The organism is Acidobacteriota bacterium, assembly GCA_018001935.1.
Classification (GTDB): domain Bacteria; phylum Acidobacteriota; class JAAYUB01; order JAAYUB01; family JAAYUB01; genus JAGNHB01.
Map to the genome: position 1 here is coordinate 56,912 of JAGNHB010000010.1, position 57,671 is coordinate 114,582.

Here is a 57,671-nt window from a genome sequence, read left to right on the forward strand (position 1 = left end):
GGACACCCTGTTCCTCTTCACCGACGGTCTTCCAGAGGCCAGTCACGACGGAGAGGATTACGGGACGGAGCGGGTCGCACGCCTGGCCGGGGAGTGCAGGGGCCTGTCCGCGGTGGCCTGGGTCGATGCGTTTGCCGCGGACCTCCGCGCGTTCCTGCGCGGGACACCCAAACCCGACGACCTGACACTGATGGCGATCCGAAGGCATTGAAAAGCCCCCGCGCAAAGCCGCCAGGGCTCCCATTTTGGCGACCCCGTAAAAAAGTCCTATTTTGCCCGCGAATCACGCGAATGAACGCGAATCAGAAATCAATAATCAATAGATATTATTCGTGTTATAAATTCGCGTATCTTCGTGTTATTCGCGGGAAATCCCCCGTTCGCGACTTTTTGCGGGCTCATCAATTTTCGCAAAGAGAAGCCGGATGATCCTTTGGGCTCCTTTGCGAGGCTATGCGTCCTGGCGACTCGGCGAGCGGCCGCAGGCTGCAAATTGCACTCCCATGGCGGAGAACTCGCAGGCCGTTCATCCGCTACGGCTGCTCGAGCCTGTTCGTGGTTTTGTGTATTTCGTGGTCGAAATCCCTTCTTCCGGGACGGATACGCGGTCGCCGCTCAGGGCCGCACGCCGGAGAGGAGGGCCCGGATCTGCCGTTCCGCCTCCTTCTGGTTCTGGATGGGGCCGACGTACGGCGACTGGAGGGTCACGGCGCGGAAGATGGCGATCAGGGTGTTTTTCACCGGGTTGGCCAGGTAGGCACGGCGCTGGCGTTCGATGCCCAGGCGGAGGTCGGCGGGGAAGCGCTCCGCCGACACCGGGCGGCACGGCAGCCCCCGGGAGGCCAGGTAGGCCACGCCTTGCAGGTGGGACTGGAAGAGGGCCTCGACCTCCGCGCCGGGAAGCAGCTGCCGCAGGGAACCGACGTCGCCGGGCAGGGTGCCGCCCCGGCGGTCGGGGTTGGTGGTCAGGCCGCCCCGGTCCCCGTCCAGGATGGAGACGAAATCGATCCCCACGACGGCCGGGAGGGTCCCTGTCCTGAAAATGGCGGCGTAGACGGGCTCCGTGCCGTGGACGAGGCTCTGCAGCAGGGCGGGAGGGTTAATCTCCACCCGGTACAGGGGCCCCGCTTCCCGAAACCCCAGGGCGCGGCACCGGCAGATCCAGTCGGCCATTTTGGGGTCGCCGGGGTCGATGCCGGCCGGTTTCAGGTCGACGGCCTTCGGCAGGGCCTGGAGGCAAAGGAAGCCCACGAAGGCGACGAACACCCCCAGCAGCACCCCGACCAGCACCCAGATTCCCGCCGCCCCGAGCCCGCTGAAGAGGGACTGCCCCTCGAAGAGCATGAAGCCGAGGGCAAGGCCCACCACGACGGGCAGGATTTTCATGACGAGGTCTTTCATGGGAACCTCCGGGAAGAATTCTGAATTCTGTACTCTTCACACCATTCCCTTCAGCGCTCGGTAATTCGTTTTCCCCGTCCCGAGGACCGGGATGGACTCCACCTTCACCACCCGGCGGACGAAGTGGAGGGGGGACAAGCCCGCGTCGCGCAGCGCCCGGTTGGCGTCCTCCCGCTCCAGGTCCAGCGTGGTGAAGAGGACCAGCTCCGGCTGGACGTCGGCGGACAGGGCCTCCACGGCTACGGCGGGCCCCTCGGCGTCGGGCGGCGTGAACCGCGCGGCGAGCGCCTCCTCCACCGCGGGCAGGGAGATCATCTCCCCGCCCAGCTTCACGAAACGCTTCACCCGCCCGGCGAAGGTCAGGACCCCATCGGCATCCTCCACCACCAGGTCCCCCGTGGGGTACCACGTTTTCCCCTCGAATTCCACGAAAGGCTGGGGCCCGTCGTGGTTGAGGTAGCCGGAGAAGACGGCCGGCCCGCGGAGGAGAAGAAGCCCCCGCCCGCCGGTCGCCACGCGCTCCCCCGTCTCGGGGTGGACGACGGCGTGCTCGAAGGTCCGGAGGAGCCGGCCGATGCTGCCCCGGCGCGGGGCGTCCTTGTCGTTGCCGGAGACCACCGGGGAGCACTCCGTGATGCCGTACCCCTCCACCACCTTCAGCTTCGGGCAGCGGCGGGCGACCTCGTCGAAGAGGGCGTCGGGGAACTTCTCCGCCCCGGTGACGGCGGTCCTGAGGGTCTCGAGTTGAGTGCCCCGGGCGGCCTGGAGAATCCCCTTGAGAAAAGTGGGTGTCCCCACCAGCAGCGTGGAGTGGTAGGCTTCCACCATTCGCGCCAGCAGCTCCCCCTCGGTGGGGTTCGTGTGGTAAGCCACCTGGAGCCCGGAGCACAGGGGCAGGACCACCGTGCAGGTCAGCCCGAAGGAGTGGAAGGGGGGAAGGAAGCCCAGCATGCGGTCCCCCGGGCTGAGCCGGATGACTTCCAGCTGGTCCGCGATATTGGTCAGGATGTTGGCGTGGGAGAGGGGGACCGCCTTGGGAAGGCTTTCGGACCCGCTCGTGAACAGAACCACCGCCGTCTCCCCCACCGGGTTCTTCCGGAGCGCTCCCGGCCGGAACCGGGCCGTGAGGGCGGCGGCCAGCTTGCGCGGGAGGGAAATCGCCTTCCCCAGGTCCTCGAGGTAGACCAGCCGCCCCGCCAGGCCGTCCAGGGTGATCCCGCGCCCGGCCAGGACCTGGACGAGGCGGCGGGAGGTGAGGACCCGCTTCACCTCGAGCCGGTCCAGGGAGTGCTTCATGGGGCCCTCGCCCACGGTCCAGTTCACCATGACCGGGGTCTTCCCCGCGAAGTGGACGGCCAGGAAGGTCACGGAGGCCCCCACAGAGGCCGGGAGCATGATCCCGAGGCAGTTCCCCTCCATGGCCTCGAGGGCGGGCCGCAGGGCGAGACAGGCCGTCACCAGGCCCCGGTAGGTCCGGACCCCGGAGGTCTGGTCCGACATCACGGGAAAAGCCGGCCGGCGGACGGCCAGCCGGAGGAAAGCCTCCGTGAGGGTCCGGCCCTCGGCCAGGGCGATGGGCTCGGGCACCGCCCGGAACCACGCGGACGGCACGGGTTTGAGCTGCGGCCTGTGAGACGACGGGCCCTGGCCCGCGGCCGCGAGGAGCAGGTCGTTCACCGTGGCCATCGCCTCCACGTCGGGGGTCGGCACCCCGAACTCCTGGACCGCCCAGGCGGCGATTTCGGCGGTGGCCAGGCTGTCCATCCCGAGGTCGCGCCCCAGTTCGTCTTCCGGCCGGATAGACCGCGCCCCCGTCTTCTCCGCCAGTTTTTCCATCACGAGGCGGCGGGTGCTGGGCGGGACGTCGCCGTCGTCGGTGGCGGCGGCCTCGACGTCGGGTTCGGGGAGGACGCGGGTCCCGCCCCGCTCCCAGACCGACCGCGGCACGTAAGTGTTGGGGGGGGCGTCCTGGTTGTAGAAGGCCTCCAGGTAACGGTTCATCGCCGAACGCCCCGCGGAACGGGGGAAATCGGGCGGGTCGTGCAGCTCGAGGGTCACTTTTCGCTTGGGGACGAAGAAGACCCCGCTTCGCAGGACGTCCCACAGGCACTGCCGGAGCACGCGGGGCACGTTGGGCTTCCCCCGGGGCGCCCGGCCGAAGCGGCTCCCCCACAGCCCCCGGGTCCGGACCAGGACGATGCGGGCCTCGGGGACCTTCTCCAGGATCGTCTCCACGGCGCTGTTGCCTCGAATGTCCTCGAACCGCGCGCGGTACGTGCGGCCCGAGGGGTAGACCACCACGTTCCGCCCGTTTTTCAGGCCGTCCACGCACGCCTGGATAGCCGCCTCCACCGCAAGGCGGCTGGCTTCGCCCCCCACCGCGGGGTCCGGGAGGGCGATGACGCCGGCCGTCCGCATCACCCCGCGAAGCAGGGGGTGGTCCACCCGGTCCCGGTCCGCCAGCACGCAGGGATCGAATGGGTAGTGGAGCATCACGCGCACGATCAGCGGGTCCACCAGGGCGGGGTGGTTGGGCAGGAAGAGGATCCCGGTCTTTCCCCGTGCGGACGCTTCCGCAACCCCGTGCATCGTGATCCGGTAACGGAGACGGAGCAGGGTTCGGGCCAGCAGCCAGATCAGGAACCTCACGCGTTCATCCTCCTTTCGGGCGATCGGACCGGGACATCGGGCGACATTGTACCCCAGGTCGGCCCGGATTGCACCTCTCCCGTAACCGGCCCGAATCTTTTTTCCCTCCGGGGATTCCAATTCCCCCGAGGCGTTGCGCGGTCCGCGTGCGGCGTGTACGGACGGCGGGGAACCACCCGGTCGGGAACCCCCGGAGGCGCGGGGAAACGGCAGGGAGACAGACCGCGTCCGGGCCCGCCGCCGGGCCCCGATCCGCCGGAATGGCTCTAATTTTTTCCCAGGAGGCTCATCATCATGCTCGTGACCCGACCTGCCCCCGATTTCACCGCCAAGGCCGTGATGCCGGACAACTCCTTCGGCGACCTCACCCTGTCCGCCTACCGCGGCCGAAACGTCCTCCTCTTTTTCTACCCCCTCGACTTCACCTTCGTCTGCCCCTCCGAGATCATCGCCTTCGACAAGCGGCTCGCCGAGTTCAAACAGCGGAACTGCGAGATCATCGGCGTCTCGGTGGACTCCGAGTTCACGCACTGGGCGTGGAAGAACACCCCCCGCAACCAGGGGGGGCTCGGATCGGTGGAGTTCCCCATGGTGGCGGACCTCACCAAGAACATCGCCCGCGCCTACGACGTCCTCTTCGACGAGTCGGTGGCCCTCCGAGGCCTCTTCCTGATCGACCGGGAGGGGATCGTCCGCCACCAGGTGGTCAACGACCTGCCGCTGGGGCGAAGCGTCGACGAGGCCCTCCGCGTCCTGGACGCCCTGCAGCACTACGAGGCCCACGGCGAGGTCTGCCCGGCGAACTGGCGCAAGGGCGACAAGGCCATGAAAGCCACGGCGGAGGGCGTCGCCGAATACCTGGCGGGGATGGAGTAGGGGATCCGGCGGCGGTTCCCGGGATCAAGCGATCCGACTCAACCGGGGCTCAGATCAGGGACACCCACTTTCCGGACAGGGGTCGAGATCCGGTCCGAAACAGTGGGTGTCCACTTTTTGCCGCGATCGGGGAGGTCCGGATGGTCTCGCGCCGGCTGAAGCCGGCGCCACTTCGGGGGGTCAGCTCTTGTAGACGTAGTAGAAGTAGGCCAGCAGGCCGATAATGTAGAGGATGTAGAACAGGCCGGCCCAGGCGATCTCCGAGCGGGTCTGCCCCTCGCTGGAAGCCGGCTCGTCGAACTTGACGGGGGCCGTCTTGCCCAGGATCTTGTCGGTGTGGCCGAAGAGCGGCTGGGTGTCCTCCAGCAGGGTGGGGGCTTCCTGCACGCACGACACCACCTGGACGATCTGGGTGGTGATGTTGTCGCGCCCGCCGCGTTCGTTGGCGGTTTCGATGAAGACCCTGCACGCCTGCTCGGGGCTGTTTTCGAGCATGACCTTGAGGATCTCGTCGGATTCCAGGTACGTGGTCAGGCCGTCCGAGCACTGCATGAGGAGGTCGCCGGGCAGCAGCTGGAGCGGCGGCTCCAGGATGTCCACCTCGACGGAGGGGAGGATCCCGAGGCTGCGGGTCAGGATGTGGCTGTCGGGGTGGCTGCGCGCCTCCTCCTCGTTGATGATGCCGCTGTGGACCATCTCCTCCACGAGGGTGTGGTCGGTGGAGAGCTGCTTGATGGCGCCGTCGCGGACCAGGTAGGCGCGGCTGTCGCCCACGTGGGCCATGTAGAGGTTGGAGCCCTTGACCACCAGGACGGTGCAGGTGGTGGCCATCCCCTGGAGGTCCTCGTTCTTGGAACTGGATTCGAAGATCCCGCTGTTGGCCGTTTCGAGGGCCTTCAGCAGGGCGGGGTAGATCGGTTTCTGCTCGGTGGAGTAGTAGATGTTCCGGATGATGTCAACGGCCATGCGGCTGGCGACCTGCCCGCCCCGGTGCCCCCCGAGCCCGTCTGCCACGATGAACAGGCGGCCCCGCTGGTCCAGGATTTCCGGCTTTTCGGGCACGACGGAACCATAGCTGTCCTGGTTATCCTTGCGGACCATCCCCTGGTGGGTCAATCCCGCGACAACAATTTCATCCTTGGCCATCTTTTGTCAACTCCGCCAGTCCGGTGTTCCCTGACTTGTTTTTTCAATTTACACCAACTTAGGCGGGTTGTCATCAAGCATTTTTTCAAACCGTCTCATTTTTTTCGCATTTTCCATCGGATTTTTTCCGGCGAAAACGTTGTTAAGGGTGAGTCTGTTTTCAAAGGAGGCGGTCATGAAAAAGCGGTGTTTCCCCCACGGTTTCTCGCTGGTCGAGTCCACCCTCGTCGTGGTGATCCTGGGGCTGGTGGCCTGCATGGCCATCCCCTGCCTGATCCGGCACATCCGCTTCTGCCGGCTCGACAGCGCGGCGGAGGTGATCCGGGCCGACATCATGCGGGCGCGCTTCCTGGCGGTGGCGCGCAACTGCTACTTCCGGGTGCTGTTCGACACCGCCGGCCACCGTTACGTGCTGCAGGAGGACACCAACGCCAACGGCCGGATCGACGCGGGCGAGACGGTGCACCCGCCCACGCCGCTCCCGGAGCAGGTCCGCTTCGACGCCGGCGACGTGCTCGGCCCCCCCTCCGACCCGAGGCGCCCGCCTTCCGACAGCGTCACCTTCACCGGCCACACCCTCGTGGTGGGGCCGGACGGGCACTGGGCCAGCCCGGGCAGCATCTACCTGGCCAACGACCAGGGCGATCACGTGGCGTTGACGGTGGCCATCGCGGGGAGGGTCCGCATCTGGCTGTGGGACCCCGAAGCCCGCCGGTGGCAGTGACGCGCGGGGGGCTTGCGAAAGTCCGGCGGATGGCTTATAGTGTCCCGACACCGGGTTGCCGGGGAAACCAGGGATCCAGGTCGGAAGCGGAACGCCGCGCCGGCTCCCGGTCAAATCAAGGCGGGCTTCGCCGGGGCGGGAACCCTGCCGCACCGGGTCGCGGACGCCGGACCAAGGAGGCACCATGCGCGCGTTGGAACAGACCTTCCGGGAACTGACCGCAAAGGTCGTCGAGAACAACCTGTGGCGGCAGCGGCGCTGCTTCAACCTGATCCCCTCGGAGAACACGCCGTCGCTGCTGGTGAAGCTGTTCGAGATCAGCGACCCCTCCGGGCGCTACGCCGAGCACAAGACGGCGCTCAAGCGCGAGGTGGAGGCCCTGGCGGGCACCGGGGCGCTCAAGGGCGACCAGGTCTACTACTACCAGGCCACCGACTTCATCTTCGAGGTGGAAGAGCAGCTCAAGAAGGCCTTCGGCGTCTACATCGGCGCCGGCGAGGTGGAGACCCGCGCCATCAGCGGGCAGATGGCCAACGAGATCGTCTTCAAGGCCATGATCAAGTTCCTGGCGTCGGGCCCGGAAGGCTTCGGCCGGCTGACGGAGAAGGGCCGGATGGCCACCGTCATGAACAACGAGCTCAACGCCGGCGGCCACCTCAGCGCCCAGCCCTTCGGCGCCCTCTTCAACTTCGCCGACGGCGACCCCGTCAACTTCCCCAAGGACCCCGCCAACGCCTACAAGACCGACACGGCCCGGATGCTGGAGCTGCTGGACCGGAACCGCCCGCCGCTCGTGGTGTTCGGCAAGAGCATGTTCCTGCACCCCGAGCCGGTGAAGGAGTTGAAGGCCTTCGTGGACGGCACCCCCGGCTACCGCCCGGTGATCATGTACGACGCCGCCCACGTCATGGGCATCCTCGGCCCCGACTTCCAGGACCCCCTCGCCGAGGGCGCCGACGTGGTGACGGGCTCCACCCACAAGACCTTCTTCGGCCCCCAGCGCGGCGTCATCGCCGGCAACCTGCCCAAGGGGACGCCCATCCGCAAACTCTGGACCGAAATCAACGGCCGGGCCTTCCCCGGGTCCACCAGCAACCACCACCTGGGCACCCAGCTGGCCATGCTGGCGGCCACCCTCGAGATGAACGCCTTCAAGGCCGAGTACCAGCGCAAGGTGGTGGAGAACGCCCGGGCCTTCGCCCGCGCCTGTCACGACGCCGGGATCCCCGTGGAGGGCGGCGAGGCCGACGGCTTCACCCGGACCCACCAGGTGGTGATCCGCGTCAAGCCCTTCGGCGACGGCAAGGAGATCGCCACCCGGCTGGAGAAGAACAACGTCGTCACCAACTACCAGGCGCTCCCCGACGACGAGAACTTCTACCACCCCAGCGGGATCCGCACGGGCGTGTCGGAGATGACCCGCTTCGGCATGGAGGCCGGCGACTTCGCGCAGCTGGCGGACCTGATGGCCGACGTCATCGTCCGTGGGAAGGACCGGGCCGCCGAGATCGCCGAGTTCCGGGCGAAGTTTCACACCATGCGCTACTGCCTCCCCGCGGAGGCGTGCCTCGCGGTGGCCCCGGCCGTCTTCGAGAGCGTCTTCCCGGACCACCAGGTCTTCAGCGCCTTCGCCGAGGCCCTGCGCAAGCTCTGATTTTGGTGCGGCGGCACGCTTCGTGACGCCGCTTTGGATACCGGATTCGAACACGACACGGGTGCGTTCCGCCGCACCCGTTTTTTGTCCGGCCTGCTTCGTCGGTTGTCAACAGCGAATCCCTCGGACCCCACGACGGGTCCCGGAGGCCGGGTCGTCCCTCCTCGAATCACACGGACAGGGTTTGCCTGGCGATCCTGACGATATGTGCGATTGATATTGAAGAAGTTGCCTTCGAAGTCATTATGACTGATTGAGCGCAAGGGGTTTAGATAGTACCTGGCACTCTTCCTCTCCCTATCCCGCAGGGATAACAGAGATTAGCCGGCGGGTGCTCCCCCAGCCCCAGCAGGGGGTGCTCCCGCCGGTGAGGCCGCCGTTATCCCCGATGGCACCCCGGAAGGGTGCAGGATGGCCCGTGGACCTTTTGCCTGCGCCGCCTCCGGGGCGCTCGAATACCCTGTCACCCTGGTGTTCCTGCAGGAGCACGGCCTCCGTCAGAGCACCTGCAGGCTAATATCCACCGGCCCTAAAGGCCGGAGATCGGCCGGATACTGACGCTGAATCTCCGACTTTTTACGACTCTATCAAGGATGGTCCGGGCTGTTCAGGAGGGGTTGGAGACGCTCTAGGGTAAGGGGGGCGCAGCCCTCGTAGTGGTTGTTGACGTTGAGGTAGACGTCGGTGCCCCGGGCCAGCAGGCCGCGGACGGCGTCCGCGACGCGGGGGAGGTGGGCGTCCTTCGGTTCCCGGACGGCATCCCACTGCTTGCCGGTGCGCTCCTCGATCCCCTGCCGGTCCGGGCCGTGCAGCCGGACGACGGCGACGGGGCCGACCCGGTCGCCGTGTGCTTCCAGGACCTCCCACACCGGCGGCATCCAGTAGCCTTCCAGGAACACGGGGGCCGCGCCGGTCCGCCGAAGCAGGTCGAAGAAGGGCGGGACCAGCCAGCTCGCGTTCCGCAGTTCGACGGCGCAGTGAATTCCTTCGGGGCACCCGCCCAGAAAGGCTTCCAGCCGCTCGAAGAAGGCGTCGCGGGACGGCATTTTCCGCTGGTTGAGGTACTCGAACTGCAGCATGAGGGGGCCGAGCCTGCCGCGCAGGGGGGCGAGGCGCTCCAGGAACTCGCCGAACAGGGAAGGGGAGAGGAAGTGGGGATTCTCGAGAAGCGGCCCCTTTTTCTCGCGGGGGTAATGATGGGTCAGGGTGACGGCGTTGGGGACCTTGACCGTGAAGCGGAAATCGTCCGGGACCGAGCCGGCGTAGGTTTCCACGTCCCGGGGATTCGGGAGCGACAGGGCGTCGGGGCCGTGGAGCGACCAGAACCACTGGTCCACCTCCACGGTGTCGTAGCACCGGGCGTAAGCGGCCAGGTAGTTCGCCCGGTCGCCCGGTTGGTAGACGATGCCTTCCCACGCCGCGTACTTCCAGCTGCACGTGCCGGTGCGCAGCCGCCCGACCCGATCCGCCCCCCGGTTCATGCTTGCTCCTCCATTGCCACAGCGAATGCAAGGATCACGAAGACAAACAAGATAACATTATCATAATCCATGGAATTCGAGGCGCTGGTTATACTGGGTGTCGTGAAGATTCGGCTCGAGTGGGTGTCCTGCGATCGATGTCTGGTTGACTTTGTTGGAGTTGCGCGCAGAGAAGTTATGTCCGATTGATTCGGTTTGGTTTGGATAGTATCTGGCACTATGGACCCCGACACCGACCAGGTTACCGTGGCCGGCCGGGGAGGAACGCGTTCCCGCAGGGAACGACCGTGAGTAGCCGTGGGTGCCGCACCCACGGAAAACGATGGTTTTCAAGGGGGATCGACCCTGGAAGGGTCGAAGGTCGCCGGGTCCCGATCCGGTGTTCGGGTTTTCCCCTTCGGGACCCGGCCGCATTTCGACACCGGCTACCCCGCAGGAAGGGGTGACCCCGTCGGGGTCGGGTCGTCTGCCCCCATTCCCGAACCCCGGGCGCGGCGCCCGGGGCTACTCGAGGGTGACCCCTCCGGGGTCCCACCTGTTTAGAGGACACCCATTCATCTCCCGGCTTGGGTGTCCTGCGAACCCATGCTCGGATCCTATTGAAATGCCTTATCAAGACCTGACCAGATGTCCTGGACCGGTTTTCACTTTGGGCAGGATGAAGCGGGGTGCCCGCCCCGGGGCGGTTGTGGGCTCCCGTTCAGAACGCGGCACAGGTGCAGCCGAGCCCCCACCCCGTCATCCCGCCGATGGAACGGGTGTGCCGATGCAAGGGGTCGCCCGAACCGAGGGCCAGGGGGATGGCCCGGCAGCCACCGGAGGCCGGCGGGCTGCCGAAGGACGGAGCGCCGTACGCCGCAACCGGCGACCAGTCGGGGCTCGCCGGCGGGAGGGGGGGCGCCAGGTTCGCGAACTCGCCGCTCCCGTGAACCACGTTGCCGTCCACCATCGTCAGAACCGATTCGATCCCCTTGATCTCCTCCTCGGGGACGGCGAAGTAATCCGCGGACAGGACGGCCACGTCGGCCAACCGGCCCACCGCGATCCTCCCCTTGGCCCCCTCGTCGCCGGAGAACCACGCGCTACCCTCGGTGTAGCACCGGAGCGCTTCCGTCCGGTCCAGGCGGTTGCGCTCGTCGTACAACCCCAGACCGCCGACGGTGCGTCCGCTGACCAGCCAGAACAGGGACACCCAGGGATTGTAGCTCGACACCCGGGTGGCGTCGGTTCCCGCTCCGACCGGTATGCCCATGTCCAGCATCCGGCGAAGGGGCGGGGTGGATTTCGCCCTGGCCTCGCCGTAGCGATCCACGAAGTACTCCCCCTGGAAAGCCATCCGGTCCTGGACGGCGATGCCGCCGCCCAGGTTCCGGACCCGCTCCAGGCTCCGCTCCGAGATGGTCTCCGCATGGTCGAAAAACCAGCGCAGGCCCCGGAAGGGGATCTCGCGGTCGATCTCCTCGAACACGTCGAGGAACCGGGTGATGGATTCGTCGTAGGTGGCGTGGAGACGGAAAGGCCAGCGTCCCCCGACGAGCAGGCCGACCACTTTCCGGAGTTCCGCTTCCATGACCGGCGGGAGGTCCGGCCGCGGCTCCAGGAAGTCCTCGAAGTCGGCGGCCGAGAAGACCAGCATCTCCCCGGCCCCGTTCATCTTGTAGAAGTCGTCCCCGTGGCCGGGGCGGGTGAGGCCCATCCACCGGGAGAAGTCGTCGAACTCCTCCCGGGGGCGCTGGGTGAAGAGGTTGTAGGCGACCCGCAGCGTCAGTTCGTTTTTCCCGGACAGGTGCTCGATGACCCGGTAATCGTCGGGATAGTTCTGGAAGCCGCCGCCGGCGTCGATGCAACTGGTGATCCCCAGCCGGTTCAACTCCCGCATGAACAGGCGGGTGGAATTGACCTGGTCGTCGAACCCCAGCCGGGGGCCCTTCGCCAGGCTGGCGTACAGGATCAGGGCATTCGGCCGGGCGACGAGGAGCCCCGTCGGGCGGCCGTACCGGTCCCGCTCGATGTGTCCGCCGGGCGGGTCGGGGGTTTCCCGGTTGTAGCCCAGCGCCCGCAGGGCCGCCTGGTTCAGGAGGGCCCGGTCGTAGAGGTGAAGGACGAAAACGGGCGTGTCGGGGGCGGCGGCGTTGATCTCCTCCAGCGTGGGCAGGCGCTTTTCGGCGAACTGGAACTCGGACCACCCTCCCACCACGCGCACCCACTGGGGCGGCGGGGTCCGGAGGGCCTGCTCCCTGAGCATGCGCAACGCCTGGGCCAGGGACGGCACGCCGTCCCAACGCAGCTCAAGGTTGAAATTCAGGCCGCCGCGGATGACGTGGATGTGGGAGTCGTTGAGGCCGGGGATGACCCGCCGCCGATGCAGATCGACTCTCAGGGTCGATTCCCCGGCCTCACGGAGCAACTCCCCCCCGCCGACGGCCACGATGCGGCCCGCCCTCACGGAGAGGGCCGAGACCTCGGGCGAAGCCGGATCCAGGGTCGTGATCCTGCCGTTGTGAAGAATCACGTCGGGCTTGTTCATGGGTGTCCTCCTCGTCGGCGGGGGTTGGCCGGTTGCGCTCGTCAACCGGCTCAGTGCCGGTTGCCGCCCCGGCTGGGCGGCGCGCCGTGCACCATGGTGTAGGCGTATTCCACCCCCTGGCCGTAAGCGCCGCAGTGTTCCTTCACGGCGGCGATGACGTCGGCATAGGTCTCCTTGCGGGCCCAGTCTCGCTGGTACTCCAGCAGCACCTGGAGGGAGGTGACCGGCACCACCCCGGCCTGCTCGAGACGGCGCATGGCGGCGTTGTGGGCGGTCAGGCTGGTGCCTCCCGAGGCGTCCTCGACCGCGTAGACCTCGTAGCCGGCCTGGAGGGCTTCCAGGGCGGGGAAGGCCAGGCAGACCTCGGTCCACAGGGCGGCCATGACGAGCTTCTTCCGGCCGGTGGTCTGGACGGCGGCGACGAACTTCCCGTCTTCCCAGGAGTTCATCGAGCTCCGTTCGATGGGCTCCTGGTCGGGGAAGAGGTCCAGCAGCTGCGGCCACATGGGGCCCGAGAAGCTCCGGGTTTCCACGGTGGTCAGGATGGTGGGCACGTTGAAGATCCGGGCCGTCTTGGCCAGCAGGATCACGTTGTTGAAAAGGGTCTGCCGGTCGATGCTGGCGACGCCGAACGTCATCTGGGGTTGATGGTCGATGAAGATGACGGCGCTGTTTTGCGGGTTGAGCAGTTCGGTTTTCATGGTCGTCCTCCTTCGCGGAAAATTGCATTCGTTCTCGGGCCATTAGATGTCGAACCGGTGTAACCGGCTAATACTCTTTTCCTTTGCTTGATATGCAAAAAAGTTATATCATTCCCCCATGGAACTGCGTCATCTTCGATACTTCGTCGCGGCGGCGGAGGAACGCAACATCAGCCGAGCGTCCCGCCGGCTCTACGTGTCCCAGCCCGCCATGAGCCGTTTGATCCACGATCTGGAAGACGAGATGGGTGCGGCGCTGTTCACCCGGGAGCCGTTCGGGCTCCGCCTGACGCCGGCGGGGGAGAAGCTGCTGGAGTACGCCCGGCGGATCCTGGACCTGGCCGGAGAGGCGGCCCGGGCGGTGAAGAGCGAAACCGGGGCAGCCACCCAGCTCAAAGTCGGTTTTATCGCGTCTTCACTGGGGTCCTTCCTGGGCGATGCCCTGCGTGCCTTTCGGGCCCGGAGGCCGGAGGTCACCGTCCTGATTCACGAGCTGTCGCCGGCGGAACAGGTTAAGGCGTTGCGGAAACACCAGATCGATATCGCCCTCATCGGGAATCCCTGCGATGCCGTGGAGGTCGAATTCGACCTGGCCATCCTTTACGAAATGGACCTCCAGGCGGTCATCCCCGAATCGCATCGATTGGCGGCGGAGAAAGAGATCAGCCTGAAGGACCTGGCGACCGAGACGTTCATCGGTTACAACGAGGAGAGCTTCCCCGGAAGGAGCCTGGCCCTCCTCAACGCCTGCCGGCAGGCCGGGTTTCGGCCGGAGTTGTCCGCCAGGGCCAACAGCCTGGTGGAAGTGCTGGCCATGGTGGGCTCCGGGGCAGGGGTCTGCCTGATGCCGTCGGACGTCGTCAGCCTGCCCCATCCCCATACGGTCCTGGTCCAGGTCCGGGAAAACCTCGAGCCGATCCGCTTTGCCGCCGCGTGGCGGCGGGATGACCGTCGTCCGGTCCTGAAGGACCTGCTGGATGCCATGCGGGAAGGATCGGCGGGGAAAGGCCGGCCGGGGATGAAATAGCTCCGGAACCAGGACACCCGTTCGTTCGGATCGAGTGGGTGTCCTGCGAACTCTGTTAAGGAGGGTACGATGCGAAGCATGGTCAGTGGAATCCTTGCGGCGGGACTGGTTTGGATGTTCCTTTCTCTTCTCGGTGCGGCGGCGCCCGCGGACCCGCCCGCCAGGAGCACCCCGGCCGCGTCGGGCGAGACGGAGGACAAGGAAGCCCAGAAAGCGCTGGAGGCCAAGGCCTGCGGAACCGCCGAGGTGGACTTCAGGACCACCACGGACAAGAAGCAGCACCCGACCCCTGAACCTCCCCCTGGAAAAGCGATGGTCTACGTGGTCCGCCCGACCATGATGGGTCACGGGATCCAGACCAAGCTGGCGGTGGACGGCTCCTGGGTCGGGGCCAACCGGGGGAAGTGCTACTTCTTCTTCCCCCTGGACCCGGGGGAGCACTACCTTTGCTCGCAGGCGGAAAACCGAAGCTGCCTGGTGATCTCGGTGGAGGCGGGGAAGACCTACTATCTCCAGCAGCAGATCAAAATGGGCTTCATGAAGGCCCGCAACAAGCTGGTACTTCTGGAGGATGCCGCGGGGAAGAAGGCCCTGGCGGACTGCCACCTCTGCATCTCGGAAATCAAGAAGTAAGCACGCCGCGGGATGGGCGACGCGAGAACGTCGCCCGGGCCTTCGCGGGGTGACGTTCGGCTGGGGCCCGCCAAGCCGTCTTCCTCTACCGCTTCCGCTTCGGCGGGGAGAGGAGGATGTTGACGCGGTGGCCGGCCTGTTCCCAGGCCTTGGACGCCCGGTCGATGTCCTGGGTGCGGACCAGGACGTAGTCCGTGTCGAAGGTGGAGATGACGAACAGGGAGATGCCGGCGTCGACCATGGGCTGGGAGAGGGCGGTGAGCACCCCGGTCATGGCCAGGTCCAGGGGGCCCTCCACCTTGAAGGCGCGCCAGCCCGAGTCCTGCTGGACCGCCGCGGGGACCTGCGCGGCGAGGCAGACGACGGAGAGTTCGTCCTTCGTGCGGGTGAGGGAGAGGAAACCGCTCGCGGGGACCCAGTCGGGGATGGGGGTCGAGGGCGGGAGCCGGCAGAGGGCCAACGAGTCGGGCTGCAGCGCGAGCGTGAGGGAAATCGCCATGACGAGTGCCTCCAGTGTCTTGGGCGGGCCGGCCTTCCTCGCGGGGGACGGGGCCGGGTCGGCCTTCCGCCCCCCATTGTACACCTATTCGGCTGTTTTTCCCACCGGCATCACGTAGAGGGGGGCTTCCTCACGGGTCATGTGCGTCACGAGCCTCAGCTTGAGGTCGGTGAAGGCGCCGATGGCGCACGTCCCCATCTTCAGGGCCGTGGCCTGGAGGTAGACGTTCTCGGCCGAGTGGCCCAGGTCCATGCACACGTAACGCTCCCGGCCCCGCTCGCCGTACTTCTTCGTCGTCCGCTCGTACACCGCGGAGTAGACCAGGGACACCGGCGCCTTGCGGGCCATCGTCTGCCCCAGGCACGCCTGGCAGAGGGGGTCCCGGACGTCCCCCTCGCGGACCTTCAGCAGGGCGTGGCCCTCGGGCTTGTAGAGGTAGACTCCGGCGGGGAGCCCCGTGACCTTCCCCGCGACGAGGTAGATCTCGAGGGGGTAGAGGGCGCCGGCCGACGGGGCGGTCTTGAGCCCGCCCCGGAGGAAGGGCGGGGCGTTCTCGATCTTCTCGGTGACCCCGTAAGCCGACCAGAGGAGTTGGGAAACCTCCTCCAGGGAGAGGGGGGCGTCGAGGTACTCCCGGACGGAGCGCCGCTGTGCGAGGGCCTTCTCGACGGAGAAGGCGCCGTCGCGCTTCGGCTCGGGCAGCGGGACCGGCGTCCCCTCGTGCTTGACGGGCAGCGTGCCCACCAATTGGGCCTCCTTGTCGGCCACGGTCTTCAGGAGGGTTTCCCACCGGGGGTCGGCGCGGAGGCCGGTGAGGTCGGCGTCGGTCTTCAGCGTGTCGACGTCGAGGTCCCCCCCGCTCTGCAGGCATTTTTCCAAATACCGGAAAGCGAAGTCCTTGTCGCCGGCCATCGCCCCGGTGCAGGCGGCGTTGTAATAGTCCGAGGTCTCCACCGGCCCGCTCTTGAAGGCTTCCTCGTAGAGGGGCATCGCCTCCGCGTGCTTGCCGGTGTAGGAGAGGACGCGCGCCTTCACGAGGGGGCTCCCCATGCGCGCCAGGACGGCCTCGAACTTTCCGGCCGAGACCGAAACCGCATCGGCGCCGGCTTCGGGGAGCTTGTCCATCAGGGTCTTCAGGCGGGCGGCGAAACCCGGGTTGACGCCCTTCAGAAAGGCCTCCCGAACCTCCGGGGCGGCTGCCTTGACCACGCGGAGCACGTCGTCGACGGCCCCCATGTCCTGGGCGACCATATTGAAGGTCATGAATTCCACCGGGTTGAAACCCGAGAGCTTCTTCACCAGATCATCGGGCGCGTTTCCGGCCGCGGCGAGCGTCGCCGCCGACAGGACGAGCCAAGCCGCGATCGTCATCCCTCGTTTTCGCATCGTCGTACCTCCATTGAAATTTCTGCGGGCAGGGGGCGGAAGGATTCACCCGGACCGCTCCCGCTTGGCGAAATGCGTTATACGGCCGGGAAGGTGATTTTTCTTCCAGGAGAGGCGAAGGTGCGTCCATCCCGTCGATACGTCAACGTCCGGCATCCCCGAAAAGTCCCCTCGCCCCCCGAACGATGGCTCAATCTTGATGCCCCCGCAAAAAGTCGCGAAAGGGAGATTTCCCGCGAATAACACGAATTAACGCGAATTTATGACACGAATAATATCTATCAGTTTTGACGGGTTCGTAAACAGTCGGAAGACGGACCGGAAAGTGTCTGTAACGCCTTTGTTTGAGCCATCACCCGGAGGGTGATGGTACTTTTTGCGACCGTGTCAGTTTTTGGTTTCCGATTCGCGTTCATTCGCGTGATTCGCGGGCATAAAAAGAATTTTTGCGGGGGCGTCAATGTATAATTGAGAAGACATCGATCCCAGGGAGGTTCCCCCATGCGCAACGCCACGCTGATCACCCTCGCTTTCTGTCTCCTGTCGGCCCCGGCCCTGCTGGCGGGCAAGACCCCCTCCAAGTCCAAGGGTTCGAAAACCGTCACCGTGACGGGGACGGTGGTGGAGGTGCAGGGTTCCGCCCTTGTCCTGGAGACCGCCGACGGCCGGGTGACCATCGACGCCGGCCACGGAGCGACGGTTTCCGGCGTTTGCGAATCCCTCGGGGACATCCACCCCGACGACGGCGCCACGGTGGTCTGCCGGAAGGACGGGGACGCGCTCTCGGCGCTTTCCGTTGCGGTCGAAGCCCCCGCCGCCGGGGACCAGGGCTCCGGTAAGAGCAAGGGGAAGACCGGGAAGTCGGACAAGACGGGAAAGGCGGAGAAAGCGGACAAGACGGCCAAGACGGATAAGGCGGGGAAGACGGGGACGTCCGGTTCGAAATCGGGAAAGGGCGGGGAGGAAGCGTCGGCGGAGGAGAGCCCGGCGTCCGGGTCGGGGAAGGGCAAGTCCAAGTCGTCGAAGGCGACGTCGGCGAAGGAGAAGTCCGGGGGCAAGGGGGCGAAGATGGAGGAGGGCGACGAAGGCGAGCCCGACCCGGCGGAACCCGAACCGAAAAAGAAAAAGGACTCGAAGGCCAAGAACAAGTGACGCAACCCGCTTCGCGACCACCCGGGCGCCGCGAACCGTCCGCCTGTCCCCTGGGCCGCCGACCCGGACAAGCCGGAAAAGGAACCACGAAAGGGAAAAGGACCACGAACCACACTAGCGAAGACTTTAGCGTTCAGAATCCCGGCGGTTTTCTTTGCGGGCTTTGCGCCTTGGCGAGATCAAGACCCGGGCAGGCTCCCGCCTGGGCGCAAAGACGCAAGGGAAGACGGCATGGGCTGCGAATCGGGATGAAGGCCGCCGCAAGAGCGCCTGTGTCCTTTGGGTTCCCTCGTCCCTTTGCGCCCCGTCAAGGTTTCGGCCGGAGTTTTTCGATCAGGGCCGTGCTCACCCAGTAGACGTCGCAATTCCCGTTCCCCGGGCGAACCCGTTCCTCCTGGAGCGCCCGGTAGGTCCTCGCCTCGCCGGCGGGCGCCGGGACACGGCGGGAGGAGCCGAAGAAGAAAAACCGGCCGTCGGGGGTCACGGCGGGCGAGGTGGCGGCGTCCCCCTTCCCGTTGACGGCAGGGCCGAGGTTGACGGGGGCGCTCCAGCGGTCGTCGGGGGTGCGGAAGCAGACGTAATAGTCGGCCCGGCCCAGGTTGTCCGGACGGTCTCCGATGCAGACCACGAGATAGCTCTCGTCGGGGGCGATGCAGGCGTTGAAGAGGTTGGGGCCGCCGTTCACCGCCCCGGGGAGCCGCTCGGGCTCCGCGTACGTCCCGTTCACACGGCGGGACCGGTAGATGGCGCTTCGCTTGTCGGCCTCCTCCCGGGTGAAGTAGAGGGTGCCGTCCCGGGTGAGGGAGGGGAAGAACTCGGGACGGTCGGAGTTGACGGGAGCGCCGAGGTTGTACGGTTCGCCCCACCCCCCGGCGGTGCGGTCCATGGCCCAGATGTCCTGGTCGGCCCACCCGGGTTTCTGCTCCTGGCCGGCGCGGGCCCGGGTGGAGAGGAAGAGGAGGCGCTTCCCGTCGGGTGCGACGCACGGCTCGAGGTTGAGGCACTTCGGGTCCCGGGAGAACGGGGCCAACTCGGGCCCGGTCCACCGGCCGTCCACCTGCCGGCAGACGGCGATCACTGCGAAGTCGTTCCCGAGGATGCCGAAGTAGAACTCTCTCCCGTCGGGGGTGACGGCCACGTCCCGCTCGTAGAGCCCCGTGGAGACGACCCCGGGGGCGAAGAGCACGGGGGTTTCGCCCGGCGGGGTCTCCCCGAGCCAGGGGCCGGTCCGGGCCGCCGGAGGCGCTTGCCCGGCGGGAAGGGGGGTAAGGGTCGCCAGAACGGCGAGAAGAAGCGGCACGCATCGTTTCATTCGGGCCTCCGGTCATGATGTCCGGGCTTTTACGGGGCGGACCCCGTGAAAGTTGCAACGCCGCCGCCGCCCGGGGCGAACCCTTGAAAAAGAATGAACAATCCGGTTCTGGCCTGGTTGGGCCCAGCCGGATTCAAAAATTTGTTCCGAGGGATTCAAGATTTTGGATTGCGAGGCAACCCGGCGGGGAGCTGCCGGGAAAGAATGGGGCTAAAGACTTTGTTTTGAGTCATGAACGGGAATGCCGAAAACGGGGCGACGTGGCATGCAAGTTGCTTATTCCTTGGTTTACTGTATCGGATTCGACTATCCATCATTTATAGGAGGTTCCATGACTAACTGGTTCAAGCGCTTTACGGTGCTCGCCGTCGTCGCGCTGATGGCCGCGTTCGCTTTCGCGGCTGATCAGGCGGTGGAAGGTACCGTCAAGGACGCCCAGGGTGGGATCCTCCCCGGTGTCAGCGTGACCATCACCAACGTCGACACGGGGATCACCCGAAACGTTCTCACGGACGACAACGGCAACTACATCTTCACCGCCATCCGGCCCGGCAACTACGAGCTGAAGGCCGAACTCGACCAGTTCGCCCCCTTCAAGGTGACGGACATCAAGGTCAGCATCGGCGACAAGTTGAAGTACGACGTCCGGATGCAGGTTGCGTCCCAGACCGAGCAGATCACCATCGTGGCCTCGGCCGAGCAGGTGGAAACCACCACCTCCCAGCTCGACACGGTGATCGACGGCAAACGCATTTCCGACCTGCCCCTGGCGTCCCGCAACCCCCTCGACCTGATGAGCCTCGCCCCCGGCGTGTCCCCCAACAGCAACTTCGGTCTCTCAGCCAACGGCGCCCGCGGCCGCGGCAACAACTTCCAGCTGGACGGCGTGGACAACAACGACAACACCATCGGCGGCGCCATGGTGGAGCAGAACGTCGACGCCACGGAAGAGTTCCGGATGGTCACCGCCACCCCCTCGGCCGAGTACGGCCGCGCCGGCGGCGCCGTCATCGACGTGATCGTGAAGTCCGGCACCAACGAGTTCCACGGCAACCTGTTCTGGTTCAACCGCCAGGACGGGTTCGACGCCAAGAGCTGGCGCGAGAACTACTTCGACCTTCCCAAGGGTAGCTACCGCTACGACCAGTACGGCGCCACCATCGGCGGCCCCATCGTCAAGGACAAGCTGTTCTTCTTCTTCAACACCCAGTTCCTGCGCATCCACGACACGGCCTCCATCGACGCCGAGGTCCCGACGGCCGCGTTCCGGGCCACCGTGACCAACCCGGCGATCGCCAACATCTTCAGCACGTATTACCCGCTCCCGAACACCGACTTCCAGGGCACCTCCGCCGCCTCCGGCATCTACACCTGGGGATCGGGCAACAGCGTGAACGCCGAGCAGTACACCATCAAGATCGACTACGCCCTCACCTCGAAGCACACCATCTCCGCCCGCTACTTCCACAACCCGGAGACGGACATCTTCGCGGCCGCCCTGCCCGGTCCCGACTACATCGGCGGCTACCCCCCGCAGAACCTCACCAACAAGGCCCTGGCCTTCGACTGGACCTGGATCGTCTCCCCGAGCATGGTCAACAACGTGAAGTTCGCCTACAACAAGCGCGACTTCGACATGACCGTGTCGCCGACCCTGACGGACTACAACCTCAACTTCACCAGCACCCGTTCCGGCGACTACCACTACTTCGAGTACTTCGGCAGCGGCCTGAACAGCTCCCAGTTCCGCAAGAACGGCACCTTCCAGATCAAGGACACCCTGACCTGGAACCTGGGGAACCACTCCCTGAAGCTCGGCATGGACTTCCGCTTCGCCTCCAACGACGGCGCGGCCAACTTCGGGCTCATCCCGGTGCTGGGCTTCAACCGCTACTGGTACACCAGCAGCTTCCTGAACAACGTCCGCACCGGTTTCGTGGACAACATCACCCAGACCGTCTACTCCGACGGCGTGACCTACCAGGCCGGCCTGGGCGACTACCGCGAGTGGCGCTCCAGGGAGTACGACTTCTTCATCCAGGACGACTGGAAGATCCGCCCGAACCTGACCCTGAACCTCGGCCTCCGCATGGAGTCCAAGCCGACCCCGACCGAGGCCCAGAACATGTACGGCAACTACCCCAGCTACGACGCCTACGCCAACGGCTACCGGATGATCAACCCCGGCAACTTCTTCGACCCCGTTAACTACGAGGCCGGCTACACCTGGGCCGACTTCCTGTACACCTGGGACCCCTCCATGGTGAAGTGGCAGGGTAACGGCGCCGAGTGCGTGCTGGACAAGAAGATCTACAAGGACCACAACGCCAACTGGGGCCCCCGCGTCGGCCTGTCCTGGGACCCCTGGGGCAACGGCAAGACCGCCGTCCGCGGCGGCTACGGCATCTCCTTCGACCGCATGTTCGACAACCTGCTCATCTGGACCACCTCCAACTCCCCCTTCGCCTACTCCAGCAACCTGCGCGGCAAGAACAACGGCGGCACGGGCATCTTCCCCGACAACGTCAACTACTACGGCCACGGGACCCCGATGCCGCTGGTGGCCCTCAAGCCCGAGATCCTCGAGCTGCAGGAATTCCCCACCATCTTCGACGACGACCTCGACCAGCCCTACATCCAGACCTGGAACATCGGCATCCAGCGCGAGCTGTGGCCCGGCAACATCCTGGAGGTCTCCTACGTCGGCTCCCACGGCGTGCACCTCCTGAGCCGCTGCAGCCCGATCCAGCCCAAGCTCACCGCGGCCTTCAACCAGGAAGCCTACGCCAACGGCATCTACAGCTTCTACGGCATCAACTACGAGCAGCTGTACCTGGACTACCTGGTGACCGCCAACACCCAGTTCAACGACATCAACTACATGGACGCCCACAACTGGTCCAACTACAACGGTCTCCAGATGACCTTCAACCACCGCTTCCAGGACGGCCTGCAGTTCTCCCTGAACTACACCTGGGCCAAGTCCTTCGACAACGGCTCCGAGGCGGTCATCAACTCCGGCAACCGCCAGGGCCAGACCGTCTGGGCCAAGGACTTCTGGGACATGAACTACGAGACGGGCTTCTCCATCATGGACGTCCGCCACAACTTCAACGCCAGCTTCATCTACGAGCTTCCCTTCGGCCCCGGCAAGTGGATCGGCGGCAAGACGGAAGGCATCGTGGGGCAGCTGATCGGCGGGTGGCAGGTCAACGGCATCGTTACGGCCAACTCCGGCCAGGGCCTTGACTACACCGCCGTCTACGACGCCCTCGGCACCGGCGTTCCCGGCCGCCCCGACGTGCGCGACCGGGTCTTCTCCCGCGATGCCAACCGCGTGGGCCCGACCCAGGCCAACTTCGTCTGGACCGGCAACATCGCCATCGACCAGCCCTACTACGGCTTCATGCACCCCAAGGGCGACTACTACCGCGGCAGCTTCCGCGGCCCGCGTTACTGGAACCTCGACTTCTCCCTCTTCAAGGAGATCAAGCTGCCCTGGTTCACCGCCGACGGCTCCAAGCTCCAGCTCCGCCTGGAAGCCTTCAACCTGTTCAACACCACCAACTACACGAACCCCAACCGGTCGCTGCTGTACACGCAGGACAACAACCCGCTCAGCGCCATGGGTTACACCTACAGCGCCTACGCGAACCGCGAGATTCAGATCGGCGTGAAGTGGATCTTCTAGTTCACCCTGCATCGGGATCGAAGGCCCCCGCCCCCGGGGGCCTTTTTTTTCGTTTCGGCGAACGCTGGCCATCGTCCGCCCCGGCCGCCTCGAACCGGAAACAGGGCCATCGCCCTCCGGGCGATGGCTCGAGCATGGGCTTTACCACCATTCTCCGTTTCGGTTTCGACATTTCGGGCTCAGGACGATTGCACGTTCAGGGATGACCGCTCCCTTACCTTCCAGGCGATGGCTCGAGCATGGGCTTTACCACCATTCTCCGTTTCGGTTTCGACATTTCGGGCTCAGGACGATTGCACGTTCAGGGATGACCGCTCCCTTACCTTCCGGGCGATGGCTCGAGCATGGGCTTTACCACCATTCGCCGTTTCGGTTTCGCCTTTCGGGCTCAGGACGATTGCACGTTCAGGGATGACCGCTCCCTTACGGTCGCGGCTCTGACGGCGATTTCCGTGAGCGATCCCGGCGGGGCGGCCGCCGGACGAAGGCCACGATGTTGCGCAGGAGGCTCTTGAGGAAGAAGCGGACCTCGGCCCCGGACTTCTTCGTCCCCTCCAGCCGGAAGCGGGTGGACCACCCGTACCACGCCACGTAGAAGAAGGAGTAGACCGGCCCGAGGGGAAGCCGGACCAGCAGGGGGACCAGGGGGCGGAGGAAGCGGAAGCTCGTCGTCAACCCGAAGAGCTTGTGGAGCCGCTGCACGCGGATTTTTTCCCGGCGGTCGGGGAAGGTGAGGGCGGAGTAGCTGTTGGTCCGCTCCGGCAGCTCGGGGGCGCCGCCCGGGAGGAACCCGTTCGCCGCGGCGTAGGCGGCGAGGTCTGTCCCCGGGAGGGGGAAGAAGAGCTGGGCCACCGCGAAATCGGGGCGGCAGCGGATGTTGAGGTCCAGGGTCTTGAGGTCGATTGCCATGGGGTGAGGCACCGGCAGGGCCAAAATGTTCTGGGTCATGCTGCGGATCCCGTGCCGGCGCAGCGTCCCGGCGAGGTCCACGATTTTCCGGTTGTCCACCCGCCGCTTGAGGAGGTCGTTGGAAACCTGCTCGTCGCCGCACTCGATCCCGAAGCAGATGGTGCGGCAGCCCGCCTCCTTCAGGCACCGGATCTTTTCCTCGTTGACGAAATTCACGTGGACGTTGCACATGAAGGGGACCCCGACCTCCTTCGGGTAGCGCTGCGCGAACTCCCCCAGCCAGTCCATGGGCAGGAGGGTGAAGATGTCGTCGTCGATGTAGGCGAACGCCATGCCGAAGCGGGCCTTGACCTCGGCCATCTCCCCGAGGAAATGGCTGACCGACCGGTGGCGGAGGATCCGCCCGCAACCGCGGAACATCTGGGTGAACTTGTGGTTGAAGCAGTAGGTGCACTGGTTGGGGCACCCGCGGGACGCCATGAAGATGTGGGTCTTGTTCCGCGCCAGGAGCGGGTCGCCCCGGACCATCAACTCGCGGTCCGCGAAGGGGGCCCGGTCGAGCTTCTCCTCCAGGGGCGCGGGCGGGTTGCGGGTGATCTTCCCGGCGAGGTGGAAGTGGATCCCCGGGGTCCCGGTGAAGTCCCGCCCCCGTTCGAAACGATCCAGGAAGGTGGGGAACGAGACGTCACCCTCCCCGAAGGCCAGGGCGTGGATGTGGGGTCGCTCGATGATGTCCTGGAAGAAGGTGGGGTGGGGTCCGCCGAAGAGGATGAAGTGGCGGCCCAACCGGTGCGTCCGCTCCGCCAGGGCGTCCAGGGCGTGAAATTCGGGGGTCATGACGCTGAAGGCCACGATGACCGGCCGGAAGGCGGCGAGCTTCTCGAAATAGCGGTCGCGGGCATGCAGGTCGGCGATGTGGAGGTCAGTCTCCCAGCCCAGGGCGCGGGCCATGGCGGAGAGCTGCATCACCCCGAGCCGCTCCATGGTGTAGAGGTTCTTGACGACGAACAGGATTCTCTTGTCCATGGCCCTCCGCCGAGACGGGCGATCTTAGCATCGTTTCAGGCCGAATTCAATCGGCACCGCGCCGATGGGCCGCTTCGCAGGGCGGCTCAACCCGGGTGAGCCCCGGCCTTGATGAGCCCGCAGGTCGTCCGAACCCATCAACCCCAAAGAACGCAAGAACACACAAAGAGGGCCGAACGCTTGATTTCAATGCATGGCAGACTTTTCATCCTTTGGGGTTGAATAGACGTTTTGCGGGTAGGTTAAGATGGTGCGAGGAGTGGGTTACCCCGGCGGGGCCGGGCGGGGGTCTCGGCGGACCCGGCGAATCGTTTCCTCGAGGGCCTGGAGGAAACGGGAGCGGTCCTTTTTGCCGAAAGGGGCGGGGCCTTTCGTCATCAGGCCCATGTCCCGCATCTGGCCGAGGATCTCCCGCGCCGCCAGGGCCTCGCTGATCCCGGTCCGCGTGAAGGCTTTCCCGGTCGGGCCGATCACCCGCGCCCCCTTCTCCAGGCACCGGGCGGCGAGCGGGATGTCCCCGGAGATCACGAGATCATCCGGTTGCGCATGGTCGGTGATCCAGTCGTCCGCCGCGTCGAAGCGGCCCTCCACGACCACCAGCCGCACCCACGGCTCCGCGGGGTGCCGCATCGGGGCGTTGGCGACGAGGGTGACCGTGAGACCGTGGCGCTTCGCGACGCGATAGATCTCTTCTTTCACCGCACAGGCATCGGCGTCCACGAAAATCTCGAGCACGGGGGACCTCGGCAAGGGGACTGAGAGAAAACGGGCCGTGCGAACCGCGCGATCGCGGAACAGCGGAGCTTTAACCGGTCTGAAAAGTCCGACAAGTCTGACAGGTCCGACAGGTCTGACAGGTCATCACCCCGCCAGCCAGGCCTTCAGATCACTCCGGGGCCACCCAGCCGGCAGCTTGTCGCCCCCGCCTTCAGCCTATGCCTTCACGTGCGACGGCAGTTCCAGACCGTGGCCCTTCTTCCGGTCCTCGACCTTGAGCAGGTAGGCGAAGAGCAGCCCCAGGATGCCGAACGCCATGAACGTCAGCATTGGGATGGTGTAGTTGTAGGCCACCAGGATGGTCCCGTCCGCCGCCGTCGTCCTCGAGATGACACAGAACTGGTCGAGTTCCCAGCCGATCAGGGCGGGCACGCCCATCAGGCCCCAGTTCTGGATGTAGAAGATCAGCGCGTAGGCCGTGCCGAGCTGCTTCTCGGGGATCAGCTTGGGCACCGAGGGCCACATGGCGGAAGGCACCAGCGAGAAGGCCACGCCCAGGACCAGCATCAGGAAGAGGGCGAAAAGCCAGTTGCTCAGCACCGGGAGGGCGAAGAGCAGGTGGACGACGATCAGAAGGCCGGAACCGAGGAACATGATGGAGGCGGCCTTGCCCTTGCGGTCCACCATGCGCCCGAAGACGGGGGTCATGAAGATGTTGCCGAAGGGGAGCAGGCCGGGGATCAGGCCGGCCAGGCTGGTATCGACCCCGTACTTCTGGACCATGAGGTCGTTGGCGTACTTGAGGAAGGGGAGCACCGCCGAGTAGAAGAGGACGCAGAGCATGGCGATGTACCAGAAGCCCTTGTTCTTCAGGATGAAGCCGATGTCCGAGAGGCGGAACGAGTCGTCCCCGCTCGCCTCCAGGTGGGCTTCCGAGGCGTCGAGCTTGCGGTCCATGACGTTGTAGACCAGGTAGCTGATGAAGCCGATGACGAGCATCACCAGGGCCAGCAGCAACGGGGCCGACACCGACTTGAAGGACTCGGCGATGGGGGCGCTGATCATGAGGGCCAGGGCCGTCCCGATACGGGCGGTGGCCAATTGCAGGCCCATGGCCAAGGCAAGTTCCTTCCCCTTGAACCACCGGACGATGACCTTGGACGTCGTGATCCCGGCCACCTCCACGCCCACGCCGAAGATGGCGAACCCGAGGCCCGCCAGGTAGATCTGGACGGGCATCCCGCCGATCAGGGGCAGCCAGTGGAGGATGGGCTTGGGGTCGAAGGTGTGGGTGATGGCGTAGTACTTCAGCAGGGCGCCGCCGACCATCAGCAGGGTGGACATGACCCCCGAAAAACGGATGCCCATCTTGTCGAGGATGATCCCGCCGATGATGAGCATCAGCAGGAAGACGTTGAACCAGCCGTAGGCGCTGGTGAAGACGCCGTACTGGGTGCTGCTCCAGCCCAGTTGACGTTCCAGCATGGGCTTGAGGGGGGCCATGACGTCGGTCATGAAGTAACCGCACAGCATGGCCAGGGAGACCGTGGTCAGGGTCGCCCACCGGACGGTGGCGGACTCGCGCAGGGACTTTTTCAGGGCTTCGGTCATCGCTTCCTCTTTGGGGTTGGTTTGCTCTCTCTCGCGCCGGCACAGCCGAATCCGGGTGATTATAGCTTGGATTCACCGCAAAGACAAACCTTCCCTGAGCGGTGCGGGCGAAAAATCGGGCCGATCCGTCGGATCCGTCGGATCGGACCGATCGGTCCGATGTCGATTCTGTTTTTATAATTCGTCAAATGTCTACTGAAAAGCAATCAGCGTCGACATCCCCCGGACGCCCGGATTCGGATCTCACAGCGGCACGGAGGCACGGAGAAGAATCATCAGGATTGTGGATTCCACTACACACGATTTGCCATTCTCCGTGCCTCCGTGCCGCTGTGAGAGGAAAGGCCTTTGGGGGGGATCGTCAACGCTGCCGGCGGAAGGCCTTTCCCGGCAGCGGGACGCGCAGGGCGCCCAGGAACCAGCCGGTGATGCGCGCGAAGGCCCGGGCCGCGAGAACCAGGGTGCCGAACGGGAGGAGGGACCCATCCCCCGCCCGCCGGGCCAGGCGACCGGCGGTGACCCCGCTCACCCCCAGCAGGGCCGCCAGGGAAGCCGCGGCCGCGACGGCAGCCGGGGGGGCCAGGCGGGGGGCGAGGGCGGCGAGGGCCGGGGCCGCCCCGGCGCCGGCCAGGGTGAGGGCGGCCAGGAAGGCGTCGAGAAAATCGCCGAAGCCGCTGTAGTCGTCGCCCTTCATATAGGCGGCATGGCGGCGGTAAAGGTGGCTGCGCCAGTAGCCGTGGACAAACTGGGTGCGAAGGTAGGGCCGCACGCGCTCGGGGTGCCGGTGCGCCACGGTGCAGGCGGGGTTGAAGGCGAGCTGGAAGCCGGCGCCCCGGACCCGGTAGGAGAGGTCGTTGTCCTCGCCGCTGGAGGTGGCGAAGGACTCGTCGAAGCCCCCCACCCGCTCCAGCACCTCGCGCCGGACCGCCAGATTGTACGAACCCAGCGCCTTCACCCGGGCGGGCATCCCCGCGTGGCGCCGGAGGATCTCGGCGTGGATCAGCCGCGAGAGCCGGTTCCCCGGGTTGGCGATGTCGTAGCTCCCGCCCGCCGCCCCCACCGCGGGGTCGGCGAAGGCCGCCAGCATGCCGTTCACCCAGCCCGGGGGCGGGACGCAGTCGGAGTCGGTGAAGAGGACCACGTCCCCGTGCGACGACCGCCACCCCGTGTTGCGCGCCGCCGCCGGCCCGCCGTTGGGCCGCCCGATGACGCGGACGGGGTATGCCGACAGGACGGCCGCCGTGTCGTCGGTGGAGCCGTCGTCCACCAGGACCAGCTCGGGAGGCCCGTCCGGCCCTTCCAGGGCCAGGAGCGCCTCCACCGTGGGCGCAACCGACCGGGCGGCGTTGTACACCGGCACCACGACGGACGCTCTCACCCGCGTCCCCCGCGCTTCTTGTCCCGGAAATAGCCGAAGAACTTCCGGGCGCCGTAGACCTTCCGCCGGACATCCCCCCACGATCGCACGGCGGCCATCATCTTCATCATCTGCCGGGGCCGCAGGTAGAACCGGCGCAACCCCTCGTCGATGAGGGCGTCGATTTCCGCCTTGGGCAGGTCGGGGTAGTTCAGCAGGGTGACCTGCTCGCCCGTTTCGCTCACCCACTCCCGCCAGTCCCGGGGGACGAGGAAGCCGCCGGCCTTCGCCCAGTCGTACATCTCCGTCCCCGGGTAGACGCAGATCCCGGAGAACTGGACGGTGTCCATGGGGAGGGAACAGGCGAAGTCGATGGTCTTGCGGGCCGACTCCCGGGTTTCCCCAGGGGCGCCGATCATGAAGCAGCCATGGACCGTCAGGCCGGTCTTCCGGGCCGCCCGGGCGAACCGGCGGCTCTGCTCGAGGGTCACCCCCTTGCGGACGGCGTCCAGGGCCTCCTGGGTGCCGAACTCGAAACCCGTCATGAGCATGCGGCACCCCGCCCGCTTCATCAGGGGGAGCAGGGACAGGTCGATGTCCACCCGGGTGTTGCAGCTCCAGCGGACCTTCAGGCCGCGCCGGAGGATCTCCTCGCAGACCCCCGACACGTGGGCCGGAAGCGCGGAGAAGGTGTCGGTTTCGAACATGATCTCCCGGATCCGCGGGAAGACCCGCAGGTCGGATTCCATCTCGTCCACCACCCGGGCGGGGTCGCGCATGCGCAGGCGGCGCCCCCCGCTGATCTGGGGGTCCTGGCAGAAGGTGCACCGGGCGAAGCAGCCCCGCCCCGAGAGGAGGGTGAGGAAAGGGAAGAGCTTGCCCGCGTCGGGGTACCACTCGGGGCGCACGTGGCGCCAGGCGGGGACGGGCAGTTCGTTCACGTCGAGGGGGGGCGGGAGCGGGTTGTGGGTGACGACCCCGTCGCGGCGGAAGGAGAGCCCGCCAATGTCCCGGCGGGTGGGGTCGGCCGCCAGGTCGCGCAGGGAGAAGTCGTACTCGCCCCGGAGGATGACGTCCACCCCGTCCCCGGCGATCCGGAAGGTGTCGTCCGGCTCCGCGGTCGCGTGGTTGCCCACCAGGGCCACCACGGCGTCGGTCCGGGCCTTGATGGCCGCCGCGAAGCCGAGGTCGCTGTAGATGGAGGGCGTGGTGGTGTGGAGCACCGCCAGGTCGGGCCGGAACCGCTCCGCCTTGGCCAGGACCCGGTCCCGGGCCACGTCCAGCGCGGCCCCGTCGAGGAAGAGAACCAGGTGCCCCACCTGCTCCAGGACCGCCACCGCGGTGAGCAGGTAGTCGGGGTGGCGCTGGACGCGCCCGCGCGACCGGGCGGCCCAGCGGGCCGAGCGGACGAAGCCGGGAAGGAAGGGAGGGTTGAGGACGAGGACGCGTGCCCGGGTGTTCTCCATGGCGTCAAGCCCCGTGTCAGCGGGCCCGCGAAGGGGGATCGCAGCAGGAGAACCGGCCCAGGACGAACTCGATCAGGTCGTAGTCGGCCAACCGCTGGCCGGGGTCCGGGTGCATCAGTCCCCGGATCATCTTTCCCAGTTCCGGCGGGACCCCCCGGTCCTCCGGCAGCACGACGTCGCCCTTCTGCTTCCGTTCCAGGAGTTCCGCGATGGGAAGGCCCCGGAAGGGGGAGCTTCCGAAGAACAGGTCGCAGAAGACGACGCCCAGGGCATAGAGGTCCGAGACGGGGTTCGCCTCGCTGAAGGCCGCCAGGCACTCGGGGGCGATGTACTCCAGGGTCCCCTCCAGGGAACCCGTCTGGGTGATCTGCGGGACTTCCGCCACCTTGGCGATGCCGAAATCCAGGATGCGGATCCGCTCCCCCGGCTCTTCCGCCCCGTTCTCGATGAAGATGTTGCTGGGCTTGAGGTCCCGGTGAACCACCCCGCTCGCGTGGATGTGCCGGAGGATCTTCACCAGGGCGACACCGAAACGGCAGCGGCCGCCCAGGTCCCCGGGGTCCCACTGATGCAGAAAATCCCCCAGGTTCTGCCCTTCCAGGTACTCGGTCACGATGTAGGGGCGGTTCTCGTGCCAGCCCTGGTCCAGCACCCGCACGACCCCCGGGTGGCGGACCTTCTCGGAGACCATCACCTCCCGCTGGAACCGCTGCAGGCGGATGGCGTCGCTGGAGACGTCCCGCAGGACCTTGATGGCCACCACGCGCCCCTCGCGGGTGTCGCGGGCGCGGAAAACGGTCCCCATCCCGCCTTCGCCCAGCGTTCTCTCCACCAGGTAGGGGCCGACCATCCGGGCCGCGGCGGGGGCGGCGACCGCCTCGCGCTTGAGCTTCTCCCGCTCCATGCACCGGGCGTGGGCTTTCCGGAGGACCCCCCAGAACTGCTCCTCGCCGATGGGCTTCTGGACCCAGGCGAACAGGTGCCCCCGGTTGATGGCGTCCACGGCAACGGTGATGTCGGAAACGGCGGTGACGAGGATGTGGACCAGGTCGGGGAAACGGCTGTGGGTAATGGCCAGCAGTTCGATGCCCGTCATCCGGGGCATCATCTGGTCCGTCATGAGGACGTCCACGTTCTCGATGTTGAGGACCTCGAGCGCGTCGAAGGCGGACTCGGCGGTGAGGACGCGGAACAACTCCAGCTCCTCCGCCAGGCTCTCCAGGAGCCGCCGGATGTTGGGGTCGTCATCCACGATCAGGAGGGTGTAGACGGGGTCCATGGGCCATCCACGCGCCGGTGTCGAACGCATTATACAACACGAACGGGCCGGTCCCGCTCAAATTTTGTCGTCCGACATTTTGGTGGACGCGGCGGGCGCCTGCGGGTACAATACCGCGTTACGTCGCCGCCCGGGCCGGCGGCATTCCATCGGAAAGGCATCGATCATGGGAGACAAATTCGAGTACGTCCACGAGTGCCGCGACCTCAGCACCGACCGGGGCTACCAGTTCGAGTTCATCTGCAACAAGTGCCACTCCGGGTACCGCTCGACCTTCAGGGCGTCCGCCACGGGGGGGATCAAGGAGGTCCTGGACGTGGCCGGGGGCTGGTTCGGCGGGATCTTCGGGAACGCGTCCGACGTCAGTCACCGGGTCCACAGCGCGAGCTGGCAGAAAAACCGGGACAAGGCCTACCAGGAGGCCCTCAAGGAACTGGCCCCGGACTTCGTCCAGTGCCCTCGCTGCAGCGGATGGGTCTGCCGCAAGAAGTGCTGGAACACCAAGAAGGGCCTCTGCAAGGGCTGCGCGCCGGACCTGGGCGTGGAGATGGCCGCCGCCCAGGCCAGCCGATCGGTGGAGGAGGTCTGGGCCCACGCCGCCATGGCGGAGGAGGACAAGAAGCTCTCCACGGAGAACTGGCGGCAGAACATCCGCGCCTCCTGCCCCCAGTGCGAGGCCCCCCTGGCCTCCAACGCCAAGTTCTGCCCCGAGTGCGGGGCCGCGTGCAAGGTGGAGAAGCACTGCACCGAGTGCGGAACCAAGGTCCAGCCGGGCGTCAAGTTCTGCCCCGACTGCGGCGCGAAGCAAGGCTGACCCCCCCGTTCGTACGCGTCGTCCCGACGCGGACGAAGTTCCTACGCGTCGTCCCGACGCGGACAAAGTTCCTACGCGTCGTCCCGACGCGGACAACACTCGAGGTCACCCCAATCCCCGCACCCCCGCGCCGGGACGGCGCGTGCGAACCTCCTATTTCGTCAAGGATTTCTGCCAGGCCTGATATTCCTCCGAACGCGTGAACGCCTCGAATTGGGGGTCCTTCAACGCCTCGGACAAGTCGATGTCAAAGTGCTTTTTCAACACATCGCACCAGGTCGCAGCCGCGGCAAAACGCTCCTCCTGGATGTCGCAGAACAGGAGCACCAGGCAGGGGTCCTCGAAGTCCGGATCCAGCTTCCGGACTTTTTCCGCCAGCCTGCGCGCCTCATCCAGTGTCCCGCGCTGGAGGGCAACCGTCGCGCGCTCGGAGTCCAGGTAAGGGTCTCCCTGGATTTTCCGGTCAAGCGCTTCGAGGGCTGCCGACGCACCGTCAAGATCCTCGGTTCTCTCGGCGTGATCGTACCTCCAGGACTCGACGATCGGGTCGTTCGGGAAAGCCACGGAGAAGCTCCGGATCGCCTCGAGCAGTTCTTCGTCGCCCTGCAGGCCGGCCAGTTCCATCCGGATCGAGTACCCCAGTCGTGTCGCCTTCGTGCCGGCGGAAACGTCCCCCCACAGCTTCAGGGCCTCGGCAAGGTCCCCGGCGAGCATGGCCTGCCGAACGTCCTGAACCGTCGTCAAGTCCCGGGAGAGGTCGGCTGCCGGCTTCGACAGGCCCGAACCCGTCACGCCGCCCAGGATGATGACCAGTGCGCTTTTCAGTGTCTTCGACAAGGACAGCCCGGCGGAGAAGGAGTAGCTGTCGGTGACCTTCAGCGCTCCGGACGGCGTTTCCTGCACCATGGCGTCGAGGTAATCGATCCCCGTGGCCCCGATGATTCGGAACCGGACCCGTTTCTCCCCATCGACTTCGAGGACCCGAATCATCCGAAGCCTGTTCCGGTTTTGCTCCATGATTTCCATGTTCATCGTGAAGGCGTTTCGGAAGCCGATCAGCATCCCCGAGCGAAAGTTCCTGGCCGTCTCCGGGTCCAACGCCAGTTCCGACTCCACCGAGCGGAAAAACAACTCCATATCGTAGAGTTCCATGGTTTTTTCAACCGAGCGGGTGTTGTAGGCCTCCGCGATCCGCCGCCCGAGGTCCAAATATTCCGCCTCCGGCCGGCTGGAAGGCCCGGGCGGCTTCTCCGGGGTGGCCTCGGGATGGTCTTCACCGGTCCGGAGCGTTCCCGTTTCGTCGATGGACAGGACCCGGCCGGTATTGGGGCCCACGCCGCGGGCCTCGCACCGGAAACCCGTTTCCGTGGCCTGGAGCGAGTAGCGATAGCCGTCGAAAACGGGGTCGTCCGTCCCGAAGCGGGCGTCCAGGAGGCCAAGGCCAACCAGCTCGGCGAAGGTGGCCCGTCGGGACGGGGCCCCCTTCAGGGCGGCGTAGGCCTCCTCCGCCAGGGAAACGAGGTGCAGGGTGGCGACGGCGGCATTCCGCTGGGCGGACAGTTTCGCCTCCAGGAGCGAAGGGATGGCTATGACGCCGGCCATAAAGGGGACCATGAGGCGCGTCCCCTGGGTGTTCATCCGGATCAACACGCTGTTTGGCCGGGCGTTGAGGCTCACGAACGCCGACGAGCCCGGCTTGAACAGTGTGCCGAAGACGGCCTTCAGCTCGTCCTGCCCTTTTTCCAGGGGCATCAGCTTCAGGATGTCCCCGGTGAACAGCTCGTAGGCCAGGAGGTCCGCCCCCCCGCAGCGCGGTGTCCACAGGGCCTCTTTCGCTTCCAGAACCTTCCGGACGCGGTCGGTGTGACCCAAAAAGAAGGTGTCACCGGCCCGTCCCAGGGAGAGGGAAGCCCCCTCTTCCGCCAGGGTGAAGAGCTCCCCGTCGCCGAGCTTCACCGGGTCCGTGCGCGTGATCGTCTTCACCTTGGCGAAGAGGGCGTCGATGACCGAAGGATCCGCCAAGCGGGCTGCCAGGATGAGGTCCGGCAGATGGAAACCGGTCTTCTTCCCGGAAAAATCATCGGGGCGCAAGTAGAAGGCCCCGCCCAGGGCGACCTTGCCCTTCAGGGTGCCCAGGAGGTTCTCCCATTCCGTCTGGAAGGCTGCGCCGCTCTCCGCCTCCCCCCCGGTTTTCAGCGGCGCTTTTGCGGCCATTGCCCGGCAAAAGGCGGCTAGCTCCTCCGTCCACTCCACGTTGACGCTGAAGGCGAACGCGGGCTTTTCCATCCGGGAAAGGAGGGTGCCGCACTCGAGGCCCGGCTGGAGGCTGCCGACGAGCGGGAGCGGGAAGCGGGTGATCGCACTCAGCGCGCTGTCGCGCTCGCCCAGGACCAGGGAGAACGACTTCACGGCCTTCACGAACAGGGCATGAGCGTCGGAAGGGTCTTCCGAACGGCTCGGGAAGAGGCGTTCAAAATCCCGGATGAACAGGCTGATATAACCGCTTGCCGGGACGGGGTCCACCGCTTCCCTGAAATCGGGGTCGGCCGCCAAGGAGGCGGCCTCGTCCAGGTCGAGGATCGCCTGGAGGCGCTGGTCCATCCCGGAGAGCTTGTCGGGGGACGCCAGGGCATAGGCGCGATTCCCCTTGAAGGCGAGGCTGAAGGAGTTTTCTTCGCCATTTTCGATGAGGTGATGGAAGACCTGCCCCTGGCCGTCCGCTTTCACCAGCCGGAGTCCGGCACGGTCGGTCCATTGCCGCAAACGCTCCATCATTCGGGCTTCGTCACGAAACCCCGCCACGAGGAGCATCAGATTCGCTCCCGGCTCCGCCTTGAACGCAAACCCGACCGGTTGGTCCAGGGCGAAGCCGGCCTGACCCCAAGCCTCCGCGGACGTCGCGTCGAACCCCAGGACGCGCGTGGACTCCTCCCCGGCCTGGGCCCAGGTGCGGGTGATGCCCGGCATCCCGAGTTCCCCGACGATCCCCGACACGAGGCCAAGCAGGTCGTCGAGGTCGCCGAGGGCCACGAGGACGTGAAAGTCTTTCGGGACCGTGTGCGCCAAGCCTTTCAGCGATCCGGCCGGCGCGGTCGGGGCTTCGCCGCAAAGCCACGCGGCCGTGCAGACGAGGAGGAGGACAGAAAGACTCAACCGTAGTGATTTCATGGCATAACCCCTTTCTTCGCCTTGCGTTTTTTCCGCTTCCCTGATGTCCGGAGGAGGCCCCTGGAACATAGCCGCAAACGGGGACGGAATCAAGGGAAAACGGTGTCGGTGACCGGCTGGCGAAGGTTATCGGCCACGAGCCCGCGATTAACCACTGGAGCGATGCGGCGAGTCCTCGGGCAATCATTTGACGGATCCATGACATTCCCGTGACAAGTCGCCGGTCCCGACGCGGGATACTGACCCTGGATGATGAATCCGAATTTCACCCCAGGAGGGAACCATGAACCGAATCATTCTGATCTGCACGCTGCTGACCGCGTTTTGCACCGGGTTTTTCCTTGCTCGTGACACCGAGGGGTCGTGGGACCGGGTGACGTCGATCTCCCCGGGCCAGAACATGGTGGTGGTGACCCAGAAGATGAAGTCGTACACCGGGAAAATGGAGTTCGCGAACGACGCCGTCCTCACCCTCTCCGTCGATGGCACATCCATGACCTTCGCCCGGCCGGAGGTCTTCCGCGTCAGCTTGCGGCCGAAGAACCGGCGGGCGCGCAACGTCCTCATCGGCGCCGCCATCGGGGCCGGCGCGGGCTTCGCCGCCGGCGCGGCGTTCGGTGCCCGGTACGGGGAGAGCAGCGAGTCAGGGGAGCCCCATGCGTCCGTATTATTCGGGACCCTCGGCCTCCTCCCGGGCGCGGGCGCCGGCGCCCTGGTGGGGGCGTTCATTCCCGTGAACCAGACGGTCTACCGGGCCGAAGTGAAGACGGCGCCTGGAGAGGGGAGGCAGGCTGCTGGCCAGGGAAGCGCGAAAGGACCAAAGGACGAAAAGGACCAACAGGACCAGAGGGACAATCCGGGGGAAGGGTGCAGGGTAGCGACGGTGAAGTGAGTCCGGCTCCGGAAGCAGACCGATGGTCTCGCATCAGGAAACTGGAAACAGACGGGACTTGTTCGTAAACCTTTGGTTGAGCCATTGGCTGGAAGCCGATGGCTCTTTTTGCCCCCGGCGGCACGCGGGGCATGCGCGACCCGGGTCGTCCGGGGCCGGACCTCAGACGGCCAAAGGCGAGAGACGAAAGACCTTGGACAGTCGCTGGGCCAGCTCCAGGTCCTCCCGCTGCCGACATCGCCGCCGCCGTTTCCGTACGCTCCAGCGCCGCCCGGCAGGCGGCGCGTACAAAAAAACGGACGCCCGCCGCGGGCGTCCGTTTTTTTCTTGATAAAAATCCGAAGGATTTTTATTTCTGCTGGGTGCCGGCGTCCACGCGGGTCTTGGCGACCGACTGGGCGGCGGCCAGGCGCGCGATGGGCACGCGGTAGGGGGAGCAGCTCACGTAGTTGAGGCCCACCAGGTGGCAGAACTCCACGGAGGAGGGCTCGCCGCCGTGCTCGCCGCAGATGCCCAGCTTGATGCCCGGGCGGCCCTTGCGGCCCCGTTCCACGGCCATCTTCACCAGCTGGCCCACGCCGTCGCGGTCCAGGATCTGGAAGGGGTCCTTCTCCAGGATCCCCTGCTTGAGGTACTCGCGGATGTAGACGCCGGCGTCGTCCCGGGAGTAGCCGAAGGTCATCTGGGTGAGGTCGTTGGTGCCGAAGGAGAAGAACTCGGCCACGCCGGCGATCTCGTCGGCGGTGACGGCCGCGCGCGGGATCTCGATCATGGTGCCCACCATGAACTCCACGCGGAAGCCCTGCTCGGCGAAGACCTTCTCGGCGGTCTCACGGACGATGTCGGCCTGGCACTTCAGCTCGCTCACGCGCCCCACCAGCGGGATCATGATCTCGGGCAGGACGTTGACGCCTTCCTTCTTGGCGATGCAGGCGGCTTCCAGGATGGCCCGGGCCTGCATGCGCGTCATCTCGGGGTAGACGATGCCGAGGCGGCAGCCGCGCAGCCCCATCATGGGGTTGAACTCGTGCAGCTCCTCCACGCGGGCCAGGAGCTTCTCCTTCTCCTCGATCTCGGCCTCGGGCGCCTTGCGCTCCTTCATCACGGCCACTTCCACCATCAGTTCCTCGCGCTTGGGCAGGAACTCGTGCAGGGGCGGGTCCAGGGTGCGGATGGTGACCGGGTAGCCGTCCATGACGCGGAAGATGCCCAGAAAGTCCTCGCGCTGCATGGGGAGCAGTTTCGCGAGGGCCTCCTCGCGGGCTTCCACCGTGCGGGCCAGGATCATGGCCTGCATGTGGGGCAGCCGGTCCGGGGCAAAGAACATGTGCTCGGTCCGGCAGAGGCCGATCCCCTCGGCGCCGAACTCGCGGGCCACCTTGGCGTCGCGCGGGATGTCGGCGTTGGTGCGCACCTTCAGGGTGCGGACCTTGTCCACCAGGGTCATGAATTTGCCGAAGTCGCCGCTGCGCAGGTCGGGGGAACTGGTCTTCAACTGGCCGACGTAGACCTCGCCCTTGGACCCGTCCAGGGAGATGTAGTCCCCTTCCGTCAGGGAGAGGCCGCCGGCGAAGTCGATGGTCTTGCGGTCCTCGTCGATCTTGACGTCGGCAGACCCGGCCACGCAGGGGATGCCCATGCCGCGGGCCACCACGGCGGCGTGGGAGGTCATCCCGCCGCGGGCGGTGAGGATGCCCTGGGAGACTTCCATGCCGTGGATGTCGTCGGGGCAGGTCTCCAGGCGGACCAGGACGACCTTTTCCTTTTTCCCGGTCATGGCCACGGCGTCCTCGGAGGAGAAGACGATGCGGCCCACGGCGGCGCCGGGGGAGGCGGGCAGGCCCTTGGCGATGACCTCGAAGGTGTTGCCGGCGGCGAAGACGGGGTGCAGGAGCTGGTCGAGCTGCTGGGGTTCCACCTTCAGAATGGCCTCGTCGATCGAGATCAGGCCCTCGTCCACCATGTCGCAGGCCACCTTCACGGCCGCGGCGCCCGTGCGCTTGCCGTTGCGGGTCTGGAGCATGAAGAGCTTGCCTTCCTGGACGGTGAACTCGAAGTCCTGCATGTCGCGGTAGTGCTTCTCGAGCCGGTCGGTGATGGCCTTCAGCTCGTCGTAGACGTGGGGCAGGATGCGCCTCAGCTCTTCCAGCTTGAAGGGGGTGCGGATGCCCGCCACCACGTCCTCGCCCTGGGCGTTGGGCAGGTACTCGCCGTAGAACTCCCGGGCGCCGGTGGAGGGGTTGCGGGTGAAGCCCACGCCGGAGCCGGAGGTCTCGCCGGTGTTGCCGAACACCATGGCCTGGACGTTGACGGCGGTCCCGATGGTGTGCGGGATGTCGTTCATGTTGCGGTAGTGGATGGCGCGGTCGTTGTTCCAGGACTCGAAGACGGCGTTGACGGCCAGCATCAGCTGCTCCTTGGTGTCCTGGGGGAACTCGCGGCCGATCTTCTCGAAGACGTACTTGCGGAAGCGGGCGGCCAGCTCCTTCATGTCGTCGGCGTTCAGCTCGATGTCCTGCTTGACGCCCCGCTCGTGTTTCATGTGGTCGATCAGGTGCTCCATCTCCTTCTTGGAAACGCCCAGCACCACGTCGGAGAACATCTGGATGAAGCGGCGGTAGCAGTCCCACGCGAAGCGGGGGTTGCCGGTGCTCTTCTCGAGGGCGAGGACCGTGTCGTCGTTGAGGCCGAGGTTCAAGATGGTGTCCATCATCCCCGGCATGGAGAACTTGGCGCCGGAACGCACGGAGACCAGCAGCGGGGCCTCCGTGGAGCCAAGCCTGCGGCCGAGGACGCCCTCGAGGCGGGCCAGGGCGGCGTCGATCTCGGACAGGATATGCCCGGACAGCTTCTTCTCGTTGTCATAGTAGAGGGTGCAGGCGGCCGTTGAGATGGTGAAGCCCGGGGGGACGGGCAGCCCGGCGTTGGTCATCTCGGCCAGGCCGGCGCCCTTGCCGCCCAGCACGTCCTTCATGGTGCCGGCCCCTTCGGCCTTCCCCTCGCCGAAGAAATAGACGAACTTGTCCTTGGAGCAACTGTTGCAACTCATTATGGGATCCTCCTTGGTTGATTTGCGGTTCTTCCCCGGGCGTCGGGGACGGAAAACTGGGAATTTTACCCCGCCGTTTCCCGAGAATCAACGGAAATGTATCCCGGTCCCGCTTCGGGGGGTTGGAAGTCGATCAAGGAGGGTGAACCCGGAAAAACCGGGAATCGAAGGGGAATGTGCTTGTAACACTTCATGTTGATCTCGCAGAGGCGCAGGGGCACGGAGAAGAACCTTTTTGTCTTTGAAATACAAACTGCATGTCTCCGTGCCTGGTGAGAGAAAAAGACGGTGAGCGGGGTGGTCCCGAACGAAAAGGCGCCGCCGGGGGGCCGGCGGCGCCTGGTGAGAGGAAAGGACTGGAGGGGGACGCTACTTGCCGCCCCCGGCTTCACCGTCCTTCGTGTCCGCGGGCGGCTCGAAGACCGTGGGGTCCACGTCCCCGTCGAGGGTGGCCTCGTCGATGGACATGCTGGACAACTCCTCCTCCCCCGCCACCTGCTTCATGGCGGTGGGGAGCTTGAGGCCCCCGAAGTCCTTCCAGCCGGAGAAGCTCTCCTCGACCATGGCCGGACCCTTCTCGGTGGGGGACAGGTGTCGGATGCCCACGAGTTCGGACGAGGCGGGGTCGAGGTAGACGAACAGCTCCTGCTTGCCGATCATGACGCGGACGGCCTGGGCCTTCTTCCCGGCGAAGTCTTTCTCGCCCAGGGCCTGGCCCTGGATCTTGCCTTCGAGCGCTTCCTTCAGCAGCAGGACGCAGCCGTAGCCGGTGTAGAAGGACAGCCGAAGGGCCTCCGCCTGGCTCCCGGGCAGCGGCATGGTCTGCGGCCCCATGGACATCCAGCCCGTCTCCCCCTTGATGGCGATCACGATGTTGCCCATGGGCGTGCGGACTTCCTGGCGAAGCCGGTCCGGGAGCACGAAGTGGGTCCGGAGGTCCATCTTGAAGGGCGATCCGCCGACGGACCGGGTCGCCTTGCCGGAGGACGCGAGGTTGCGCAGGCTCCGCAGCGCCTTCTCCCCGAGAAACACGCCGGCCTTGCGCAGGAGGTCGGTCCCCTTCGCCAGGGTCTCGGGCGTCGCCTCGGGGATCACTTCCGTGCTCTTCGGCATGGGGATGGTGACGTCGATCGTGTTGACGGCGCCGTAAGTGGACAGGGGCTTGTCGAAATCCTCGCCCTTGCCGGCGGCCAGCAGGGTGAGCCGGTCCATGACCAGGTACTTCTGCGCCACCCGGAGGATGTCGTCGCGGGTCACCTTCTCCACGGCCGCCCGGAGCTTCTCGTTGAAATCGGCGGGGTACCCGTAGAAGTCGTAGATCATCAGCCGGCGCACCACCTCGCCCGTGTCGTCGTACTCGAAGGCGTAGGCGTTCAGGTAGGAGTTCCGGGCGAGGGCCATCTCCGCCTCGGTGACGGGGGCCTGGGTGATCCGGCGAAGTTCGGAGAACGTGGTGTCGATGGCCTCCCCCGTGCTCGCCGGCTTGGTGGAGGTGAAGAAGAAGAAGGCGCCGGGGTGGTCGAAGGCGGCCATCATGGTCCCCCCGGCGGAGTAGGCCAGTCCCTTCTCCGTGCGGACGCTCTTGAAGAGGCGAGAGGAGAACCCGCCCCCGAGGATGTCCGTCATGAGCCGGACCGCCGGGTAGTCGGGGTCGTCGTAGCGGATGCCCGGGAGCCCGAACAGGATGAAGGTCTGCTTGACGTCCTTCTTCTCGATGTAGTTGACGGAAGCCTTCCGCTCGGGGATGGCGGGCAGGGTGACGGCCGGGGCCGGCGTGTCGTTTTTCCAACCCCCGAAGAGCTTCTCCAGGAGGGCCTTCATCCGGGCCGCGTCGAAGTCGCCCCAGACCGCCAGGGCGGTGAAGTCCGGGCGGAAGAAGCGGCCGTGGTAGCGCACGAGGTCCTCCCGGGTCACGGCGTTCACGTCGTCGTACTCCATCTGGCGGGCGTACGGGGAGTTGGCCCCGTAGATCAGTTTCGCGAACTCCCGCTGAACCAGGGCCATCACCTCGTCGTTCCGGCGGGAGATGGCGCTTCTGGCCTGGATCCGGGCCAGGTCCAGCTTGTCATCGGTGAGACCGGGCCGGGTGACGAACTCGGCGAAAAGGGTCAGGACCGCCTCGAGGTTCTCGGTGAGGGTCGACCCGTAGAGGTTCACGCTGTCGGTGTCGGCGCCCGACGAGATGGAGGCGCCGATGCCCTCCAGGTACTCGTCCACCTTGTCCCCGTTCATGGACTGGGTGCCGCCGGAGCGGAGCACCTCCCCGAACAGCTCCACCAGGCCGGCGCGGTCGGGCGATCCGATCTCGCCGCCCCGGACCTGGACGCTGAACTGGACCTTGGGGAATTCGTGGTCCTCGCAGAGGTAGACCTTCAACCCGTTGGGCAGGGTGTAGCGCTCCACCGCGGGTGAAGCGACCTTGTTGAGCGGGGGGAAGACCAGTTTCTCGACGTACCGGTCCTTGCCGGTGGCCGGGGGGGGGACGGAGAGCAGGGTGCCGGCGGTGGCGAAGGCCAGGGCGCAGACGACGATCAGGGCGTGGATTCTGGACGTTTTCATGATGTTGCTCCTTTCCCTTGGGCCTTCACTGGGCGAGTCCCGTGTCGGGGTTTTCCGTCAGGATCTCGCCGACGGTCCGGTTTGTCGGGACGAAGATCTTCCGGGCGGCTTCCTGGAGGTCCTCGGCGGTCAGCTTGTTGGTCTCCTCGAGCCGGGCGAAGAGTTTCCGCCAGTCCCCGTGAAGGTTCTGGGACCGGGCCAGACCCATGGCCAGGCCCATGTTGCTGTCCAGTTGGGAGAGGAAACGGGACCGGTTCCGGGCCTTGTACCCGGCCAACTCGGCATCGGTGACCTTCTCGGCCTTGATCTTTTCCAGTTCGTCGTAGATGGCGCCTTCGCACTCGACGTTGGTGTGCCCCTGGTTGGGGACCGCGATGATGCCGAAGATCCCGGGGTACTTCTCGCCGAGTTGCAGGCACTGGACCGCCAACGCGTACTTCTTCTCCTTGACCAGCGCTTTGTTGAGCCGGGAGGAGCGGCCGTTGCCCAGGATGTCCGCGAGCGCCTCCATGGCGGCGTAGGCGGGGTCGTTGATGTCCGGCCGGTGGTAGGCGATCACCAGGAAGGGCTGGGAGGGGTCGGTCATCATGATGCGCTTCTCGGAGCGCTGCGCGGGCTCGTCGGTGACGATCCGGCCGGGCTTTTCGCCGGGCGGGATGCGGCCCAGGTGCTTCTCCAGCATGGGCAGCGTCTTGACCGGGTCCACGTCGCCCACCACCACCATGGTCAGGTTCTTCGCCCCGTAGAAGCGGCGGAACCAGTTCTCGGCGTCCGATCGGCGGAGGGCCTGGAGGTCGCTCAGTTCGCCGATGACCATGGAACGGTAGGGGTGCGCCCGGTAGGCCACCGCGAGGAAGTCCTGGACGAGCCGGCTGACGGGCTGGCTGTCCCCCATCCGCAGTTCCTCGATGATGACGTCTTTTTCCTTGTAGAACTCCCGGATCACGGGGTTCGTGAACCGATCGGACTCCAGCGCCGCCCACAGTTCCAGCTTGTTGGAGGGGAGGGAGTAGAGGTAGACCGTCTGGTCGAAGCTGGTGAAGGCGTTGAGGCCCTGCCCCCCCTCCCGCTCGATGATCTCCCCGATCTCGTTGGCCTTGACGTACTTGCGGGCCTCGTCCTGGGCGGCCTTGAGGGACTTTTCCAGCTCCGCCAGGCGGGCGGCGTCGGGCCGCGGGTAGCGCAGTTTCTCTTCCCGCCAGGCCAGGAACGCCTCGTCCTCCTTCTTCATCGCCTCCTGTTCCTTGGCGAAATCCAGGGTCCCCACGGTGGAGGTGCCCTTGAAGGCCATGTGTTCGAAGACGTGGGCCAGGCCGCTCCGGCCGTTGACCTCGTCCACGCTGCCCACGTCCGCGTAGGTCACCATGGACACGGTGGGGGCGCCCGGGCGGGGCAGGACGATCAGCTTCAGGCCGTTGGGGAGGGTCTTCTCGACCACCTTCCCCTGGAGGTCCTTGAATCCTTGGGCGGGGGCGAACGCCGCCGCCGAAAGGACGAAAGCAAGTGACAGCAGCGCCGTCACGACAATCCGGTTTCTCCGCATCTTTCCTCCTCGCGCAAGAATGACAGGCAGGCTATTACGGCGTCGCCGTACGAATGTTTCACGAAAACGTGAGCGACCGACGGGCCCGTCGCGGGCCCGAAACGCTACTCCACCAGGGTGACGCTGCCGGACGGCTCGATGAGGACCCGTTCGTCGCCCCGGCGGAAGGTCAGGCGGGCGCCGCGGGTGGAGCGTCCCTCCCGGAGGTCCTCGACCCGGGCCGGGCTGCCCCCCAGGACGACCTTGCCCGAGGCAACGTCGTAGACGGTGGCATCGCCCTGGGCGTGGCGGTCCGGTTGGTCGAAGCGGACCGAGCCCTTCGCGTAGAGCGTCCTCACCTCGCCCGCTTCGTCGAGGAAGCCCCAGAGGGTGTCGGCGGAGAGGGTACCCTCCGCCCCCCGGGTCTCCACGCGCCCCTCCAGCAGGAGCTTTCGGGGCGCCGGCAGGTAGGAGAGGCGACCGGAGTTGATGCGCAGGACCGCGCCCTGGCCCTTTTCGTCCCGGACCGGCAGCACCGCCGTCGCTTTCCCCTCCGCCACGAAGCCCCCGTCTTCCCGCAGGGTGAAGGTCTCCGCCGTCAACGTGCCCTCCCCCTGGGTCATCCGGCACTTACCCCGGAACTGGGCCTGCCCCTTCTTCTCTTCGATGAGGACAGTGTCGGAACGGATCCAGGCCCGCCCGTTGCCGGACCGGCCGCCGCCCGGGAGCGCAAACCCCCGCGGGCCGCCGGTGGACGGGGCCCGGTCGGCTTCCACGCCCCCCTGGCCGGTCACGGTGCCGAGCTTCTCGTTCAGGGTGAAGACGGCCGCCCGGATGGAACCTTCCGGCGTCGTGACGGACGGCTTTCCCGTCAGGCGGAGCGTGTCCCCCTCGAAGCGCGCCTCGCCCGCCCGGGCCGACCGGCCTTTCTCCCGGTACCGGAACCGGCCCGACTGGGTCAAGGCCCGGATCTTCCCGCGTTCCTCCCCCGAAAACTCGGCCCGGAGGGTGTCGGACTCCGACTCCTCCGCCGGGGCGCCCGGCCGGGCCCGCGTCAACCGGACGTTCCCGGCGGCGCTCAGGGCCCGGATTTCGGTCAGCCCCGGGAAGAACTCGAACCCGATCCGGTCCGACCGGACCTGGACTTTTTCGCCCCCCGCCGGGCGGGACGTCCGGAAGTCGCACGCGCCCTGTCCCTCCGCCGAGACCGGCAGGCGCCCCGCCGCGTCGTAGCGCGTCGTCAGGGTGTCGCAGGTGCCGTCCACGGACGAGCCGTCGGGGCCGGTGAAGAGGACCCGGGCCTTTCCGGAGGCCGTGGAGGACTCGAGGACCGGGCGCCCCCCCGCCGGCGGCCGGAAGCTGAAGAGCAGGCGGGTCGCCCGAACCGACGACTCCCCCTTGCCGTCCCGCCGGCCGACCTCGGCATTGCCGTTGATCTCCATCCGGGACAGGGCGTTGGCCGCGGCGAAAGAGGCCGTCAGGTCGTCCCCGCGGGCGGAGCCCTCGCCGGCGGGCCCGTCGTAACGGACCTGCCCCGCGGCGTGAAGGCGGTCCAGGATGCCGTCCGCCCGCGCGAAGACGTCGATCCGGTCGCCCCGGAGCGAGGCGCCCTCGAGGCCGAGCCCCGCCCCCCCGGCGGCGGACACCGACTCCAGGGTCTGGCCGTCCGCGGCCAACCCGAACCGGAGGGAGGCCCCCGACAGGGCCAGGTCCTTGCCGTTTTCCCGTCGGCGGCAGAGCGCCCCGCCGGTGGCGGTGATCTCCCGGCAACGGTTCTCCGGGGTCCCCACGACCTGCATGGCCTGGCCCTGGAGGTAGGACAGATCGCTCTCGAGCCGGCAGTTCCCGGTGAACTGGCCCGTCTTTTCCCCGTCCCGCAGTTCGGCCCGGTCCGACTGGAAGCGGATCCGGCCTTCCCGGGCGATGCGGGGCGGGGCCTGGGCGGCGTCGGGCGCGTAGTCCACGCGGGCGGTGCTCAGGATCTCGAGGTCCCGGGTCTTCAGGTCCATCTTGAAGCCCGTCCCGGACCCCTGGACCCCCGGCTTCTCGAAGGTGAAGGGCGCCGTGCCCGACACGCGGTCGCCGCCCTTCTCCAGCAGGACGTCCCGGGAGGCCAGCCGCTCCCCGGTGGCGCGGCTCACCGTGACCTTCCCCATGAATCGGACGCTCTGGTCCTCCGCCGCGTAGAGGCACTCCTCCGCCTCGATGAGCGTCGGTTCCGGGGCGTCGGCATCGCCGGAGTAGATGGCCCGGACCCCCTTGAGGTGGTGCCGGTTGTCCCGCGTGGAGACGTTCTCCGCGGCCAGCACCTCGAGGAAGGGCCTCCCGTCCCGGTGCTCGAGGTACCGGATCTTCTCGGCCCGGCTGGCCACCTTGTCCGGCAGGTGCGGCGCGGGGGGACGGGCCGGGGCCGGCCCCTCGGGACGCCGCGCGAGGTAGAGCGCGGCGAGCGCCAGGACCCCCACGGCCAGCACCGCCGACACGCCTTTCACGATTTTCAGGACCGCGCGGTTCAAGCTTTCCCTCCACCCCGTCCACCGGGTAAGCTGCCATTGTACTTCGGATGGGGGTCGCCTGCAATCGGGAACAAGGGGCATCAGGGGTCCCTCCCGCCCCTTGGCGTGGTTCCCCGCCGGCGGGCCGGCCCGGCGGACCCGACCAGCCGCCCCGATGCGTCCGACCGGCCCGATCCGACCGATCCGCCCGATTCCGGGACCGAAACAAAAGGGTTTGCCAATCGGGCGTGAACGTGGTACCTTCCGGCAACACCACCCGGGAGGGGCGTCATGAAGCGAATCGGGACCTCACGCGTCGTGCTGCTGGCCGGGCTTGCGGCCCTCTGCGCCGGGGCCGCCCTCGCCCAGGGGCCGGGGAGCCTGTTCCCGAACTACCCTTTCTCCAGCTTCCGCTTCAACTTCATCAACCCCGGGGCCCGGGCCACGGGGATGGGCCAGGCCTTCATCGCCCTGGGGGACGACGCCACGGGGTCCGAGACCAACCCGGCGGGCCTGACCGCTCTGGTCAAGCCCCAGCTCTTCGCCGAGGGGCGGTGGGTCGTCAACCGGTTCCAGACCCTCCGGATGGTGGTGGGCGAAGCCTCCTACGACCGGTTCTCGGAGGGGACCTTCTCCCCCACGTTCCTCAGCGTGGTCTACCCTCTGCGGCAGTGGGCCTTCGGCGCCTACCGGCAGGAGTTGGCCAATTACGAGGTCTCCCCGTCGCAGGGACTGGTGGTGATCCACGACACCCGGTTCCGGCTCACCAACCAGCCCCTCCAGGTCACCCCGTTCGACACCAGGATCCGCATCAAGACGGTCAACTACGGGTTCTCCCTGGCCCGGCGCTGGGGGGAGCGGGTCAACCTCGGGGTCTCGTTCCGGGCCACCCGTTTCACCGCCCGGTCGGTGGAAACCCAGTCGACCCAGTACCTGAGTCCCATGGTCGCCACCATCGACGGGTCCACGACGGCGATCCTCCACCACCTCGACGGCGATGACTGGGCCTTCTCCTGGGTGGCGGGCGCCATCGTCAAGCCCCGCGACAACCTCCGGGTCGGCGCCGTCTACCGGAGCGGGTCCGACCACCCCATGCACATGGTCTACAACGAAAACCTGATGAGCGTGCCCGGGAACGTCCCCCTCGCCGTCACCGACACGGAGTTCAAGCTCCGGGTCCCGTCGCGTTTCGGCGTGGGGCTCGCCTACCTGCCCACCGAGCACGTCACCTTCACCGCCGACCTGATCCAGATCCGTTACGGCGAACTCACGCCGTCCTTCGTGCACCTGATCCAGCGGGAGTTCCGGGACGACTACGCCTTCGAGAACGGCACGTCCGTCCGCCTCGGCGCGGAGTACACCGTCTTCTGGGGACGCGTCCCCGTCTCGATCCGGGTGGGCTTCTACACCGACCCGGACAACACCCTGCACTACGTCGGGGACCGTCACGGGAACGACGGGATCTGGGCCCTGGCCGGCGTCTATTTCCCGATCAGCCAGATCATCTACAATTTCCCCGCGGCCCAGCGGGCGGTCTTCCCCGAGAGGGGGACCGACTGCCACCTCACCTTCGGGACGGGCTTCACCTTCCGCAACCACCTGCAGGTCGACTGGGCCGCCGACGTCGCCCGGGACCGGGCCTACCTCGTCGTCTCGGCGCTGTATAATTTTTAGGCTGTAGGCTGTAGGCTGTAGGCTGTAGGTCCGGAGGATTTGTCGTCGGGGTCGGCATCGGCATCGGCATCGGCATCGGTATCGGTATCGCAATCGGTATCGCAATCGCCCTCGCAATCGCCCTCCCCCTCACCTCGAAAACCTTGTATCCCATTTGCATTCCCCCCTTCTGCCCTTGACGGCCACGCAGCAGCCCGGGAATCGAACGGAAGAGTTTCCGCAGCGCCTTTGTTCGCGCCATCGCCCGGGGGGCGACGGTACGTTTTTTCGGGGATGCCGGGAGGCCACGCCCTCCCCCCGCCGCCTAAGGGGCGGGGGAAGGACGGCTCGGGGTGCGCGGGTTCCCGGGGCGGCGCCGCGGACGCCCGTTGCCTCGTCGCGCCCTGTTCCGGTCCCCCGGCGTCCGCGGCTTGCCCCCGGAACGCGGCGGAAGGTGAAGGGAACGCACCCTGAAAGGGTGCGGGGAAGGCGGCAAGCCCCCGGACCGTAATGCGGCACTCGGAGAGGCGGTCAGAGGACCCGACGAATGGCAACACAAATGAGCAATGGGTGCCAGGCACTATCTGAAGCCAATCCTCCGCGCGGCCGCGCATCCCGAAGGGATGCGGGATTTTAGCCGGCGGGTACTCCACCGGAGGTGGTGTTCCCGCCGGAAAAGCCGGCAGCAGGAAGACCGGCGCCCCGGAGGCGGCGCCGGAAAAAGGTCCACGGGTCATCCTGCAAAATAATTTCTAAATCTCTGCCCGTGCCGGGAAGATTTTCCGAACGTGCGTGAGTAGGTGAAGGAGCCGTGCCGATACAAGGTCACGCCGGCCGGATCGTCGCGGAGTTCAGCGAGCGGATCCGACTGAGTGCCGCCAGACTGTTGTGGAGTGCGGCGCGAAGTTCTGACGGAGCGCCGCTTTGAAGTAGGCCTCACGGAAAGGCGCGAAGGCTTCCGGAGCGCCGTTCGAGGAGGGTGGCGCCCGGGTGCCGGCGACACACGACGTGTCCACACAAGCTTTGGAAACTTCGAAAGACGGCCGGGCCGGGTTCCGCGCCGCTCCGGCGGCCTGCGCGGCGCGGGGAAAGCGGCGCTCCGGCGGCCTTCGCGCCGCACTCCGCGGCCGGCGGACGGAAGCCGGCGCCACCACTTACAGGAGAGATTGAAGATATTTACCCGTCCAGGAGTCGGGGTGGGCCGCCACTGTCTCCGGCGTGCCCTCGGCCACGACGAGGCCGCCGCCGTCGCCGCCCTCGGGACCGAGGTCGACGATCCAGTCGGCGGCGCGAACGGCGTCCAGGTTGTGCTCGATGACCACCACGGTGTTCCCGGCGTCCGTGAGGCGCTGCAGGACCTCCATGAGCTTCCGCACGTCCTCGAAGTGAAGCCCCGTGGTGGGCTCGTCCAGGACGTAGAGGGTCCTCCCCGTGGCCGTGCGGGACAGTTCCCTGGAGAGCTTGATGCGCTGGGCCTCGCCCCCCGAGAGCGTGGGGGAGGGCTGCCCCAGGTGGACGTAGCCGAGCCCGACGTCCACCAGGGTGTCCAGGATCTTCCGGATGCGCGGGAAGTTGATGAAGAGGTCCCGGGCGTCCTCCACGGGCGTCTCGAGGATTTCCGCGATGTTGAGCCCCTTGAACCGAACCTTCAGCGTCGCCTCGTTGAAGCGCTTGCCGTGGCAGGCCTCGCACGGCACGTACATGTCGGGCAGGAAGTGCATCTCCACCTTGATGAGGCCGTCCCCCTTGCAGGTCTCGCAGCGGCCGCCCTTGACGTTGAAGCTGAAGCGCCCCGGCTTGTAGCCGTTGGCCCGGGCCTCCTTCTGGCCGGCGAAGACCTCCCGGATCAGGTCGAAGACCTTGACGTAGGTGGCGGGGTTGGAGCGGGGGGTCCGCCCGATGGGCTTCTGGTCGATCTCGATGACCTTGTCGACCCGGTCGGCGCCGTCGAGCCCCTCGAAGGGGATGGCCCGGACGGCCTCCAGCCGGAAGTGCTTCCGCAAGGCGGGCAGCAGGACCTGGTTGACCAGGCTGCTCTTCCCGGCCCCGGAGATCCCCGTCACGAAGGTGAGGGTGCCCAGGGGGAAGCGCACGTCGACCCCCTTGAGGTTGTTGGCCCGGGCGCCGCGGACGGTGAGCCACTCCGACGCCGTGCGCCGTTTCGGCGGCAGGGGGATCTCCCGCCGGCCGGCGAGGTACGCGCCCGTGAGGGAGGCCTTGTCCCGGACCAGCTTCGCCGGCGGCCCGGCGAAGACCACCTGCCCGCCCCGGCCGCCCGCCCCGGGCCCGAAGTCGATGACGTGGTCGGCTTCCAGGATGGTCTCCCGGTCGTGCTCCACCACCACCACGGTGTTCCCCAGGTCGCGCAGCCGCTGGAGGGTCCCGATGAGCCGGCGGTTGTCCCGCTGGTGGAGCCCGATGCTGGGCTCGTCCAGGACGTAGGTCACACCGGTCAGCTCCGTGCCGAGCTGGGAGGCCAGGCGGATGCGCTGCGACTCGCCCCCCGAGAGCGTCGGGCCGGTCCGTTCCAGCGAGAGGTAGCCCAGCCCCACGTTGGCCAGGAAGCGGAGCCGGTTGCCCACCTCCTTGAGGAGTTCCCCGGCGACAGCGGCCCGGGACCCCGCCAGGTCGAGGCCGTCGAGGGCCGTCAGCAGCTCGCCGATGGACAGGCGGCACATCTGCACGATGGACATTCCCCCGACCCGCACCCAGCGCGCCTCCGGGCGGAGCCGCTCGCCGCCGCAGGTGGAGCAGGTCCGGTCCGAGAAGTACTTCATGTAGTACTTCCGGGCGTCCTCCGACTGGGTCTGCTTCAGGCGCCGGACCAGGGTGTTGAGGATCCCTTCCACCCGGGAGTGGAAGCGGAACTCGCTGGTGGCGCCCTTGTAGTGGAACTGGATCCGCTTCCCCCGGCTGCCGTGCAACAGCACCTCCACTTGCTCCGGCGGCAGCTGATCGAGAGGGATGTCCAGCGGGATGCCGTAATGCCGGCAGACGTTGTCGATGTACTTCCACGTCCACCCTTCCCGCCGGCGGATGAAGCCGGCCCAGGGCTCGATGGCCCCATCGGCCAGGGAGAGGGAGCGGTCGGGGATCACCTTGTCGGGGTCCATCTCGATGCGGGTCCCGAGGCCGTTGCACTCCCGGCACATCCCCTGGGGCGAGTTGAAGGAGAAGAGCTGGGGGCTCAGCTCCGGGTAGGAGATGCCGCACCAGACGCAGGCGTTGTGCTCGCTGAAGAGCCGTTCCTCGCCGTCCGGGACCGCCGCCGAGAGGATGCCGCCGCCCACCCGCAGGGCCGTCTCCACCGAGTCGGTGAGGCGGTCCCGCACGGCCTCGTTGACCACCAGGCGGTCCACCACCACCTCCACCGTGTGCTTGCGCTTCTTGTCCAGGGGGACGGGGCCCTCCAGGAGCTTCACCTCGCCGTCCACCCGGGCCCGGGTGAAGCCGTCCCGGCGGGCCTGTTCGAGGACGTCCCGGTGCTCCCCCTTCCGCGCGCGCACCAGGGGCGCGAGGATGAGCAGTTTCGTCCCGGGCGGGAGCCGGAGGAGTTCCTCCACGATCTGCTGGGCGCTCTGCTCGGAGACCGGGCGGCCGCACCCGTGGCAGTGCTGGGTCCCCACCCGGGCGAAGAGCACCCGGAGGTGGTCGTGGATCTCGGTGATGGTCCCCACGGTGGAGCGGGGGTTGGTCCCCGCGGACTTCTGGTCGATGGCGATGGTGGGCGTCAGGCCGCGGATGGCGTCGTAACGGGGCTTCTCCATCTGCCCGAGGAACTGACGGGCGTAGGAGGAGAGGGACTCGACGTAGCGCCGCTGCCCCTCGGCGAAGAGGGTGTCGAAGGCCAGGCTGGACTTGCCGGACCCGCTGACGCCGGTGCAGACCACCAGCCGGTTCTTGGGGATCTCGACGCGGACGTGCCGAAGGTTGTGCTCCGCGGCGCCCTCGATGACGATGGAGTCCGCCGGTTTGCTCGGTTTGGACATGGGCCCTCTCAGCGCTTCCGGCTCTTTTCGAAGGCCACGGCTTCCGCGAGGGTCCCAAAGCCCGCGACGCGAACCCGGTACCAGGTCCCGTCGGCCGTCCCGGCCACGACGAAAGCGGCCAGTTTCTTCGCCCTCAGGCGGGCGGCTTCCCCTTCCGCCACCTCCCGTTTCCGGAAGGCGGACACTTGAACGCAGTACTGCTTCCCGTCGGTGAAGATGTTGGGCCGGGCTTTCCGCTCCGCGGCCACGTTGTAACCTCCCGTGGATTCGAGTGATTCGACGGAGACCTTCTCCGGGGCCGGCCGGGTCGTCCCGGCGGGCAAGGGGGCGGGTTCCGCCGGGTGGGGAGCTTCGGGCGCCGGGGGTCGGGATGCGGCCGGGCGGGCCGGATCCGGGGTCGGGGGGACGACCGCCGGCGCCGTTGCGGCCGCCGCCGGGGCCTTTGCGGGAGCCGCTGTCGGCGCCGTTGCGGCCGCCGCCGCCGGGGCCTTTGCGGGAGCCGCTGTCGGCGCCGTTGCGGCCGCCGCCGCCGGGGCCTTCGCGGGAGCCGCTGCCGGCGCCGGGACGGTTATCGGCGACAAACCGACATCCATGAACAGCTTCAGCCCCTCCCCGATGGCCACGTCCCCCATCATCCGGAGTTCGCCCGTGTCGATTTCGTACACCGCGCCCAGGAGGCGGAGCCGGCCGGTTTTGACCCGTTCGGCGATGAGGGTGCTGTTTTTCAGGCAACGGCTCATCTGGAGAAAGACGTTCAACTGGGTCGCCCGACGGATAAAGGACGCCTCGTCGCCGGCCTCCCTCCGGGCCCAGGTGCAGGCCGGCTGGATGCGGGCGACGATGTCCCCGACCCCGCCGACGTGAGCTTCCCCGGTGCAGGCATCGCGGACCAGCCCGCAACCGGTGTGCCCCATGAAGAGGATCACGGGGACCCCCATCCGGCCCACCGCGTCCTCCAGGCTGCCCATGGTCACGGGGTCGATCACCCCCGCCGCCACGCGGACCACGTAGAGGCGGCCCAGGTCCTCGTCGAAGATCAGCTCGGGCGGCACGCGGGAGTCCGAGCAGGTCAGGACGGCGGCGTAGGGCCGCTGGGCCTGCCGCAGCTCCTCCCGGCGCCGGTCGTAGTTCCGCTCGGAGAATCGCCCCGAACGGTAACGTTCGTAGCCCTTGGTCAGCCGCCACAACGCCTCGTCGGCCGTCAACGGCCGCTCCGGCGCGACGGTGGAGGGCGCCGCGGCCGGCGGGGGGGGCGGCGGCGGTACGGTTCCCTGGGCCGCGGCCCGGCCGGGGCCCAGGGAGAGCGCCGCCAGGAAAACCAGGGCGAGCCGCGGACCGCGCGTCCACGGCCGCTGTGAGCGCCGCGCCGCCCTTCGGGGCTCGAAGTCCCGGAGGGTGGCGGGCCCGGGCGCGAAAGGCTGATCGGTGAATTCCATGTTCACACTCCCTGTCCGCTTCGATCGTCCAACCGTTCATTGTAGCGGAAGTGCCCGGAATCGCCAACCGGAATCGACCCCCGAATGCTGTTGCTTGCGGGGCGCCAGGGGACTATAATGGATATGTTTGAGCGACGGAATCGGACGGCTTTCGGGACGCGATGCTCACTTTACTGATTTTCCTCGGGTTCGCCTTCCTCATCGGCCTCTGCGCGATCTTCATCCTGGTTTACATGCGGATGCGGTCCAACAAGGACACGCGGCGGACCACCTCCATCCTCTCCGCCATTGCCGCCAAGGAAGAGGATTTCGAGGCCGAGGTCGATTTCCGGGAGTTCGAGAGCCACCGCCACTGGATATCCCGCATCTCGGGGCTCCGCTTCATCCTGAGCGTCATCTTCGCCCTCTTCCTGCTCTTCCTGGCCACCTTCGAGTACTGGGTCAAGTACTTCCCCGAGCCCCGGCTGGGGGAGGAGTACCCAGTCACCATCCGGGCCACCTACAACTACCAGGAGTCCACGCCGCGCACCCTGCTCAACCGGCACCTCTTCTCGGGGGACAACAGCATCGTCATCGCCCGGGGGCAACGGATCGAGCAGTCCGACATCGTCCGCTACCGGGAATTCATGGCCCGGCGAGGCTACCCCGCCCCCGAGCTGCTCCTGGGGTACTTCCTGATCTTCCTGCTCTTCGTCCTCTTCATGGTGTACTGGCTGAGCATGCTCACCACCGAAATCCACCCCGAGGACAACCGGACCCTGATCTTCCTCCTGCTGGTGATCCTCCTCGTGGTGTCGGCCAGCCGGGTCCTCTACCTGACGGAGATCTTTTCCCTCTATTACATTCCCGTCTCCATGATCGGCATCCTGGTGGCCATCCTGGTCTCGAACCGGATCGTCCCCTCGGTGGTCATCTTCGCCGACTTCTTCATCGGGATGATGACCGGGTTCAACTTCCGGCTCGTGATGATCCTGTTCGCCGGCAGCATGGTGACCGTCTTCCTCTCCCAGCGGATCAAGCGGCGCTCGGAGGTGCTGGCCACCGGCCTCATCGCCGGGGTCATCAAGTTCGTCCTCTTCGGCTGCCTGCTCCTGGTCACCCACGAGATCCACGTGGAGACCTTCCTGGACCTCCGGGGGTTCCTGTCGAAGGACGCGATCGCCTGCCTCGCGGGCGGCCTGATCTCCGGCTTCATCGCCCTCGCCCTGATCCCGTTCATCGAGAAGGTCTTCGGCTACGCGTCCCCCTTCCGGCTCCAGGAGCTGGCCGACCTGGACAACGAACTGCTCCGCCAGCTCTACCTCAAGGCCCCCGGGACCTACCACCACTCCATGGCCGTGGCCAACCTGGGCGAGATCGCCGCCAACGAGATCGGGGCCGACGCGCTCCTGGTCCGCGTCGCCGGCTACTACCACGACATCGGGAAAATCTTCACCCCGAAGTATTTCGTCGAGAACATCCCCCCCGGGGAAGCCAACCCCCACGACGGCATCAAGCCCTACATGAGCGCGAAGATCCTCAAGTCCCACATCTCGCGGGGGATGGAACTGGGGCGCCGGCACCACCTGCCCGCGAAGATCCTCGATTTCATCCCCCAGCACCACGGGACGTCCACCATCGACTACTTCTACGAGAAGGCGAAGAACACGGCCAACCCGGGTAGCACGGACCCCGGCGTCCTCTCGCCCCGCTACTACTCCTACGGCGGGCCCCGGCCGCGGAACCGGGAAACCGCCATCCTGATGATCGCGGATTCCGTGGAGGCCGCCGCCCGGGTCCTGTCGGACCACTCCGAGGAGACCCTCCTCAAGGCCATCGAGAAGATCATCGCCCGAAAGCTGGAACTGGGGCAGTTCGACGATTCGCCCCTGTCCACCGCCGAACTCCGGAAGATTGCCTACGCCCTGGCGAGAGCGCTTTCCTCCTCCTCCCACAAGCGCATCGATTACCCCAAGAACTCGGGGATCCACTCCCAGTTCCACAGCGAGGCGAACGGCGGAACGGGGGCCGAGACCCAGCCCGTTCCCGCCCAGGCGACGCCCGGCATCAGCGTGTCCGGGGCCCCCTTCACGCCGGCCCCCGCCGGGACCAACCCGGGGGCGGGGCCCCTCACGCCGCCCCCGCGGAAAGCCGCGGATGTCGCTGCCGAGGGGAACGGGAAAACCCGGAAACCCGACAAACCCGAAAAAAGAGCGGAGTGACCCATGAAGAGAGAGATCGTGCACACCCCCGAAGCCCCTCGCGCCCTGGGGCCGTATTCCCAGGCCATCCGGATCGGCGACTTCCTGTTCACCTCCGGCCAGGTCCCCCTGGACCCGTCGACCGGAAGGCTGGTGGAGGGCGACATCACGGCCCAGACCCACCGCGTGTTCGCCAACCTCAAGGCCGTCCTCGAGGCGGCCGGGACGTCCTTCGACCGGGTGGTCAAGGCCCTGGCCTTCCTCAAGGACATGAACGACTTCCAGGCCTTCAACGCCGTGTACGGCGAGTACCTCGGGGAGGCCCGCCCGGCCCGGAGCACGGTTCAGGTGGCCCGGCTCCCCCTGGACGCCGCCGTGGAGGTCGAACTCGTCGCCTGGTGCGGGGACTGAACCCCCGCCGCGGGTGACGCGCACGAACGGTTCTCCCGGCAGTCGAAGGCCCGGCCCGCCGCGATGCTGTAAATCCGGTTCCCCGCCACCACCAGGTGGTCGTGAAGCTGGACGTCCAGCTTCTCCAGCGCCGCCTTGAGGTCCCGTGTCAGCTGCAGATCGTCGGCCGAGGGCTGGCACTGCCCGCCCGGGTGGTTGTGCGCCAGGAGGACCGCGGTGGCCCCGGCCGCCAGGGCGATGCGCGCGACCTCCCGGGGGTACACGGGGGCCTGGTTCACCGTCCCCTCCGCCAGGACGGCCCGGCTCACCAGCCGGTTGCCCGAGTCCAGGCACAGGACCAGCACGCACTCCCGGTCCCGGTGCCCCATCTCCAGGCAGAGGTAGTCCGCCACGTCCGCCGGGGAACTGATCCGGCGGCGCTCCCGGATCTCCTCCTCCAGGGACCGGACCGCCATGGCCCGGACGAGGCGGATGAGCAGCGCCAGGGTGTCCCCGATGCCGGCGACCTCCCGGAGCCGCTCCAGGGAGGCCCCCAGCACGGCGGAGAGGGAACCGAAGCGGGCCAGCGTCTCCCGCGCCAGCCCCCGGGTGTCCTTCCGGGCCAGGCCGAAGGTCAGGAGGAGTTCCAGCAGCTCGGCGTCCGTCATCGCCCCGGGGTAACCCGCCAGGAACCGCTCCCGCAGGCGCCGGCGGTGCCCGTCCGCCCCCTCCGGCCGCGACCGCTCCCCGTCCGCCCCCTCCCCCCGGCGCCCTGCCTCCTCGCTCCCCTCCGATCGACGGTTCTCCCCGTCCGGCTCCTCCAACTGACGATGCTCCCCTTTCGCCGCCAAGGCCTCCATGATCGTCCCTCCCTCCCGAATCTCGGGTAAAGCGCATCAAGATGGACGCCCCCGCAAAAAGTCCTGGTTGTGATCTCACAGAGGCACAGAGGCACGGAGAAGAATCGTAAGGATTGTTGATTCTATTAAATACGATTTGTATTTCTCTGTGCCTCCGTGCCTCTGTGAGAGAAAAGGACTTCTTGCGAACGCATCCATCTTTCACGCCGCGAAAAGACCCGCACTCAGCGGATGAAGCTGCTCCGCGGGACCCGGTCGAAAGCGCCCGCAGAGGACCCCCCCAGCGGCTCGAAACCCAGGTTGCTCCGGGTGAGGAGCACCTCGTTGGCGACGACCCGGTCCAGGCTGCGATACTGCACGGCCTCGGCGACGTTGGAGGGGGAGACGGTCTCCGAGCCGTCGAGGTCGGCGATGGTGCGCGCCACCTTCAGGATGCGGTCGTGTGCCCGGGCGGAGAACCCCATCTCCAGGACCGCCTTCTCCAGGACTGTCTCCCCCTCCGCGTCCAGCACGCAGTGTTTCCGGATCATGGGCGAGCTCATCCGGGCGTTGCAGAAGATGCCCTCCTCCCGGAACCGCTCCAGCTGCCGCTCCCGGGCGGCGCAGACCCGGCCGCGGATGAACTCCGAGGCTTCCCCCGTCGACCGGGTCCGAAGATCGCGGTAGGCCACCGCCGGGACGTGGATCTGGATGTCGAAGCGGTCCATGAGCGGGCCCGAGATCCGCTGCATGTACTGGTGCACGGCCGGCAGGGAGCACTGGCACCGCTCCGTCCCGTAGTACCCGCAGGGACAGGGGTTCATGGCCGCCACCAGCGTGAAGCGCGCGGGGAAGGTGAGGCTCATGGCCGCCCGCGAGATGGTGACGGTTTCGTCCTCCATGGGTTGGCGGAGCACTTCCAGGACGCGGCGCTGGAACTCGGGGAGTTCGTCGAGGAAGAGGACGCCGTTGTGGGCCAGGCTGACCTCCCCGGGCCGGGGGACCATCCCCCCCCCGATCAGCCCGGCGTGGGAGATGGTGTGGTGGGGCGCCCGGAACGGGCGACGGCCCACCAGCCCCTCTTCCCGCCGGAGGATGCCCGCCACCGAGTGGATCTTCGTGGTCTCGATCGCCTCGTCGAAGGTCATGGGGGGGAGGATGGTGGGGATCCGGCGGGCCAGCATCGTCTTGCCGGAGCCGGGAGGCCCCACCATCAGCACGTTGTGCCCCCCCGCGGAGGCCACCTCCAGGGCTCGTTTCGTGTGCGACTGGCCGCGGACGTCGGCAAAGTCGGTCCGGTACCGGCTGTTCTCCTCCAGCAGCTTGCGGCAGTTGAGGCGAACGGGTTCCGCCGTGCCCCCGTTGAGGAACGCCACCACCTCCCGCAGCGTCTCCATCCCGTAGACCGCCACGCTCTCCACGACGGCCGCCTCGTTGGCGTTCTGCCGGGGCAGGACCAGG

Annotated in this window: 37 protein-coding genes (2 of these 37 running past the window's edge); 13 read left to right on the plus strand and 24 right to left on the minus strand. The window is 67.0% G+C overall.

Annotation, left to right across the window (positions count from 1 at the left end; genetic code table 11):
• Positions 1 to 211, plus strand: the 3' end of a protein-coding gene (locus KA419_06190) for a SpoIIE family protein phosphatase (GenBank protein MBP7865521.1). 770 nt of this gene lie to the left of the window's left edge; 211 of the gene's 981 nt are visible here — the last part of the coding sequence; its start codon lies off the left edge, out of view; it ends in the stop codon at positions 209 to 211.
• Positions 212 to 615: 404 nt separating this feature from the next.
• Here KA419_06190 and KA419_06195 read toward each other — a convergent pair whose 3' ends face one another.
• Positions 616 to 1,401, minus strand: a complete 786-nt coding sequence (locus tag KA419_06195) for a hypothetical protein (GenBank protein MBP7865522.1) — start codon at positions 1,399 to 1,401, stop codon at positions 616 to 618.
• A 36-nt stretch (positions 1,402 to 1,437) separates the two neighbouring features.
• Positions 1,438 to 4,050: an AMP-binding protein gene (locus KA419_06200; protein MBP7865523.1), complete on the minus strand. Its 2,613-nt coding sequence runs from the start codon at positions 4,048 to 4,050 to the stop codon at positions 1,438 to 1,440.
• 294 nt (positions 4,051 to 4,344) lie between these two features.
• Between KA419_06200 and KA419_06205 the strand changes: the two genes are divergently transcribed.
• Positions 4,345 to 4,926: a peroxiredoxin gene (locus KA419_06205; protein MBP7865524.1), complete on the plus strand. Its 582-nt coding sequence runs from the start codon at positions 4,345 to 4,347 to the stop codon at positions 4,924 to 4,926.
• 180 nt (positions 4,927 to 5,106) lie between these two features.
• Here the strand turns inward: KA419_06205 and KA419_06210 are convergent, their stop codons facing one another.
• Positions 5,107 to 6,072, minus strand: a complete 966-nt coding sequence (locus tag KA419_06210; protein MBP7865525.1) for a Stp1/IreP family PP2C-type Ser/Thr phosphatase — start codon at positions 6,070 to 6,072, stop codon at positions 5,107 to 5,109.
• Between the two features lie 175 nt (positions 6,073 to 6,247).
• Between KA419_06210 and KA419_06215 the strand changes: the two genes are divergently transcribed.
• Positions 6,248 to 6,796, plus strand: a complete 549-nt coding sequence (locus KA419_06215) for a GspH/FimT family pseudopilin (protein ID MBP7865526.1) — start codon at positions 6,248 to 6,250, stop codon at positions 6,794 to 6,796.
• Positions 6,797 to 6,980: 184 nt separating this feature from the next.
• The gene (locus KA419_06220) at positions 6,981 to 8,450 is read left to right on the plus strand and encodes a hypothetical protein (GenBank protein MBP7865527.1); all 1,470 of its coding nucleotides are present in this window, start codon (positions 6,981 to 6,983) and stop codon (positions 8,448 to 8,450) included.
• Positions 8,451 to 9,037: 587 nt separating this feature from the next.
• Here KA419_06220 and KA419_06225 read toward each other — a convergent pair.
• The 3 genes from KA419_06225 to KA419_06235 form a co-directional block, all read right to left on the minus strand.
• Positions 9,038 to 9,931 (minus strand): DUF72 domain-containing protein, encoded by an 894-nt coding sequence (locus tag KA419_06225; GenBank protein ID MBP7865528.1) that lies wholly within the window; start codon positions 9,929 to 9,931, stop codon positions 9,038 to 9,040.
• A 700-nt stretch (positions 9,932 to 10,631) separates the two neighbouring features.
• Positions 10,632 to 12,458, minus strand: coding sequence for an amidohydrolase (locus KA419_06230; GenBank protein ID MBP7865529.1), 1,827 nt, complete (start codon positions 12,456 to 12,458; stop codon positions 10,632 to 10,634).
• Positions 12,459 to 12,508: 50 nt separating this feature from the next.
• Positions 12,509 to 13,159 (minus strand): hydrolase, encoded by a 651-nt coding sequence (locus tag KA419_06235; GenBank protein ID MBP7865530.1) that lies wholly within the window; start codon positions 13,157 to 13,159, stop codon positions 12,509 to 12,511.
• Positions 13,160 to 13,277: 118 nt separating this feature from the next.
• On the opposite strand from KA419_06235, the gene KA419_06240 reads away from it, so the two are divergent.
• Both KA419_06240 and KA419_06245 read left to right on the plus strand, forming a co-directional pair.
• Positions 13,278 to 14,186: a LysR family transcriptional regulator gene (locus KA419_06240; GenBank protein ID MBP7865531.1), complete on the plus strand. Its 909-nt coding sequence runs from the start codon at positions 13,278 to 13,280 to the stop codon at positions 14,184 to 14,186.
• A 69-nt stretch (positions 14,187 to 14,255) separates the two neighbouring features.
• Entirely contained in the window at positions 14,256 to 14,819 is a 564-nt protein-coding gene (locus KA419_06245; protein ID MBP7865532.1) for a DUF2846 domain-containing protein, read from the plus strand.
• Between the two features lie 85 nt (positions 14,820 to 14,904).
• Here KA419_06245 and KA419_06250 read toward each other — a convergent pair whose 3' ends face one another.
• Both KA419_06250 and KA419_06255 read right to left on the minus strand, forming a co-directional pair.
• Entirely contained in the window at positions 14,905 to 15,318 is a 414-nt protein-coding gene (locus KA419_06250; protein MBP7865533.1) for an ACT domain-containing protein, read from the minus strand.
• A gap of 84 nt (positions 15,319 to 15,402) precedes the next feature.
• Complete coding sequence (locus tag KA419_06255; protein ID MBP7865534.1) at positions 15,403 to 16,230, minus strand: SagB/ThcOx family dehydrogenase; 828 nt, start codon at positions 16,228 to 16,230, stop codon at positions 15,403 to 15,405.
• A 975-nt stretch (positions 16,231 to 17,205) separates the two neighbouring features.
• Here KA419_06255 and KA419_06260 point away from each other — a divergent pair.
• The gene (locus KA419_06260; GenBank protein MBP7865535.1) at positions 17,206 to 17,856 is read left to right on the plus strand and encodes a hypothetical protein; all 651 of its coding nucleotides are present in this window, start codon (positions 17,206 to 17,208) and stop codon (positions 17,854 to 17,856) included.
• 307 nt (positions 17,857 to 18,163) lie between these two features.
• Here the strand turns inward: KA419_06260 and KA419_06265 are convergent, their stop codons facing one another.
• Positions 18,164 to 19,168, minus strand: a complete 1,005-nt coding sequence (locus tag KA419_06265) for a PD40 domain-containing protein (protein MBP7865536.1) — start codon at positions 19,166 to 19,168, stop codon at positions 18,164 to 18,166.
• A gap of 331 nt (positions 19,169 to 19,499) precedes the next feature.
• On the opposite strand from KA419_06265, the gene KA419_06270 reads away from it, so the two are divergent.
• On the plus strand, positions 19,500 to 22,859 hold the full coding sequence (locus tag KA419_06270) for a TonB-dependent receptor (GenBank protein ID MBP7865537.1): 3,360 nt from the start codon (positions 19,500 to 19,502) through the stop codon (positions 22,857 to 22,859).
• A 423-nt stretch (positions 22,860 to 23,282) separates the two neighbouring features.
• On the opposite strand, the gene KA419_06275 is transcribed toward KA419_06270, so the two are convergent.
• The 6 genes from KA419_06275 to KA419_06300 form a co-directional block, all read right to left on the minus strand.
• Positions 23,283 to 24,794, minus strand: coding sequence for a cobalamin-dependent protein (locus KA419_06275; protein MBP7865538.1), 1,512 nt, complete (start codon positions 24,792 to 24,794; stop codon positions 23,283 to 23,285).
• 264 nt (positions 24,795 to 25,058) lie between these two features.
• Positions 25,059 to 25,529, minus strand: coding sequence for a YaiI/YqxD family protein (locus tag KA419_06280; GenBank protein MBP7865539.1), 471 nt, complete (start codon positions 25,527 to 25,529; stop codon positions 25,059 to 25,061).
• 198 nt (positions 25,530 to 25,727) lie between these two features.
• Positions 25,728 to 27,122, minus strand: a complete 1,395-nt coding sequence (locus KA419_06285; protein ID MBP7865540.1) for an MFS transporter — start codon at positions 27,120 to 27,122, stop codon at positions 25,728 to 25,730.
• Positions 27,123 to 27,483: 361 nt separating this feature from the next.
• Positions 27,484 to 28,500 carry a glycosyltransferase gene (locus tag KA419_06290; protein MBP7865541.1) on the minus strand — a complete coding sequence of 339 codons (1,017 nt, stop codon included), beginning with the start codon at positions 28,498 to 28,500 and terminating at the stop codon, positions 27,484 to 27,486.
• Positions 28,497 to 29,945, minus strand: a complete 1,449-nt coding sequence (locus tag KA419_06295; protein ID MBP7865542.1) for a radical SAM protein — start codon at positions 29,943 to 29,945, stop codon at positions 28,497 to 28,499. The genes KA419_06290 and KA419_06295 overlap by 4 nt, the downstream gene beginning before the upstream one ends.
• 16 nt (positions 29,946 to 29,961) lie before the next feature.
• The gene (locus KA419_06300) at positions 29,962 to 31,224 is read right to left on the minus strand and encodes a protein kinase (GenBank protein ID MBP7865543.1); all 1,263 of its coding nucleotides are present in this window, start codon (positions 31,222 to 31,224) and stop codon (positions 29,962 to 29,964) included.
• A gap of 166 nt (positions 31,225 to 31,390) precedes the next feature.
• Here KA419_06300 and KA419_06305 point away from each other — a divergent pair, with 166 nt between their 5' ends.
• Positions 31,391 to 32,038, plus strand: a complete 648-nt coding sequence (locus KA419_06305; protein ID MBP7865544.1) for a zinc-ribbon domain-containing protein — start codon at positions 31,391 to 31,393, stop codon at positions 32,036 to 32,038.
• Positions 32,039 to 32,191: 153 nt separating this feature from the next.
• Here KA419_06305 and KA419_06310 read toward each other — a convergent pair whose 3' ends face one another.
• Entirely contained in the window at positions 32,192 to 35,206 is a 3,015-nt protein-coding gene (locus KA419_06310) for a hypothetical protein (GenBank protein MBP7865545.1), read from the minus strand.
• Positions 35,207 to 35,489: 283 nt separating this feature from the next.
• Between KA419_06310 and KA419_06315 the strand changes: the two genes are divergently transcribed.
• Positions 35,490 to 36,098: a hypothetical protein gene (locus tag KA419_06315; protein MBP7865546.1), complete on the plus strand. Its 609-nt coding sequence runs from the start codon at positions 35,490 to 35,492 to the stop codon at positions 36,096 to 36,098.
• A gap of 349 nt (positions 36,099 to 36,447) precedes the next feature.
• On the opposite strand, the gene KA419_06320 is transcribed toward KA419_06315, so the two are convergent.
• The 4 genes from KA419_06320 to lptC all read right to left on the minus strand — a co-directional run bounded on the left by KA419_06320 (position 36,448) and on the right by lptC (position 45,744).
• Positions 36,448 to 39,147 carry a pyruvate, phosphate dikinase gene (locus KA419_06320; GenBank protein ID MBP7865547.1) on the minus strand — a complete coding sequence of 900 codons (2,700 nt, stop codon included), beginning with the start codon at positions 39,145 to 39,147 and terminating at the stop codon, positions 36,448 to 36,450.
• Between the two features lie 369 nt (positions 39,148 to 39,516).
• On the minus strand, positions 39,517 to 41,706 hold the full coding sequence (locus tag KA419_06325; protein ID MBP7865548.1) for an insulinase family protein: 2,190 nt from the start codon (positions 41,704 to 41,706) through the stop codon (positions 39,517 to 39,519).
• 25 nt (positions 41,707 to 41,731) lie between these two features.
• A complete protein-coding gene (locus KA419_06330; GenBank protein MBP7865549.1) occupies positions 41,732 to 43,249 on the minus strand; it encodes an insulinase family protein in 1,518 nt (505 codons plus the stop codon).
• A gap of 104 nt (positions 43,250 to 43,353) precedes the next feature.
• Positions 43,354 to 45,744: an LPS export ABC transporter periplasmic protein LptC gene (lptC, locus tag KA419_06335; GenBank protein ID MBP7865550.1), complete on the minus strand. Its 2,391-nt coding sequence runs from the start codon at positions 45,742 to 45,744 to the stop codon at positions 43,354 to 43,356.
• Positions 45,745 to 46,014: 270 nt separating this feature from the next.
• Here lptC and KA419_06340 point away from each other — a divergent pair, with 270 nt between their 5' ends.
• Positions 46,015 to 47,397, plus strand: coding sequence for an outer membrane protein transport protein (locus KA419_06340; GenBank protein ID MBP7865551.1), 1,383 nt, complete (start codon positions 46,015 to 46,017; stop codon positions 47,395 to 47,397).
• A gap of 1,133 nt (positions 47,398 to 48,530) precedes the next feature.
• On the opposite strand, the gene uvrA is transcribed toward KA419_06340, so the two are convergent.
• Together uvrA and KA419_06350 are read right to left on the minus strand one after the other, a co-directional pair.
• A complete protein-coding gene (gene uvrA / locus KA419_06345; protein MBP7865552.1) occupies positions 48,531 to 51,365 on the minus strand; it encodes an excinuclease ABC subunit UvrA in 2,835 nt (944 codons plus the stop codon).
• A gap of 8 nt (positions 51,366 to 51,373) precedes the next feature.
• Positions 51,374 to 52,801: an SPOR domain-containing protein gene (locus tag KA419_06350; protein MBP7865553.1), complete on the minus strand. Its 1,428-nt coding sequence runs from the start codon at positions 52,799 to 52,801 to the stop codon at positions 51,374 to 51,376.
• 161 nt (positions 52,802 to 52,962) lie between these two features.
• On the opposite strand from KA419_06350, the gene KA419_06355 reads away from it, so the two are divergent.
• Positions 52,963 to 55,002 carry an HDIG domain-containing protein gene (locus KA419_06355; GenBank protein ID MBP7865554.1) on the plus strand — a complete coding sequence of 680 codons (2,040 nt, stop codon included), beginning with the start codon at positions 52,963 to 52,965 and terminating at the stop codon, positions 55,000 to 55,002.
• Between the two features lie 3 nt (positions 55,003 to 55,005).
• A complete protein-coding gene (locus KA419_06360) occupies positions 55,006 to 55,392 on the plus strand; it encodes a RidA family protein (protein MBP7865555.1) in 387 nt (128 codons plus the stop codon).
• Here the strand turns inward: KA419_06360 and radC are convergent.
• Positions 55,326 to 56,231, minus strand: coding sequence for a DNA repair protein RadC (gene radC / locus KA419_06365; protein MBP7865556.1), 906 nt, complete (start codon positions 56,229 to 56,231; stop codon positions 55,326 to 55,328). The two genes, KA419_06360 and radC, sit on opposite strands and share 67 nt — an antisense overlap.
• Before the next feature lie 224 nt (positions 56,232 to 56,455).
• A protein-coding gene (locus tag KA419_06370) for a YifB family Mg chelatase-like AAA ATPase (protein ID MBP7865557.1) crosses the window boundary here: on the minus strand, positions 56,456 to 57,671 show its 3' portion. It continues 413 nt past the right edge of the window; the window shows 1,216 of its 1,629 coding nt (coding positions 414-1,629); its start codon lies off the right edge, out of view; the stop codon is at positions 56,456 to 56,458.

Bases quoted from the DNA above. Each gene is read 5' to 3' on its own strand.
- KA419_06330 (MBP7865549.1), bottom strand. From the start codon at position 43,249: ATGCGGAGAAACCGGATTGTCGTGACGGCGCTGCTGTCACTTGCTTTC.
- KA419_06205 (MBP7865524.1), top strand. From the start codon at position 4,345: ATGCTCGTGACCCGACCTGCCCCCGATTTCACCGCCAAGGCCGTGATG.
- radC (MBP7865556.1), bottom strand. From the start codon at position 56,231: ATGGAGGCCTTGGCGGCGAAAGGGGAGCATCGTCAGTTGGAGGAGCCG.
- KA419_06215 (MBP7865526.1), top strand. From the start codon at position 6,248: ATGAAAAAGCGGTGTTTCCCCCACGGTTTCTCGCTGGTCGAGTCCACC.
- KA419_06300 (MBP7865543.1), bottom strand. From the start codon at position 31,224: ATGGACCCCGTCTACACCCTCCTGATCGTGGATGACGACCCCAACATC.
- KA419_06225 (MBP7865528.1), bottom strand. From the start codon at position 9,931: ATGAACCGGGGGGCGGATCGGGTCGGGCGGCTGCGCACCGGCACGTGC.
- KA419_06285 (MBP7865540.1), bottom strand. From the start codon at position 27,122: ATGACCGAAGCCCTGAAAAAGTCCCTGCGCGAGTCCGCCACCGTCCGG.
- KA419_06220 (MBP7865527.1), top strand. From the start codon at position 6,981: ATGCGCGCGTTGGAACAGACCTTCCGGGAACTGACCGCAAAGGTCGTC.
- KA419_06355 (MBP7865554.1), top strand. From the start codon at position 52,963: ATGCTCACTTTACTGATTTTCCTCGGGTTCGCCTTCCTCATCGGCCTC.
- KA419_06265 (MBP7865536.1), bottom strand. From the start codon at position 19,168: ATGAAACGATGCGTGCCGCTTCTTCTCGCCGTTCTGGCGACCCTTACC.
- KA419_06340 (MBP7865551.1), top strand. From the start codon at position 46,015: ATGAAGCGAATCGGGACCTCACGCGTCGTGCTGCTGGCCGGGCTTGCG.
- KA419_06245 (MBP7865532.1), top strand. From the start codon at position 14,256: ATGCGAAGCATGGTCAGTGGAATCCTTGCGGCGGGACTGGTTTGGATG.
- uvrA (MBP7865552.1), bottom strand. From the start codon at position 51,365: ATGTCCAAACCGAGCAAACCGGCGGACTCCATCGTCATCGAGGGCGCC.
- KA419_06360 (MBP7865555.1), top strand. From the start codon at position 55,006: ATGAAGAGAGAGATCGTGCACACCCCCGAAGCCCCTCGCGCCCTGGGG.
- KA419_06315 (MBP7865546.1), top strand. From the start codon at position 35,490: ATGAACCGAATCATTCTGATCTGCACGCTGCTGACCGCGTTTTGCACC.
- KA419_06195 (MBP7865522.1), bottom strand. From the start codon at position 1,401: ATGAAAGACCTCGTCATGAAAATCCTGCCCGTCGTGGTGGGCCTTGCC.
- KA419_06250 (MBP7865533.1), bottom strand. From the start codon at position 15,318: ATGGCGATTTCCCTCACGCTCGCGCTGCAGCCCGACTCGTTGGCCCTC.
- KA419_06275 (MBP7865538.1), bottom strand. From the start codon at position 24,794: ATGGACAAGAGAATCCTGTTCGTCGTCAAGAACCTCTACACCATGGAG.
- KA419_06305 (MBP7865544.1), top strand. From the start codon at position 31,391: ATGGGAGACAAATTCGAGTACGTCCACGAGTGCCGCGACCTCAGCACC.
- KA419_06325 (MBP7865548.1), bottom strand. From the start codon at position 41,706: ATGAAAACGTCCAGAATCCACGCCCTGATCGTCGTCTGCGCCCTGGCC.
- KA419_06270 (MBP7865537.1), top strand. From the start codon at position 19,500: ATGACTAACTGGTTCAAGCGCTTTACGGTGCTCGCCGTCGTCGCGCTG.
- KA419_06210 (MBP7865525.1), bottom strand. From the start codon at position 6,072: ATGGCCAAGGATGAAATTGTTGTCGCGGGATTGACCCACCAGGGGATG.
- KA419_06350 (MBP7865553.1), bottom strand. From the start codon at position 52,801: ATGGAATTCACCGATCAGCCTTTCGCGCCCGGGCCCGCCACCCTCCGG.
- KA419_06320 (MBP7865547.1), bottom strand. From the start codon at position 39,147: ATGAGTTGCAACAGTTGCTCCAAGGACAAGTTCGTCTATTTCTTCGGC.
- KA419_06240 (MBP7865531.1), top strand. From the start codon at position 13,278: ATGGAACTGCGTCATCTTCGATACTTCGTCGCGGCGGCGGAGGAACGC.
- KA419_06260 (MBP7865535.1), top strand. From the start codon at position 17,206: ATGCGCAACGCCACGCTGATCACCCTCGCTTTCTGTCTCCTGTCGGCC.
- KA419_06255 (MBP7865534.1), bottom strand. From the start codon at position 16,230: ATGGCCGGCGACAAGGACTTCGCTTTCCGGTATTTGGAAAAATGCCTG.
- KA419_06295 (MBP7865542.1), bottom strand. From the start codon at position 29,945: ATGGAGAACACCCGGGCACGCGTCCTCGTCCTCAACCCTCCCTTCCTT.
- KA419_06230 (MBP7865529.1), bottom strand. From the start codon at position 12,458: ATGAACAAGCCCGACGTGATTCTTCACAACGGCAGGATCACGACCCTG.
- KA419_06235 (MBP7865530.1), bottom strand. From the start codon at position 13,159: ATGAAAACCGAACTGCTCAACCCGCAAAACAGCGCCGTCATCTTCATC.
- KA419_06310 (MBP7865545.1), bottom strand. From the start codon at position 35,206: ATGAAATCACTACGGTTGAGTCTTTCTGTCCTCCTCCTCGTCTGCACG.